Here is a 56,536-nt window from a genome sequence, read left to right on the forward strand (position 1 = left end):
GCATCCGCGCCACCACCGCGACCTCGTCGCCGTCCGGCGCCGGACGGCGGATCGGCCAGTCCCGCTCGGCGAAGAACTCCACCGGATAGTCGTACGCGTGGGACTGGATGTCCTGCGGCAGGGAGACGACGACCGCGCCGGTGTCCACGTCGGTGAGCGCCCGCATCGCCGCGGGCAGCGCGGTCAGCAGCTGCTCGGGGCGGGTGATGCGGTCGAAGAAGCGGGAGACGGGCCGGAAGGCGTCGTTGACCGAGGCGTCGGCCTCGACGGGGTGCTGCAGCTGCTGGAGCACGGGCCCCTGGTGGCGGGTCGCGTAGGTGTCGCCCGGCAGCAGCAGGACGGGCAGCCGGTTGACGGTGGCCAGGCCCGCGCCGGTCACCATGTTCAGGGCGCCGGGCCCGATGGAGGCGGTCACGGCGAGGGTGGCGTGCCTGCGCATGGCCTTGCCGTAGGCGGTCGCGATGTGGACGAGGGCCTGCTCGTTGCGGCCCTGGACGAAGGGGAGTCGGTCGCTGAGCTGGTCGAGGGCCTGGCCCAGGCCGGCCACGTTGCCGTGGCCGAAGATGCCGAGCGCGGCCGGTATGAGGCGGCGGCGGTGGCCGTCGGCCACGGAGTACTGCCGGGAGAGGTAGGTGACGACGGCCTGGGCGACGGTGAGGCGCACCGTGCGCTGTCGCGTCCGGTCAGTCATGAGTCGGCTCCTGATCAGGGGTACGGGGCAGGGTCACCAGGGACGGCCGTGCAGCACGATCGTCTTGACCTCGGTCATCTCGCCGACCGCGGCGCGGGGGCCTTCCTTGCCGTAGCCGCTGCCCTTGAGGCCGCCGTACGGCATCAGGTCGGCGCGCCACAGCGGCGTCCAGTTGATGTGGACGGAACCGGCGTCGATCTCCCGGACGGCCCGGACCGCTCCGGCGATGTCGGAGGTGAAGATGCCGGCGCCGAGGCCGTAGGCGGTGCCGTTGGCCTGCGCGAGGGCGGACTCCCAGTCCTCCGCCGAGCTGACGGCGACCGCCGGGCCGAACAACTCCTGCTGGCTGAACGGGGATTCGGGGTCGACGTCGGCGACGACGGCGGGCTGCACCACCGCTCCGTCGCGCTCCCCGCCGGTCAGGACCCGGGCCCCGTCCGCGCCGGCCCGGGCGATGGCCCGCTCGACGCGCTCCGCCTCGGTGTCGGTGATGAGGGCGCCCATCGTGGTGTCCGGGGAGGCGGGGTCGCCGGTGCGGATGGCCCGGACCTTGGGGACGAGGGCGTCCAGGAAGTCGCCGGTCACGGCGGGGTGCGTGATGACCCGCTGGACGGAGATGCACACCTGTCCGGCGTTGACGTATCCGCCTGCCGCGACCGCGCTCGCCGCGGCCTCGATGTCGGCGTCGGGCAGCACCACGACCGGGCAGGACGCGCCCAGCTCCAGGGACAGCTTCTTCACCCCGGCGACCCGGGAGATGTGCTCGCCGGTGGCCGTCGAGCCGGTGAAGGAGATCTTGCGGACGCGGGGGTCGGCGACAAGGGCGTCGCCGAGCACCGAGCCGGAGCCGACGAGTACCGAGAGCACCCCCTCCGGCAGCCCCGCGTCCACGAAGCACCCGGCGAGTTCGAGGGCGGTCAGGGGGGTGCTGGTGGCCGGCTTGAGGATCACCGCGTTGCCCGCCGCCAGGGCCGGGGCGAGCTTGTGCAGGACCAGCAGCGCCGGGTAGTTGAACGGCGTGATCGCCACGACGATCCCGCAGGGCTGGCGCAGCGTGAAGCCGATCTTGTCCTGTCCGGTGCCGCGGTTGGCGTCGAGCGGGAGCGTCTCGCCGTAGAGCTGGGTCCCCTCGAAGGCGGCGAGCCGGATCAGGTCACCGGAGCGGGACGCCTCACCGGTGGCCTCGGTGATGGTCTTCCCGGACTCCGCGCTGATGGTCCGCGCGGTCTTCGGGGCGCGCTCGTCGGCGAGTTCCGCGGCGCGCAGCAGGATCCGCATCCGCTCGTGGGCGGGCGTACGGCGCCAGACGGCCGCGCCCCGCTCCGCCGCGGCGAGTGCCGCCTCGACGTCCTCGGTCCCGGCGAGCGCCACGGTGCCCACCGTCGAGCCGTCGAACGGCGACGTGACCTCCCGAGTCCGCGCGGTTCCCCTGGCCGTCTGCCAGCGACTGCCGATCAGCAACTCCACGGGCGCCATTGCCCTCTCCCTTCAGGAAGCCGTCAGAACACGGCCGCGATCGACGCCTCCGCGGATACCAGGGGTGTCGCACAGCCAACGGCCAGGCCGTTTACGTGCTCGCAACGCTAGGTCCGCGAGGAAGGGTTGCGAAGCCCCCGAAACCATCATTTCGCCGTCAAGCCAGCCATCAATTCTCCATCATCACGACGCCGGCCCTGCCCCCGTCTCACGGTCCGCGGCGGACACCCAGGTCACCCAGGTCACCGAGGCCGTCCGCGGCGAGGGCGGCCCGCAGGAACACACACGGGACATGGCCGCGCCGAAATCGGAGTGCCGGGGACGCCGCCGCCTGGTGATACTGCTCCGATGACCGACCTGCCTACCGCCGCGCTTGACTCGTTGTCCGGGCTCGCCTTCGGTGATGCCTTCGGTGACCGCTGGTTCGGCATCCTGCGCCACGAAGGCCAGGCGGCCCTGGAGACACGGATCCTGCCCCCGGAGCCGCTGTGGCGGTGGAGCGACGACACCGCCCAGGCGCTCGTTCTCGTCCGGGAACTCGCCGAGGGCGACGGCACCGTCGACCAGGACCGCCTCGCCCTGCGCCTCGCCGAGGCCTACGCCGACGACACGCACCGCGGCTACGGAGCCTCGATGCACGACGTGCTCCGCCGGATCGGCGCGGGCGAGCCCTGGCAGGAGGTGGTCGCCGGGCAGTTCGGCGGCCAGGGCTCCTGGGGCAATGGCGCGGCCATGCGCGTCGCCCCGCTCGGCGCCTGGCACGCCGCCGACCTCGACGCCGTCGCCGAGCAGGCCGCCCGCCAGAGCGTGGTCTCGCACCACCACCCGGAGGCGGTCGCCGGGGCGGTGGCGGTGGCCCTCGCCGCGGCGCTGGCAACGCGCAGCCGGGGCGGGCCCGCGCCGGCACGTCCGGACTTCCTCCAGGCCATCGCCGCGCGACTCCCCGACAGCGACGTCCGGTCGGGAGTGCGGGTCGCGGCCCGGATGCCGGCCCATACCTCGGTTCGGCACGTCGCGGAGGTCCTGGGCTCCGGCTACCGGATGTCGGGGCCCGACACCGTCCCCTACGCCCTCTGGTGCGCGGCGGGCCACCTCGACGACCTGCACGAGGGCCTGTGGTTCACCGTCGCCGGACGCGGCGACATCGACACCACCTGCGCCATCGCGGGCGGGGTGATCGCCGCTCGTACGGGCGTCGCCGTCCTTCCGCCCACCTGGCACGCAGCCCGTGAACCACTGCCCCCGACCCCGGTCCGGTAGCCCGGTCTTTGCCGCAGGCCTCCGGACCGCCGGCTACAACCCCACGATCTGGTTCCACCGCTTCGCGAAGGCCACGCGTTCGGTCGACGTGATGTCCCGGGCGATGGCGAGGCGCCTGCGCATCGCCGTGTTCGGGAAGATCAGGGGGTTCTCGGCGAGGGCCGCGGTGTCCTTGTCCTTGGAGGCGGCGAGGACCTGCTGGGCCGCGGGGACGGGGCAGACGTAGTTGACCCAGGCGGCCAGTTCGGCGGCCACCTCCGGCTCGTAGTAGTAGTCGACGAGACGTTCCGCGTTGGCCTTGTGGTCGGCCCGGTCCGGGATCATCAGGGAGTCCGACCACAGTTCCGCGCCCTCCTCGGGGACGAGGAAGCGGATGTCGGGGTTGTCGGCCTGGAGCTGGATGACGTCACCGGAGTACGCCTGGCAGGCCAGGACGTCGCCGCTGACCAGGTCCTTGGTGTAGTCGTTGCCGGTGAAGCGGCGGATCTGGCCCCGGGCGACCTGCTTCTCCACCTCGTCGCAGACGTCGTAGAAGTCGTCGGCCGTCCACTTGGTGATGTCCACGCCGTTGCCCTGCATCAGCAGCGCGAACGCCTCGTCGAGGCCGGAGAGCAGGGTCACCCGGCCCTTGAGGTCGCTCGCCCACAGGTCCTTGACGTGCCGGATCTCACGGCCCAGCTTCCTGCGGTTGTACGCGATGCCGGTGATGCCCGACTGCCACGGCACCGTGTACAGGCGGCCCGGGTCGAAGGCGGGCGAACGGAGCAGCGGGTCCAGGAACTTCGCCACGTTCGGCTGGTGGGCGCGGTCCATCTTCTGGACCCAGCCCAGGCGGACGAACCGCGCGCACATCCAGTCGCTGATGACGATCAGGTCCCGGCCGGTGGACTGGTGGTTCATCAGCGCCGGGCTGATCTTGCCGAAGAACTCGTCGTTGTCGTTGATCTCCTCGATGTAGTCGACGGAGATCCCGGTCTGCTTCTCGAAGGCGTCGAGGGTGGGCCGCTTGTTCGGGTTGTCGTCGTCGACGTCGATGTACAGCGGCCAGTTCGCGAAGACCAGCTTCTGGTCCCGGGCGGACAGGTCGGTCACGGTGCGGTCCCCGGCCTTGACGTAGGCGGCGGGCACCCCACAGCCGGCCAGGGCGCCGAGCGCGGCGGTGCCGCCGAGCGCGCGCAGCAGGGAGCGACGGGAGAGCGCGGGCGTTCGAGAAGGATTCTGGGGCACACCCGAAGCATGTCGCGCCCGCCTGTGGCCGGGCAATCGACGCTGCGTCGAGCCGCCTGACGGGGACCGGACACCTTGTCGATGCCCTGGGTCAACACGGCGTTACCTACGGACCCGGGCAGCAAAAGCGCCCCGACAGGGGCGCGGGGCCGTGTCGATGTGCGGCTTCGCCGCGTGGGCGCGACCAGCTCCCACGCGGCGGCACCCGACCTACGACCTACGCGTCCAGCGACGTCATCACATGCTTGATCCGCGTGTAGTCCTCGAACCCGTACCCCGACAGGTCCTTGCCGTACCCGGACTTCTTGAACCCGCCGTGCGGCATCTCCGCGACCAGCGGAATGTGCGTGTTGATCCACACGCAGCCGAAGTCCAGCTTCTTGGACATCCGCATCGCCCGCCCGTGGTCCTTGGTCCACACGGAGGAAGCCAGCGCGTAGTCCACGCCGTTGGCCCACTCGGTGGCCTGGTCCTCGTCCGTGAAGGACTGGACGGTGATGACCGGTCCGAAGACCTCGTTCTGGATGATCTCGTCGTCCTGCTTGAGCCCGGAGACGACGGTCGGGGCGTAGAAGTAGCCCTTGTCGCCGACCCGCTGCCCGCCGGCCTCGACCTTGGCGTGGGCGGGAAGCCGCTCGATGAAGCCGGAGACCTGCTTGAGCTGGTTCGGGTTGTTCAACGGCCCGTACAGCACGTCCTCGTCGTCCGGCTGGCCCGTCTTCGTCTCGGCCGCGACCTTCGCGAGCGCCGCCACGAACTCGTCGTGGATCGACTCCTGCACCAGCACACGCGTCGCCGCCGTACAGTCCTGGCCGGCGTTGAAGAAGCCCGCGACGGAGATGTCCTCGGCGGCCTTGGCGATGGCCGCGCTGTCGAGGTCCTCGAAGACGACGACCGGCGCCTTGCCGCCCAGCTCCAGGTGGACCCGCTTGAGGTCCTTGGACGCGGACTCGGCGACCTGCATGCCGGCGCGCACGGAGCCGGTGATGGAGGCCATCGCCGGAGTCGGGTGCTCGACCATCAGACGGCCGGTGTCACGGTCGCCGGTGACGACGTTGAAGACGCCCTTGGGGAGGATCCCGCCGATGATCTCGGCCATCAGGACGGTCGACGCCGGGGTGGTGTCCGACGGCTTCAGCACGACCGTGTTGCCCGCCGCGATCGCCGGGGCGAACTTCCAGACGGCCATCATCATCGGGTAGTTCCACGGCGCGACCTGCGCGCAGACACCGACCGGCTCGCGGCGGACGATGGAGGTCATCCCCTCCATGTACTCACCGGCCGACCGGCCCTCCAGCATCCGCGCCGCGCCCGCGAAGAAGCGGATCTGGTCGACCATCGGCGGGATCTCCTCGGAGCGGGTGAGCCCGACGGGCTTGCCCGTGTTCTCCACCTCGGCCGCGATGAGGTCCTCGGCGCGCTCCTCGAACGCGTCGGCGATCTTCAGGAGGTACTTCTGGCGCTCGGCGGGCGTGGTGTCCCGCCATGCCGGGAAGGCCGCGGCGGCGGCCGCCATGGCCGCGTCGACGTCCGCCGCCCCGGACAGCGGCGCCGTCGCGTACGCCTCGCCCGTCGCCGGGTTGACCACCTCCGTGGTCCGTCCGTCGGCGGCGTCCCGGAACTCACCGTCGATGTAATTGCGCAGACGACGCAGCTCGGTGCTCACTGCCGGCCCTCCAAGTTCGGGTGTCCATTGACTGAGACACCCACAGTAATCCGAGATCCCACGTTTTCAACACCCCCACGGCCGTCGCGTCTGCGAAATCCGCAATACCAGGTACCTCAAACAACGAATTTCATCGATGCGGCCTTGCGGAACCGTCGAGACGTCGTGCACAGTGAGGTCGTGGCCAGTCGAAGCGCAGACCAGAGGGACTCGTCCCGCGAGTCCAGGAACGGCACCCCCCAGTTGGACGCCGTTTCCCTCGCCATCATCCAGCAGCTCCAGGAGGACGGCCGTCGGCCGTACGCCGCGATCGGCAAGGCCGTCGGCCTGTCGGAGGCGGCCGTGCGCCAGCGCGTCCAGAAGCTGCTGGACCAGGGCGTGATGCAGATCGTCGCCGTCACGGACCCGCTCACCGTGGGCTTCCGCCGACAGGCGATGGTCGGCGTCAACGTCGAGGGCGATGTCGAGTCGATCGCGGACGCGCTGACCGCCATGTCGGAAGTCGAGTACGTGGTGATGACCGCGGGCTCGTTCGACATCCTCGCGGAGATCGTCTGCGAGGACGACGACCACCTGCTGGACGTCATCAACAAACGCATCCGGTCACTGCCCGGAGTGCGCTCCACCGAAAGCTTCGTCTATCTGAAGCTGAAGAAGCAGACCTACATGTGGGGAACCCGATAACCGTGAGCCAGAAGGACCTCAGCAAGACCGCGTACGACCACCTGTGGATGCACTTCACCCGCATGTCCTCGTACGAGAACTCGCCCGTCCCGACCATCGTCCGGGGCGAGGGCACCTACATCTACGACGACAAGGGCAAGCGCTACCTCGACGGTCTCGCGGGCCTGTTCGTGGTCCAGGCCGGTCACGGCCGCGTCGAACTCGCCGAGGCGGCCTTCAAGCAGGCGCAGGAGCTGGCCTTCTTCCCGGTGTGGTCCTACGCCCACCCGAAGGCCGTCGAGCTCGCGGAGCGCCTGGCCCACCACGCCCCCGGCGACCTGAACAAGGTCTTCTTCACCACCGGTGGCGGCGAGGCCGTGGAGACCGCCTGGAAGCTCGCCAAGCAGTACTTCAAGCTGCAGGGCAAGCCGACCAAGTACAAGGTCATCTCCCGCGCGGTCGCCTACCACGGCACCCCGCAGGGCGCCCTGTCCATCACCGGCCTGCCGGCCCTGAAGGCGCCGTTCGAGCCCCTCGTCCCGGGCGCGCACAAGGTGCCGAACACCAACATCTACCGCGCCCCGCTCTTCGGCGACGACCCGGAGGCCTTCGGCCGCTGGGCCGCCGACCAGATCGAGCAGCAGATCCTCTTCGAGGGCCCCGACACCGTCGCCGCGGTCTTCCTGGAGCCCGTGCAGAACGCGGGCGGCTGCTTCCCGCCCCCGCCCGGCTACTTCCAGCGGGTCCGCGAGATCTGCGACCAGTACGACGTGCTGCTCGTCTCCGACGAGGTCATCTGCGCCTTCGGCCGCCTCGGCACGATGTTCGCCTGCGACAAGTTCGACTACGTACCGGACATGATCACCTGCGCCAAGGGCATGACCTCGGGCTACTCCCCGATCGGCGCGTGCATCATCTCCGACAAGCTCGCCGAGCCGTTCTACAAGGGCGACAACACCTTCCTGCACGGCTACACCTTCGGCGGCCACCCGGTGTCGGCGGCGGTGGGTCTGGCCAACCTCGACCTGTTCGAGCGCGAGGGCATCAACCAGCACGTGCTCGACAACGAGAGCGCCTTCCGCTCGACCCTGGAGAAGCTCCACGACCTCCCGATCGTCGGCGACGTCCGCGGCAACGGCTTCTTCTACGGCATCGAGCTGGTGAAGGACAAGGCCACGAAGGAGTCCTTCAACGACGAGGAGACCGAGCGCGTCCTGTACGGCTTCCTCTCCAAGGCCCTGTTCGACAACGGCCTGTACTGCCGTGCCGACGACCGCGGCGACCCGGTCGTCCAGCTCGCCCCGCCGCTGATCTCCAACCAGGAGACCTTCGACGAGATCGAGCAGATCCTGCGCGCCACGCTGACGGAGGCGTGGACGAAGCTCTGATCATCGGATCAGCGGTCCGATCCGGCCCCGGTGCCGTCCGTTCGAGTGAGAACGGCGGCCCGGGGCCGTGTGCTGTCCGGGCTCGGCCGCCGACCTGCCTAGCGTGCACGTGACCGATCGCCCCGGCCTTCGTTCCCCCGGACGGGGGATCGGAGACGGGAAAACGGATCAGAACCGAGGTGTACGCCCATGGAGGCCCCGCCGGACAACGACGTGCTGTGGGCACGCTCCCTGCACTTCTGCCACCCGGACGGCTCGCCCGGTGTCGCCGGTGTCTCGCTCGGCGTACGCGAGGGCGAGATCCTGGCCGTCAGCGGGCCGCGCGGCAGTGGCAAGACCACGCTGCTGAGGTGCCTGTCCGGTCTGGTCCCGGCGCAGCACGGCGAGGTCTGGTTCAACAGCACGGCCGTACACCGCATGGGCCCGCTCACCCGGGAACGGCTCCGCCGCGACCGCTTCGGCTGGATCGACCCGGCGCCGACGCTGGTCCCCGAGCTGAACGTCTGGGAGAACACCGCCCTGCCCCTGATGCTGCGCGGTACCGGCCGCCGCCGGGCCAAGGTGGCCGCACTGGAGTGGCTGGAGCGCCTCGACGTCGGCGACAAGGCCCGCAGCCACCCCGCGGCGCTCCAGCAGGCCGAACGCCAGCGCGTCTGCATCGCCCGCGCCCTCGCCCCCGCCCCCACGGTCCTCTTCGCGGACGAGCCGACGGCACCGCTGCACCGCGCCGACCGCGCCCATGTGCTGCGCACCCTCACCACGGCGGCCCGCTCGCACGGCATCACGGTGGTCCTGGCCACGCACGACGCGGAGACGGCCGCGCTGGCCGACCGCAGGATCTCGCTCCTGGACGGGCGTCGGGTGAACACGGTCCACCTGCCACCGGTCCCCGAAGCGGAGGGCCGGGCCGAGTGCTCGCTCTCCGCCTGACCCGCGCCGCCCACCCGGCCGTCCACCTACGCCGCCTCCTGGTGGCCACGGCGGCCGCCGGCACGGGCTTCCTGCTGCTGTCCGCCCTCGGCTACGCGATGGTCCACCCGACCCACTCCACGGCCGCCCTGCTGCGCCTGTCGTGGTGTGCGATCCCGCTCGCCGCCACGGTGTACCTCGCGATCGCGGTGGCCCGCACCGACCCCGGCACCAAGCCGCGCCCGGGCCTGTCCGCCCTGGGCCTGGGCCCGGCCCGGCTGATGGCCATCGCCGCCCTGAATACAGCCCTGGCCTGCACCCTGGGCTCGCTGCTGGCCCTCCTGGTCTTCCTCCACCTGCGCGGCGACCTCACGGGCATGCCCTTCGACGGCGCGGCGAAGGACTTCCTGGCGGCGAACAGGTCCCTGCCCGTCCCTGCGGCGCTGACCCTCCTGGCCGTGCTCCCGGTGCTCGCGTCCACGGCGGTGGCGGTGACCCTCCGCCCGAGGGACCTGCCGGGCCCGGCGGGCCGGGCGCGCGTCTACGGCCGTTTCGGGGCCTACGACACAAAAGCAGGGCGCGAGACCTTCGGAGCGTACGGCCGCTTCGGCGCCCGCCTCTTCACATCCCCGTCCCGGCCCACAACCCCGTCCCGGCCCACATCGCCGCCCACGGCCGGCCACGCCGCCGAGACGGCACAGGCGGCCGCCGCGCACACCCCCTCCGGGGAGGGCACCCCGCAAGCGCCGGCGAGCGAAACCCCCCTCCCGGCCCCCGCGGACGTTCCTGAGCTGATCGCGGTCACCAAGTCCCCCACCGGCCTCCCCTGGGGCATCGCCGTGCTCGCCGCGGGCCTCGCCGTGGAGTCCTACGCCGGCGCCACCGAAGCCACCCCGGAGACCACCCTCCCCGGCGGCCTGGCCGTAGGCCCCGTCGGGGTCCTGGCCGGCTGGGCCCTCACCGCCCTCGGCCTGATCCTCGCCGCCCCCGGCCTCACCCACCTCTGCGGCCGCCTCCTGCAGACCGCCCGCCCCGGCGCCCTCCGCCTCCTGGCCGGCCGGGTCCTGATGGCGGAGGCCACCCGCATCGGCCGCCCCCTCGGCGTCGTCTGCGCGGTGGCGTCGGCGGCCTTCGCGGCCCTCACGCTCTACGACGACGGCGGCGCCCTCGCCTTCGGTCCCCTCACCACCCTCGGCGGTGCCGTGGTCGCCGGCTGCACGCTGGCCACGCTCCTGACTGCCGCCGTGGAGGCCCGCCAGTCCCGCGCCGGCACCACCCAGGCCCTGCTCCGCCTGGGCGCCCCGGCCACGGTGCTGCGCAGCGCGGCGGCCCTGCGCTCCGGCGCCCTGCTGGCCCTCTTCGTCCCTCTCACCCTGCTGGTCGCCGGCCTCGCCGCGCTGCCCCTCGCGCGCTGAGAGGCCGTACGAAAGTCGCGGCACAAGAGTGCGAACCCACCGATGACTTTCGGACCGTCCCGCGGTCTGTCCCCCCGAACGGCACGACACCCGAGGGAGAGACCCCCATGTACCAGCAGATGATCTTCGTGAACCTGGCCACCAACGACGTCGCCGCGTCGCGGAAGTTCTTCACGGAGCTCGGCTACCCGATCAACCCGCAGTTCAGCACCGACGACTGCTCCTGTGTCGTGATCAGCGACACGATCATCGCGATGCTGCTGAGCAAGCAGCGCTACGCCGACTTCACCAAGAAGGAGATCGCGGACTCGACGAAGACCAGCGAGGTGCTGATCTGTCTGAGTGCGGAGAGCCGCGAGAAGGTCGACGAACTGGTGGAGAAGGCGGTCGCGGCCGGCGGCACGGCGAACGACGACGTCCAGGACCAGGGCTTCATGTACGGCCGCTCCTTCGAGGACCTCGACGGCCACAGCTGGGAGGTCGCGTGGATGGACCCGGCGGCGGTCCAGAGCTGAGCGGCCCGGCCCCGCCCGCTCCTTCACCACGGGGCCCTACGAACAGCTGTGCCAGCATGGGCGGGTGCATCCGACACCCGCCCAGCCTCAGCCCAACCGTGCCGCCCGCGACCGTGAGATCGAGTCCCTCGCCGAGTTCGACGAGGTCGTCGCCGCGCACGGCACGCTCGCCCAGTACCGCGTCCAGGCCGTCGACCTGACGGACCGTACGGACGTCCTGCTCACCACCGACGCCGCCGGCGCCGTCTTCCTCGGCTGCCCGATGTCGGCCGAGGCGGCCGCCCGGGTCCGCGCCTTGGGCGCCCTCGTCTTCCCGCCCGTCCCGGACCTCCCCTTCGACCCCTACCGCGCCTTCGTCTACACGCCCGACGAACTGTTCGACGCGCTCGGCGAGGGCTACGAGGCGACCCCGGACGCCCGTTCGTACGCCTGGTTCCAGGGGACCAAGGCGGACGGCGACATATTCGCCTCGATGCTCCGCTCGATCCATGACGACGCGGTCTCCGACGCGCTCGACGAACTCCTCGTCGACGCCCGGGTGGTGGGCGTCATGGGCGGGCACGCGATGGCGCGCGGTACGCAGGCCTACGCCGGTGCCGCCCGGCTCGGCCGGGAGCTGGCGCGGGCCGGCCTCACGGTGGCGACCGGCGGCGGCCCGGGCGCGATGGAGGCGGCGAACCTGGGCGCGTACGCGGCACCCTTCGACGACGGGATGCTCGACGAGGCGCTGGAACTCCTCGCCAAGGCGCCCTCGTTCCGGCCGTCGATCACCGACTGGGCGCGGGCCGCCTTCGAGGTCCGCGAGCGCTGGCCGGACGGCGGACCCTCGGTGGGCATCCCCACCTGGTTCTACGGCCACGAGCCGCCGAACGCCTTCGCCGCGCACATCGCCAAGTACTTCGCCAACGCCACCCGCGAGGACGGTCTGCTGGCCCGCTCCAACGCAGGTGTGGTGTTCCTGCCGGGCGCCGCCGGGACCGTACAGGAGATCTTCGACAACGCGACGCCCAACTACTACGAGTCACGGGGCGAGCCGACCCCGATGGTGCTCGTGGACGAGGCGCACTGGAGCGAGAGGCTGCCGGCTTGGCAGCTCCTGACCTCGCTTGCCCGGGAGCGGTCCATGGCGTCCCGTATCGCCCTGGTTGACCGGATCGAGCAGGCTTCCGGGGCACTGAAACGTCTCAGCGATTAATAAGCAGGCAAAGTCAACGCCCGTGGACCGCATATGCATTGACACTACTTACGGCACACTTATAGACCTGTGAGCCTCCTGGGGTTGCTGATGCCTCACCTCACGTTGCGTCAACTGCCCCGCAAACCCCCCGCAGTTATGCACCCAGTAAGGACAAACGTGTCCATATCCCGCCGCAGTGCACGTCGTTCCGTGCGCATCCTGGGAGTTGCCGCTGCGTCGGCCGCGCTGACGCTCGGCGTCTCCGGTTCCGCCCTCGCGTGCAACATCTCTGATTTCTCCGCCGAAGCCACCTGCGACGGCGCCAATGGCGTCATTACGGTCACCGACACCGACGCCTCCGGTACTCCGGCCACGATCACCGTCTTCCTCGAGAACAACGGCGGCGACGCGAAGCAGGTCGGCGACGCCCAGACCGTCAAGGGCTCCAAGGAGGGCACGCCGGTCACCTTCTCCGAGGACTGGCAGCCGAACGCGGTGTACCGCGTCCACGTCAAGGTCGACAGCGGCAAGATCCAGATCGACAAGGACATCACGCCGAACCTGACCACCTCGTCCACCGCCTGCAAGGGCGAGGAGAGCGCCAGCCCGTCCCCGTCGGAGTCGGCCACGCCGTCGCCGTCGGAGTCCGCGTCCACCCCGGCCGAGTCCGACTCCCCGACCCCGTCGGCCTCGGAGAGCAGCAGCACCGCCCCGGCGGGTACGTCGGACAACGCCCCGTCCCCGGCGGTCGGTGAGTCGAACCTCGCCGAGACCGGTGCCAACTCGAACACCGGTCTGATCGCCGGCATCGCGGGCGCGCTGGTCGTGGTCGGCGGCGGCGCCGTGTGGTTCGGCATGCGCCGTCGTGGGGCGAACAGCGGAAGCTGACGCACCCGCCTTCGTACACCGCTTTCGTACACCGTCGAGGCCCGTTCCCGTATCCCCGGGGGACGGGCCTCGGCCGTGTCCTGAAGAGCCTCAGTCCAGTACGACGGTCTCCGCCGCGTCGAACTCGACGCCCACCGCGTCCCCGGCCTCCGGCGCCTCCCGCAGCGCGCAGGCCGCCTCCAGGCGCGGGCCGTCCTGGGGCTGGAGGTGGACGGTGACATGGGTGCCCTGGAAAGTGCGGGCGGTCACCGTGCAGGGCAGCCCCGCGTCGGCCGCCACGAGCCGTACCCCCGCGGGCCGTACCAGCACGGTGCGCGGCCCCTGCGGCGCGTTCCCGGGCAGCGGCAGCTTCCCCCAGGGCGTCACCGCGGCCGAGCCCTCGACGGTCGCCGGGACCACGTTGCCGAAGCCGAGGAAGCGCGCCACGAACTCGTCGGCCGGCCGCTGCCAGACATCGAGGGGCGTGCCGGACTGGGCGATCCGGCCGTCCCGCATCACCACCACCCGGTCGGCCAGCGCGAAGGCCTCGCCCTGGTCATGGGTGACCGCGAGCACGGTCGTGCCCAACCGGCCGAACAGCTCCCGCAGTTCGACCACCAGCCGCTCCCGCAGCGAGCGGTCGAGCTGTCCCAGCGGTTCGTCGAGCATCAGCAGCCGGGGCCGGGGCGCCAGCGCCCGCGCGAGCGCCACCCGCTGCTGCTCACCGCCGGAGAGCCCGGCCACCGCCCGCCGGGCGGCCCCCGGCAATCCCACCAGTTCCAGCAACTCGCCGACCCGCTCGGCCTGTTGCCCCTTGCCCGCGCCACGCATCCGGAGTCCGAAGGCCACGTTCCCGCCCACGTCCCGCTGCGGGAACAGCTGATGGTCCTGGAACATCAGCCCGACTCCCCGACGATGGGCCGGTACCCGCGTCCGGTCCTGCCCGTCGAGCAGCACCCGCCCCGCGTCCGGCGGTTGCAGCCCCGCCACCAGCCGCAGCAGCGTCGACTTGCCGCTCCCGCTGGGCCCGAGCACACACACCACCTCGTGCTCGGCGACCTGGAGGTCCACGGCGTCGAGCACGGCCCGCCCGCCGAACCGCACGGTGGCCTGCTCCAGTTCGAGAAGCGGCATCAGAACTCCCCCGTCCGGTCGGTCCGCAGCCGCTCCAGCACCAGCAGCGCCACCGCGCACACCACCATCAGAATCGTGGAAAGGGCCATCGCCTGGCCGTAGTTGAGATCACCGGGGCGGGACAGCAACCGCGCCACGGCCACCGGAAGCGTCGGGTTGTCCGGCCGCGCGATGAACACCGTCGCCCCGAACTCCCCCAGCGACACCGCGAAGGCGAACCCGGCCGCGACCAGCAACGCCCGCCGCACCATCGGCAGATCGACCTCGCGCCACACCCGCCACGGCGAGGCCCCGAGCACGGCCGCCGCCTCCCGCAGCCGTCCGTCCACGGCCCGCAGCACGGGCAGCATGGTCCGCACGACGAACGGCACCCCGACCAGCGCCTGTGCGAGCGGCACCAGGATCCAGGACTGTCTGAGGTCCAGCGGCGGCTTGTCGAGGGCGATCAGGAACCCGAAGCCGACGGTCACCGCGGACACCCCGAGCGGCAGCATCAGCAGCGCGTCGAAGCCCCGCACCAGCCGCCCCGCGTCCCGCCGGGCCAGCGCGGCGGCGGCGAGCCCGCCGATCACCACGGCGATGGCGGTGGCCGCGACGGCGTATTCGAGCGAATTGACCACCGACTGGATCGGCGCGACCAGGAAGGTGCCCCCGTCGGCGTCACCCAGCGCGCGGTAGTAGCCGAACCCCCCGTCGAGCGACCGCCGTACCAGCACGGCCAGCGGCAGCACCAGGAGTACGGCGACGGTGGCGAGGACCCCGCCGAGCAGCGTCCACTGCCCGGCCCCGCGCGGCCGGCGTGCCGTCACCGACGGGTCCACCAGCCGCAGCGCGCTCTCCCGCCGCCGTACCGTCCACGCGTGCACGGCGAGGATCGCACCGACCGCGACGAACTGCACGATCGTGAGGACGGCGGCGGTGGAGAGGTCGAAGATCTCGGAGGTCTGCCGGTAGATCTCCACTTCGAGGGTGGAGAAGGTCGGCCCGCCGAGGATCTGGACCACGCCGAAGGAGGTGAAGGTGAACAGGAAGACCATCAGCGCGGCGGCGGCCACGGCGGGCGCCAGCGCGGGCAGGGTGACCTTCCGCCAGGCGCCCAGCGGCGAGACGCCGAGCATCCGCGCGGCCTCCTCCTGCCGTGGGTCCAGTTGGGCCCACAGCCCGCCCACGGTCCGTACGACGACCGCGTAGTTGAAGAAGACATGCGCGAGCAGGATGGCCCAGACGGTGGTGTCCAGCCGTACGCCCCACAGCCCGTCCAGCAGTCCGCCGCGGCCGACCAGCGCCAGGAACGCCGTACCGACCACCACTGTCGGCAGCACGAACGGCACCGTCACCACGGCCCGCAGCACCTGCTTGCCCGGGAAGTCGAGACGGGCGAAGACGTAGGCGGCCGGCAGCGCCACCAGCAGGGTGAGCGCGGTGGAGGCGAGCGCCTGCCAGGTGGTGAACCACAGGACGTGCCGGATGTCGGACTCGCCGACGACGTCGGCGATCCGCCCGAACCGCCACACCCCGTCGACCTTCAGCCCGCGCGTGACGATCGCCGCGACCGGCCAGGCGAAGAAGACGGCGAAGAACGCGACGGGCACGAGCATCAGCCCGAGCCGCGCCGCGCTCCCGCGCCTGCCGGCTGCCGCGGCTACTTCAGTACGAGTGACGTCCACGTCTTGACCCACTGGTCACGGTTGGCGGCGATCTTGTCGGGCGCCATGGTCTCGGGGTCCTGGGCGGCGGGACCGTACTTCGTGAACTCGGCAGGCACGGCGGCCCCCTTGACCACCGGGTACACGAACATGTTCAACGGCATGTCCTCCTGGAACTCCTTGGAGACCAGGAAGTCGACGAGCGCCTTGCCGCCCTTGGTGTTCTTGGCGTTGCTCAGCAGCCCGGCGAACTCGATCTGCCGGAAGCAGGTGCCGGTCGCCACGCCGGTGGGCGCGGTGCTGGGCTTCGGGTCGGCGTAGATGACCTCGGCGGGCGGGGAGGAGGCGTACGACACGACGAGCGGCCGGTCGCCCTTCGCCTTCCTGCCGCCGGCCGAGCCGGAGAACTCCTCGTTGTAGGCCTGCTCCCAGCCGTCGACGACCTTGACGCCGTTGTCCTTGAGCTTCTTCCAGTAGCCCTGCCAGCCTCCCCCACTCTCGGCTTCGCTCGAGCGGGAGGTGCCCCCATCCCCGTACGCGGCGGCGGAGCCGAGCAGGAAGCCGAGCCCCGGCGAGGAGGTGGCCGCGTTCTCCGTGACGAGGAGGTTCTTGTACTGCGGCTTGACGAGGTCGGCGTAGGAGGTGGGCGGGGTCAGCTTGTGCTTGCTGAAGTAGGCCTTGTCGTAGTTGACGCAGATGTCGCCGTAGTCGATGGGGGTGACCCGGTGCTTGCCCACGTCGAGCTGGTAGTCCGTGCCGACCTGGTCGAGGCCCTTGGCTTCGTACGGCTGGAAGAGACCGTTGTCGAGAGCGCGGGAGAGCAGGGTGTTGTCGACGCCGAAGAAGACGTCGCCCTGCGGGTTGTCCTTGGTCAGGATCGCCTTGTTGACGGCCTGGCCGGCGTCGCCGTCCTTGAGGACCTTCACCTTGTAGCCGGACTGCTTCTCGAAGTCCTGGAGCACGGTCTTGGAGACGGCCCATGAGTCGTGGCTGACCAGGGTGACGGTCTTGGAGTCGGTCCCGGTACCCGACGACGAACACGCGGACAGCGTGACGAGGCCGAGCCCGACGGCCGCGGCCAAGAAGGTCCTTGTGTGCACTGGTGTTTTCCTCCTGGGGTTGACCAGGAAGAGACGCGGCCCTGCCCAGAGGATCTGATCTTCTGGGCAGGGCGCAACAGCTTGAGTGATGACCGAACTTCCTACCCAGAATGACCTGGGCGAGGTTCAGAGGGTCTGCGGCCCGATTGCCGCACTCTCAGCGCTGTGGCGCTCCCCTGTCGGAATATGAAGATGTACCTGCGGCCCTCAGATTACCGCTCGGTGGCCGCGAGCTGACCGCAGGCTCCGTCGATCTCCTGACCACGGGTGTCCCGGACGGTGACGGGCACACCGTGCGCGGCGATGGCCTCGACGAAGGCCTTCTCGTCCTCGGGCCGCGACGCGGTCCACTTCGAACCCGGCGTCGGGTTCAGCGGGATGAGGTTGACGTGCACGGGCTTGCCCTTGAGGAGGCGGCCCAGCCGGTCCCCCCGCCACGCCTGGTCGTTGATGTCGCGGATGAGGGCGTACTCGATCGACAACCGCCGCCCGCTCTTCTCGACGTACTCGAACCCGGCGTCGAGCACCTCGCGCACCTTCCACCGCGTGTTCACGGGGACGAGGGTGTCGCGCAGTTCGTCGTCGGGGGCGTGCAGGGAGATCGCGAGCCGGCACTTGAGTCCCTCGTCGGCCAACCGGTGGATGGCCGGCACGAGTCCGACCGTCGACACGGTGATCCCGCGCTGCGAGAGACCCAGCCCGTCCGGGGCCGGGTCGGTCAGCGCCCGGATGGCGGTGACGACCCGCTTGTAGTTGGCGAGGGGCTCGCCCATGCCCATGAACACGATGTTGGACAGCCGCGCCGGACCGCCGGGCACCTCCCCGTCCCGCAGCGCCCGCATCCCGTCCACGATCTGGTGGACGATCTCCGCGGTGGACAGGTTCCGGTCGAGGCCCGCCTGCCCGGTCGCGCAGAACGGGCAGTTCATCCCGCACCCCGCCTGCGAGCTGATGCACATGGTCACCCGGTCCGGGTAGCGCATCAGCACGGACTCGACGAGCGTGCCGTCGAACAGCCGCCACAGCGTCTTGCGGGTGGTGCCCTCGTCCGTCGACAGATGCCGTACGACGGTCATCAGCTCGGGGAACAGCGCGTCCCGCAGCCGGTCCCGGGAGCCGGCCGGGATGTCCGTCCACTGGTCGGGGTCGTGCGCGTAGCGCGCGAAGTAGTGCTGCGCGAGCTGCTTGGCACGGAACGGCTTCTCACCGATCTCGGCCACCGCGTCCTTGCGCTCGGCAGGCGTGAGATCGGCAAGATGCCGCGGCGGCTTCTTGGCTCCGCGCGGCGCGACAAAAGTAAGTTCTCCGGGCTTAGGCATGGCTGTACCAGTGTCGCAGATCCAATTGGGTGACCTGGGGCTGCGGCTCGCGACGACTGTCGTTAGTAGTCGCTACCAGTCGTGACTGAACGGCTTCGGACGGCCCGGAGACGGCCCAGCCGAGGGAGCTGCGCGCCCCGACCGAGCTGCCGGGGTCGTCGTTGCGGTCCACTTACGCGGAGTCGACCGTCCATAGCGGATCCAAATCGACGGGCGTCTCCCCGCCGGGCCTGTGGGACCCCGGCCGTCCGTTACCAACACGTCCCACAGAGGTTTTTCCCCTTTGTCCCGATGGGCACACGGTCAGTGAGACCCCACGGAGGTACCGAGATGAGCGCCGGAGAACGGGCCAAGGCAAAGGCAGAACAGATCGTCGGAAAGACCGTGCGGAAGGCGGCCCACGCGGTGCACAAAGAAACCCTCGCAGCAAAAGGCGCCGCTCTCGAAACACGGGGCAAGATGCGGGGCGCGAAAGAACAGGCCAGGGGCTCCTTCAAGCACTGAGCGCACTACCCGTCAGATCCAATCGGGTGGCCTGCGACCGTCGCTCCGGACGGCCGTCGTCGACCGCGCCAAAGTTGACCCATGCGGGAGATCGCGTACGCCGTGAGCGTCCTCAATACCGCAAGCGTGCCTTGCCGCCCTCGATAAGGAGGAAGAATCGGTCGACCGTGTCACCGCCGGTGACCGGCACGAGCGTGAGCCCGAGGTCGATGATCGGCTTGAGGGTCATTGCCGTCCGGCTTCCGTCGGGATCCGGCCCCTTTACCGCGGCCCTGGCTTCGAAGAGCGGCCGGACCGGTTCCCAGCCCGGGCCGGGGCTGAAGTCGCAAGAGAAAAGCGGGCATGTCCACTCCGTAGACCGTGAGTGTGCCCACCAGTTCGTCGCCGTGTATGAGACGCCATGCGTCGATCACAGTTGCCCCCGCCGAGTGAGCGAAGCCTCAGCGGCACCCTATCGGCCGACCGGGGTGGAGACCGGGTAGGTCGGTGTCCTCCCGGTCACCACGTCACGGGCAGGGTGCGCGGGCCGCGGATCAGGCCCTGGCGCTGGAACTCGACCTCCTCGGCAGGCACGGCCAGGCGGATGCCGGGGAAGCGGGTGAGGACCGAGCCGATCATGATCTCGGCCTCCATACGGGCCATGATGGCGGCCATGCAGTGGTGGGGACCGTGCCCGAAGGCCAGGTGGGGGCCGTTGGTGCGGTCGAAGTCCAGGTCGTCGGGGTCGGGGAAGACCTCGGGGTCGCGGTTGGCGGCGACATACGCGTTGTAGATGACCTCACCGGCCCGGATCAGCCGGCCGCCGACCTCGACGTCCTCGATGGCGACCCGCGGGATGCCGACACCGTTGCGGTGCGGGACGTAGCGGAAGAGTTCGTCCACGGCCTTGGGGAGCAGCTCCGGCTCGCGGCGCAGCCGCTCCAGGTGACGGGGGTGGGTGAGCAGCGCGTACATCATCGAGCCGCTGTTGTTGCGGACCGCGTGACCGCCGCTGACCTGGATGGCGGTGGCCAGCGAGATCGCCTCGTCGCCGGTGATCTCGCCGGCCTCGGTGGCCAGCGCCAGCACTCCGGCGAGGTCCTCGCGGGGCTCCTCGCGGCGGTGCTGGAGCAGTTCGGCGATCCGGGCCCGGGTGGTCCGGGCGGCCTCCTTGGCGCGCTCCTCGGAGTCGGCGCCGGCGGACAGCAGGGCCTCGCCGGTCGCCGCCCAGCGGTGCCAGTCCTTCTCGTCGACGCCGAGGAAGTCACGGATGACGGCGATCGGGAAGGGGCCGTGCAGATGCTCCATGAGGTCGGCCGGTGGCCCGGCGGCCGCCATCACGTCGAGCATTTCGGCGGCCCTGCGCTCGGCCATCGGCCGCAGCCGCTGCATGGCCCGCCCGGTGAATGCGCGGGCGACGACCCGGCGCAGCCGGTTGTGCCGGGGCGGGTCGATGTACTGCAGGCCCGCCGTCTGCGAGGCCACGGGCTCCGGACGCATGCTGGTGACGTCGCGGCCGACGACCTGTTCCCGGGAGAAGCGGGGGTCGGAGGTGACGAAGCGGCAGTCCTCGTACCGGGTGATCAGCCAGGCGTGCCCCTCGCCGTGCGCGAGCTTGATCCGGGTGACCGGTTCGTCGCGCAGCATCTCGTCGAGAAACGGGTCGGGGTCGAGGGCGGGTAGATCGTCGACGGGCCAGAACCGCACCGGAGGCGGCGGGGTCGGGGTCGGGGTGGAGGCCGGGGCCGGGTCTAGGGGCATGGGCACACTCCCTGCGCGTCAGAGGACACACAGCGTCCTCACAGGGAGTCTGCCTCCCACCGTACCGACCATGCGATTTGTGCTGCGCCATCCGGGGCCGACAAGCCGACGAGCCCCCGCCCTGCAAAGGACGGGGGCTCGACTACGACAGGTGCGGGTCAGCCGCTGCCGACGAAGAGCACCATGAGCAGCCACACCACAGGAGCCGTCGGCAGCAGGGAGTCCAAGCGGTCCATGATGCCGCCGTGGCCCGGGAGCAGTGTGCCCATGTCCTTGATGCCCAGGTCCCGCTTGATCATGGACTCGCCGAGGTCGCCGAGGGTGGCGCTGGCCGCGACCGCGAGGCCCAGGAGCAGGCCCTGCCACCAGGTGCCGTCGTCGATCAGGAACTGCATGCACAGCGCGCCCGCGGCCATGGCGAACAGCACCGCGCCGACCAGGCCCTCGCGGGTCTTGCCGGGACTGATGCGCGGGGCGAGCTTGTGGGTGCCGAAGCGCCAGCCGACCGCGTAGGCGCCGGTGTCGCTGACCACCGTGAGGAGGAGGAAGGTGATCACCCGGCGGGGGCCGTCGTCGGCGGTGAGCATCATCGAGACGAAGGTCGCCAGGAACGGGACGTAGAACGCCGCGAAGAGGCCCGCCGTGACGTCCCTGAGATAGCCCTCCGGCGGTTCCGTCATCCGCCAGACCAGGACCGCGAGCCCGGTGAGTGCCAGGGCGACCCAGGCACCCTCGGCACCGCGGGCGTAGCCGGCGACCACCATCGCCGCGCCGCCCAGTGCCAGCGGGACCAGGGGCGCCTTGATGCCCTTGCGCTCCTGGAGCCGGCTGGTCAGCTCCCACAGGCCCACCACGACCGCGACCGCGACCACGCCGACGAAGACGGCCTTGACGACGAACAGGGACGCCACGATCACGACGCCCAGTCCGACGCCGACCCCTATGGCCGCACCCAGGTCCCGGCCCGCGCTCTTCTTCTGCGGCGCGGGCGCCGGCTGCGGGGCGTCGGGCATGGGCTCCGGATTCTGCGGCGCCGCCGCATGGGGCAGAGGCTGCGCCGACGAGGTGTCGTTGCGGTACGTGCCGTCGCGGGACGTACCGTCCTGGAACGTCTCGTCTCGGAACAGGGGGCCGCTCAGCCGAGCGGCCCCCCGGTCGTCGTCCTGGTCTCCGCCGTACGGTGGTGCGTCGTCGGGCACGATGGGCATGGGGCGAGTCTGCTGCGCGTCATGCGCATCGTACGCGGGACCCGCCGGGGCGGCTCCCTGGACATGCCCCTGGTCATAGCCATGGGCATAGCCGTGGTCGTACCCCTGGCCGGGGGCATGGTCGTACCCCTGACCGCGGCCGGAACCGTCGGCGTACCCCTGGCCCTGGACCGGACCCTGGTCGTACCCCTGGCCGGTGCCCTGATCGGTCGGACCCCAGTACCCGGCCGGTGATCCGGCCTGCCCGGCCTGCGGACCGGCGTGCGGCGGCGCTCCCCAGGATGAGTCGTTCATCAGACTTCGAGAAGCTCCGCTTCCTTGTGCTTGAGGAGCTCGTCCACCTGCGCGACGTACTTCGCGGTGGTGTCGTCGAGCTCCTTCTCGGCGCGACGGCCCTCGTCCTCGCCGACCTCGCCGTCCTTGATCAGCTTGTCGATGGCGTCCTTGGCCTTGCGGCGGACGGAGCGGATGGAGACCTTGGAGTCCTCCGCCTTGCCCTTGGCGACCTTGATGTAGTCGCGGCGGCGCTCCTCGGTGAGCTCCGGGAACACCACACGGATGATGTTGCCGTCGTTGCTCGGGTTGACGCCCAGGTCCGAGTCGCGGATCGCCTGCTCGATGTTGCGCAGCGCGGTCTTGTCGAACGGGGTCACGACCGCCATGCGCGGTTCCGGTACGGAGAACGAGGCCAGCTGGTTGATCGGCGTCGGCGCGCCGTAGTAGTCGGCCACGATCTTGTTGAACATCGCCGGGTGCGCACGGCCGGTGCGGATCGCGGCGAAGTCCTCCTTGGCGACCACGACGGCCTTCTCCATCTTCTCCTCGGCCTCGAGGAGGGTCTCTTCGATCACCACTTGCTCCTGCGTGTCTTGAGTAAGGCCCGGCTGCGGTTCCTGTGCGGGCGGCGGCCGGCTGCGTCGCGTCTTGTTTCCTGCACGGTTCCCGACCGGCAGGACATTGTCCATCCCCCGGTCAGGGTGCGTCAGGCGGTGCCGGTCAGGCCCGGCCGCCCTGGTCACCCACCAGCGTGCCGATCTTCTCACCCTTGACGGCCCGCGCGATATTGCCCTCCACGAGCAGCTCGAACACCAGGATCGGCAGCTTGTTGTCGCGGCAGAGCGTGATCGCCGTGGCGTCGGCGACCTTCAGCTCGCGGGTGATGACCTCGCCGTAGCCGAGGGAGTCGAACTTGACGGCGTCGGGGTTTTTCTTCGGGTCGGAGTCGTAGACCCCGTCCACGCCGTTCTTGCCCATGAGCAGCGCCTCGGCGTCGATCTCCAGGGCGCGCTGGGCGGCGGTGGTGTCGGTGGAGAAGTACGGCATGCCCATACCGGCGCCGAAGATGACCACGCGGCCCTTCTCCAGGTGGCGCACGGCGCGCAGCGGGATGTACGGCTCGGCGACCTGGCCCATGGTGATCGCGGTCTGCACCCGGCTGTCGATGCCCTCCTTCTCCAGGAAGTCCTGGAGGGCGAGGCAGTTCATCACGGTGCCGAGCATGCCCATGTAGTCCGAGCGGGCCCGGTCCATGCCGCGCTGCTGGAGCTCGGCGCCGCGGAAGAAGTTGCCGCCGCCGATGACGACGGCGACCTCGGCGCCGTCGCGGACGACGGCCGCGATCTCACGGGCGATCTTGTGTACCACGTCGGGGTCCACGCCCAGGCCGCCGCCACCGGCGAACGCCTCTCCGGACAGCTTCAGCAGAAACCGGCCGCGTACTTTGCCGTCGTCGCTCTTCTGAGCCTTGGTGGTCATGGAGATCCCGCCTCTTTCACGTGGTGCACATACGAAGAAGGCCATTGCCGGTGGGGTCGCTTTTCGCTGCCCATGCGCGGCAATGGCCTCCTCGTCAGATCTGCTGCCGTCCGTCACGACCCTGGGTCTGGCCGGGTACCCGGACGACTGCTGTCGACCGACCCTACCGGGATTTCCCCGCGGGTCGCGCGTCGATCGCGGTACGGACTCAGATGCCGACCTTGATGCGCGTGAAGCGCTTCAGGGTGACACCGGCCTCGTCCAGAACCTTCTGGACCGACTTCTTGTTGTCGAGCGCGTACGGCTGGCCGAGCAGCGTGGCGTCCTTGAAGAAGCCGTTCAGACGACCCTCGACGATCTTCGGGAGCGCGGCCTCGGGCTTGCCCTCGGCGCGGGTGGTCTCCTCGGCGATACGACGCTCGGACTCGACGACGTCGGCCGGCACGTCCTCCTTGGAGAGGTACTTCGGCGCGAAGGCGGCGATGTGCTGGGCGACGCCCTTGGCGATCGCAGCAGCCTCATCGGTCTGCTTGTCGAGCTCGACCAGGACACCGATCTGCGGGGGCAGGTCGGGCATCGTGCGGTGCATGTACGCGAGCACGAAACCGTCGGCGTACTGCGCGAAGCGGTCCAGGACGATCTTCTCGCCGAGGTTGGCGTTGGCCTCGTCCACGAACGCCTGGACGGTCTTGCCCGGCTCGATCTCGGAGGCGAGCAGGGCGTCCAGGTCCGCGTAGGTGGACTTGGCGACGTGCTCGGCGATGGCGTTGGCGGCGGCCTGGAACTTCTCGCCCTTGGCGACGAAGTCCGTCTCGCACTTCAGCTCGACGAGGACGCCGGAGGAGTTGTCGTCGGCGATGATCGAGACCACGGCGCCGTTCTCGGCGGAGCGGCCCTCGCGCTTGGCGACGCCCTTCTGGCCCTTGATACGGAGCGCCTCGACAGCCTTGTCGACATCGCCCTCGGCCTCGTCCAGGGCCTTCTTGCAGTCCATCATGCCGGCGCCGGTGAGCTCGCGGAGCTTCTTGACGTCAGCGGCGGTGTAGTTCGCCATGAGTCTGTAAGTCTTTCTCGAAGTCTGGAAGATCGAAGATCTGCGCGTCTGCGATCCACATGCATCCCATGTGTGGATTCCACCTGTAGGGGTGGATCGCGGACCGTTGGCTGACCTACGGGTGAACGGTGGGGGCGGACTTCATCGCACCGCCCCCACCGTCAACGCTTCACCGGACGGTCAGGCCTGCTCGGCGTCCGCGGCCGGAGCCTCGGCGGCGGGGGCCTCGGCGGCCGGAGCCTCGACAGCGGCCTCGGCGGCAGCCGGCGCCTCGGCCTGCTCGGCGTCGGCGACCTTCTCGGTCTCGGCAGAGGTCTGGACCTCGGCCTCGTCCGTCTTCTTCTCGCCCTCGAGCAGGTCGCGCTCCCACTCGGCGAGCGGCTCGCCGGCGGCCTTCTCGCCCTTGTCACCGGTGGCGACACGGGAACGGGAGATGAGGCCCTCGGCGACCGCGTCGGCGATCACGCGGGTGAGCAGGGTGACGGAGCGGATCGCGTCGTCGTTGCCCGGGATCTTGTAGTCGACCTCGTCGGGGTCGCAGTTGGTGTCGAGGATGGCGACGACCGGGATGTTGAGCTTCCGGGCCTCACCGACCGCGATGTGCTCCTTCTTGGTGTCCACGATCCAGACGGCGCTGGGCACCTTGGACATCTCGCGGATACCACCGAGGGTCTTCTCCAGCTTGGCCTTCTCGCGCGAGAGCACGAGAAGCTCCTTCTTGGTGAGACCCGACGCGGCGACGTCCTCGAAGTCGATCTGCTCGAGCTCCTTGAGGCGCTGCAGACGCTTGTAGACGGTCGAGAAGTTGGTGAGCATGCCGCCCAGCCAGCGCTGGTTGACGAAGGGCATGCCGACGCGGGTGGCCTGCTCGGCGATGGCCTCCTGCGCCTGCTTCTTCGTGCCGACGAACATGACCGTGCCGCCGTGGGCGACGGTCTCCTTGACGAACTCGTAGGCGCGGTCGATGTACGACAGCGACTGGAGCAGGTCGATGATGTAGATGCCGTTGCGCTCCGTGAAGATGAAGCGCTTCATCTTCGGGTTCCAACGACGGGTCTGGTGACCGAAGTGGACGCCGCTCTCCAGCAGCTCCCGCATCGTGACGACGGCCATGGCCGTATCTCCTTGAATTTCTCGGTTGTGCCGCGGGTACCGGACGGCTCCCGCGCCTGACGCCCGTTTGCGCTGTGCCACGAAGGACCGAGAAGCGCTGACCCGGATCGTTTTACTGACCTGGTGTCGGGGCGTGCGAAGTCGACCCGGTGACCCGGATCGCCAAAGGAAGTGTACGGGACCCGCGAGGTACCGGGTGACGCCGCTGTCCACAACCGGTGAGTAATCCACAGGTACCGGCCATGATCGGCGGTTTGCGGGACGGTTCGGTCATGTGGGCGATGCGACGAACGATGCGGTGGACGTGGGCGGCGACGGTGCCGCTGCTCCTGGCGGTGACCGGGACCTGGGCCTGGCCCTGGAGCCGGGCGGTGGCCTGGGCGGAGGATCCCCCGCCCCCTCCCGCGACGGTCCCGGCGATCGGCCGCGCCTGGCCGGTGGGGGGACGGCCGCCGGTCCTGCGGGGCTGGGAGCCGCCGGCGACGGTGTACGGCCCCGGGCACCGCGGGGTCGATCTGGGCACCGCGCCCGGCGCTGAGGTGCGGGCGGTGGCGGCGGGCCGGGTCTCCTTCGCGGGGCGGGTGGCCGGGCGGGGCGTGGTGTCGGTGCTGCTCGCCGGGACGGATCTCCGCACGACGTACGAACCGGTGACGGCGCAGGTGAGGAAGGGGGAGGAAGTGACGGCGGGGCAGGTGGTGGGCACGGTGGAGCGGCCGGGTGCGCACTGTGGTGCGCGTGCGTGTGTGCACTGGGGGCTGCTCAGGGGAGACGTGTACGTGGACCCGTTGCTGCTGTTGCCGCCGTGGTTGCTGAACGGGGGTCCGTCGAGACTGCTGCCGGTGCTGGGGGTGCCGCTGCCGGAGGGGTGACTGCGGAGGAGGGGACGCACGTGCGGGTGAGTGGGGGCTGGTCGCGCAGTTCCCCGCGCCCCCTGAAGGGGCGCTCCACTCGCGCCGACCGCCTGGGAGCCCCCTCTCAGCCCTGCACGCCCCGCAGCGCCATGGACACGGCCGCGTCGGTGATCACCGTCGGGTCTTCGGCCGCGCCCAGTTCGATGCGCCGTACCGCCGCGTCCACAACCCCCTGCACCAGCATCGCCGCCAGCCGGGGCTGCGCATGGCCCAACTCCCCCAGCGCCTCCACGATCATCGCGACCAGCCCGCCGTGTGCGGCCCGGATCTTCTCCCGCGCGCCCGCGTCCAGCTCGCTCGCCGAGATCGCGACCACCGCCCGGTGCCGCCGGTCCCCGACCAGCGCCAGCTGCTGCCGGACATACGCCTCGACCTTGCCCTCGGGGGAAGCCGCGCGCTCCATCGCCGCCTCGACCTCCGCCGCCCACACGGGGAAGTCGACCGCGCACAGCTCCTCGACCACCGCGGCCCGGGAGCGGAAGTACTCGTACACGGACGAGCGTGCGAGTCCCGTCCGCTCGGCGAGCGCGGGGAACGTCAGCGCCTCCGTCCCGCCCTCGGACAGGAGGGACCGCGCCGCGTCCAGCAGGGCGGCTCGCTGCATCGACCGGTGCTCGGCCACGGAGGCCGCTCGAATCCTTGGCACGTCAACCACTCTACGGACGCGCCGCGCCGGACGGGAGACAGCACCACCGGGACACGGGTCACTCCCCGGCGGCCATGCCCCGGAATCTCCGGACCCGCGGCCGGAAGCCGCCGCTCAGCGACCGAAACTCGCCAGCTTCGCCCGCAGCTGCAACACGGACTTCGTGTGGATCTGGCTGACCCGGCTCTCGGTGACCCCGAGCACGTTGCCGATCTCGGCGAGTGTGAGCCCTTCGTAGTAGTAGAGGGTCACCACGGTCTTCTCCCGCTCCGGCAGCGTGTTGATGGCCCGCGCCAGGAACCGTCGCAGCTCCCGGTCCTCGGCCACCTCCACGGGGTTGTCCGCGGCGGTGTCCTCCAGCGTGTCCATCAGGCTCAGCCGGTCCCCGCCCTCGCCCCCGACGTGCAGCAGCTCCTCCAGCGCCACCACGTTGGCCAGCGACAACTGGCTGAAGACGGCATGGAGTTCGTCGACCTCGATGCCGAGCTCGGCGGCCACCTCGACTTCCGAGGGCGTCCTGCGCAGCCGGGCCTCCAGTGTGGCGTACGCCCGCTCGACGTTGCGCGCCTTCTGCCGTACGGACCGGGGGATCCAGTCCAGCGCCCGCAGCTCGTCGATCATCGCGCCCCGGATCCGGGTGATCGCGTACGTCTCGAACTTGATCTCCCGGTCGACGTCGAACTTCTCGATCGCGTCGATGAGCCCGAACACCCCGGAGGAGACGAAGTCGGCCTGCTCCACATTGGGCGGCAGACCGACGCTCACCCGTCCCGCCACGTACTTCACCAGCGGCGAGTAGTGCAGGATCAGCTGTTCCCGCAGCCGCTCGTCCCCCGTCGCCTTGTACGACCGCCACAGCTCGTCGAGCGTCGAGGGAGCGGGCGGCCGCACGCTGCCACCGTCGCGGGCGGCTGAGGGGATCGCCGCCCGGTCGGACCCGGAGGTGTGCTGGGGCATTCGTCGCCTTGTGCCGTTCTGCCGTGAAGTGCCAGGAAGTGCTGTGATGTGCCGTGAAGGGGGGTGAGTGGGGGTGAAGGGTGCGGGTTGGTCGCGGTGTCGGTCCGGTGCCGGTTGGCGCGGTCTGCGTCAGGGCTTTCGTGAGCGTAGCGTGACTGAGGAGTCGCGGTGTGCGAACACCGGGGCTCCACCCCTGCGTGAACCCCCTGTACGGCGCGTCCGGCCGCGCCCGGCACGTCGCTCTGCGTGATCGGCCGGAGGTGTCAACTCCGGGAATTCCCAAGGGCGTCGGGGGTTCCCCCGGACGGCCGAACACGCTCGGTCAGCGCCGACTCCGACCCCCTTGGACCGAGATCATCGCCTGGCGTGTCAACTTCCAGCCGTCGCCGTGTCGTTCGACGTAACCAAGTGCTCGGAGTTCGTACAGCCTCGCGACAGCCTCGTCCTCGGACGTCTGAGCGCCCCGTGCCACCTCTTCGGGTGACGCCGTCCGGTTCCCGGGCAGGGCGGCCAGGATCCGCCGGGCGGCGGGTTCCAGCAGGTCACGCGGGAGGACGGGACCGCGTCTGGCCGGTGCCAGTTCGCCCATGTCGCCCACGAGTTCGACGACCTCCGCGGCGTCCGTGACGAGGACGGCCTCTCCTCTCAGTAATTCGTGCACTCCGGCCGAGAGGCCGCTGGTGGCCGGGCCGGGCACGCCCATGGTGAACCGGCCGAGCCGCTGTGCCGCCCGTGCGGTGACCAGCGAGCCGCTGCGGTGGGCGGCCTCCACGACGACGGTTCCCCTGGTCAGGGCCGCGATCACCCGGTTGCGGAGCACGAATCTGCTCTGCGTCGGATGCTCACCGGGCGGCAACTCCCCCACCACCAGACCCTGTTCCGCGATCCTGCCGATCAACTCGGTGTGCCCCCGCGGGTAGGGCCGGTCGACCCCGCAGGCCAGCACCGCGACGGTGGCGCCGCCGGCACCGAGGGCGCCGCGGTGGGCGGCCCCGTCCACGCCATAGGCACCGCCGGACACCACCACCCAGCCGCGCTCGGCGAGTCCCGCGGCGAGGGTGGCCGCCATGTGCGCCCCGTACTCGGTACAGGCCCGCGCGCCGACGACCGCGACGGCCCGCAGCGCCCACATCCGCAGACTGGGCCGCCCCCGCACCCACAGCCCGAGGGGGCGGGCGTCCCCGAGATCGTCGAGCTGGGTGGGCCACTCGGTGTCACCGGGGGCGACGAAACGTGCTCCGGCCTGCTGGGCGAAGGTGAGGTCCGCGCGGGGATCGGCCTGCTCCGCCCGGGCGAGCAGCCCCGCCCACCGCTTCCCGCTGATGCCCGGCAGGGCTTCGCCGGCCCTTCTGAGCCGGTGGACCACCTCGTGCACGCCCCGCTCCCGGATCCACCGTCCGGCCACCTCGTCACCGGGCTCGATGACCCGGGCGAGGAAGACCCGGGCCAGCAGGGTGAGGTCATCGGTCATGTCAGCGCCCCGATGACCATCGGCACGCCACGCGGGACTCCGGTACGCAACTGCAGCGCCAGAGCCACGTCCGTCGCGTCCGGGCGGTCGTGGCCGACGAGGTCGGCGACCGTCCAGGCGACGCGCAGGACGCGGTCGAGACCGCGGGCGGTCAGCACGCCCCGCTCCAGGTTGCGCTCGGCCTCGTCCATGGCTCCCGGCACGGCATGCCAGCGGCTGCGCAGCTCTCGGCCGGGCACCTCGCTGTTGGTCCGCCAGGGGGTGCCGGCGAGGCGCAGGGCCGCCCGCTCCCGGGCCGCGCGCACACGGTCGGCGACCACCGCCGTGGACTCGCCGCGGATGCCCCGCTCGGTGAGCTGGGCCCGGGTGACCCGGTCCACCTGTACGCGCAGGTCGACCCGGTCGAGCAGCGGGCCGGAGAGCCGGGCCTGGTACCGGCGGACGGCCGAGGGCGGACACTCGCAGAAGTCGTCGGCGAGGGAGAACCGCCCGCAAGGGCACGGGTTCGCCGCGAGCACCATCAGGAACTTCGCCGGGAACCGCACCACGCCCGCGCTGCGCGCGATCACGACATGGCCCGCCTCCAGTGGCTGCCGTAGCGCGTCCAGCGTCTGGGTGGTGAATTCCGGGGTCTCATCCAGGAAGAGAACACCCCGGTGAGAGAGCGAAACCGCTCCGGGACGGGCGATTCCGGGCCCACCGCCGACCAGGGCCTGCATGGTGGCCGAGTGGTGCGGGGCGCAGTAGGGGGCGACGTCGACCAGGGGTTTGCCCGGTGGCAGCAGTCCCGCCACCGAGTGCACCGCAGTGACTTCGAGCGACTCCTCCCGGGTCAGCCGGGGCAGCACGGCCGGGAGCCGCTCCGCGAGCATGGTCTTGCCCGCACCCGGCGGCCCCTCCAGGAAGAGGTGGTGGCCGCCCGCCGCCGCCACCTCGACGGCTGTCCGGGCCGAGAGCTGGCCCACGACGTCGGCCAGGTCGTGGCCGTGGTCCTGCTGTGCGGCTCCCGCACTGTGCATCCCGGTCGCCGCGCCCGAGCCCGGCACCCGCAGGCCGGCGAGCAGCGGATCGGGGCGCCCCGGCTCGTCAGGCTCCTCGTCGGGCACCGGCTCGTCCGCGAGGATCGCGATCAGCTGCCGGAGGCTGCGCACACCCAGCACGGAGACATCGGGGACCAGCGCGGCCTCGGTGGCGGCGCACTCCGGCACGACGACCTGCTCGTAACCGGCGTCGGCCGCCGCCAGCACCGCCGGCAGGGTGCCCCGTACCGGACGCACCCGCCCGTCCAGACCCAGCTCCCCGATCATCACGATGTCGGACAGCACCCTCGGGTCGATCCGCTCGGCGGCCCCGAGCACGGCGCACGCGATGGCGAGGTCGAAACCCGAGCCCGCCTTCGGCACCGATGCCGGGCTCAGCCCGACCGTGAGTTTCTTCGAGGGCCAGGCCGCCCCCGAGTTCACCACCGCCGCCCGTACCCGGTCCTTGCTCTCCGTCAGGCTCTTGTCCGGCAGCCCCACCAGCGTGAACGCCGCCACTCCCGGTTCCAGGTCGGCCTGGACCTCGACCACCACGCCCTCGACGCCCACCAGCGCCACCGAGCACGTCCGCGCGAACCCCATCTCACGCCACCCCCCGGGCGTGCTCGACCACGGGCGCCCCGCGCTGCGGCAGGAGCACGCCGATCACGTCGATGCGGACGCCGCCCGGCGGTGCTCCTCCGTGTGCGTGGATCCAGTGTTCGGCGAGGCCGCGCAGCCGCTCCGCCTTCTCGGGGGTCACCCCGGCCATGGGGTGTTCGAAGAGCCCCGCCCGCCGGGTCTTGACCTCGCAGACCACCAGGACGTCCCCGTCCCGCGCCACGATGTCGATCTCGCCCGACCTGCCGCAGCGCCAGTTGCGCTCCACGACCGTCAGACCGGCCTCCGTCAGCCGCCGCGCGGCCAGCGTCTCGCCGTACTTGCCGAGTGCACTGCGTGCCCGATTCGTGTTCATGTCGGCACCACCTCCGGCGCCAACCATCACGCATCCCCGACCCAGAAGTAGATCTTGGTGGGTTACTCAGCGGTTGTGGACAACTCCGTCACTCACACGAGTGATCCCGAGCCGCCCTCGAAGCTGATGCCAAGCCGCCCTCGAAGCCTCGCTCAGCCGCCCGGAAGCTCCAGATCGCTCTTGTTCAGCTCCTCGATATTCACGTCCTTGAACGTAAGCACGCGAACCTGTTTCACGAAGCGGGCCGGGCGATACATGTCCCAGACCCAGGCATCCGCCATGGACACCTCGAAGAACACCTCACCCTGGACCGAGTGCACCTGCATCTCGTAGTCGTTGGTGAGGTAGAAGCGCCGCTCGGTCTCGATCACGTATTTGAACAGACCGACGACATCGCGGTACTCCCGGTAGAGCTTCAGCTCCATCTCGGTCTCGTACTTTTCGAGGTCCTCGGCGCTCATGGCATGTTCCCCTTCAGCCGTGCGATCCCACCATTGTGCGCCAGTCCCGCGCGCCCCTAGACGATTTCCGTGTCAAGGGTGACGGGCCTGACGGGGGGACCTTCGTCGAGCAGCCTACGGAACAGCTCGGCGAGTCTGGTCGGATACACCGTCTCATGTGCCCGGGTCAGTTCCCGGCACGTCCACCAACGCGCTCCCACGACACTGCGCCGCTCCAGCTCGGTCAGGGCTGTGGCCTCGGGTTTCACCTCAAACGTATGCGCCGTCCGGGCCAGGTAGTACCACTCGTCCTGGTCCCAGCGGCTGCCGGCGAACGGGAAGGAGCACATCCGCCGCCACAGCAGTGGGCCGAGTTCGACGTCCGTGATGCCTGTCTCCTCGGCGAGTTCCCGCAGCGCGGCCTGCTCACGGGTCTCGTCGCCCTCCAGTCCGCCGCCGGGCGTGAACCACCAGTCGTCGGCCGGGTCGTCCGGTTCATGGCCGTGCAGGAGCAGGATGCGGTCGTCGGGGTCCAGGAGGACCACCCGGGCCACCTTGCGCGGGGCGCGCGGGGTGCCCTCCGGCAGCGCCTCAGCGGGCACCGGCGGGCTCCGTACGGCCACGGGCACGGGAGCGGCCCAGCAGGCCGGCGATCGGGCCGTACGCGCCGCCGGCGAGGACCAGCACGGCACCGCCCACGATCATGAACTCGATGATCCGCAGCGGACCCGGCTGGGAGAGGGCGCCCAGCGTCTCGAATCCGGTCGGGCGCTTGAGCAGGCCCTTCATGGGCCAGACGACGGAGTCCACGCGGGCACGCACGGCGCTGCGGGCCACGGTGCCCTTCGCCGCGTCCGTGAGGTGGGCGGTGGAGTCCAGGGAGCCCTGGCGCTCGTCGCCGAGGAGGAAGAGCCGGCCCTTGGGGACGGTGACGGTCGGGAAGCCCTGGAGCTCGGCCAGGCTGCCCGCCGGCAGATACGGTTCGTCGATCTGCTTGCCGTTGACGGTCAGCTTGCCGTTCGTGCAGCAGGCGACGGTGTCGCCGCCGATCGCGACCACACGCTTGACGACGTCCGCGTTGGAGACCCAGCTCGTGTCATGGAAGACCACGACGTCTCCCCGGCGTACCTCGCTGCCGTCGATGCGCTGGCCGAGGACCCGGTCCCCGGCGTCGATCGTCGGTGTCATGGAACTGGTGGGCACGGTGTACGGCCGGTAGACCACCGCTGCCCAGGCGAACCCGCCGAGGAACAGGACGATGCCCAGCGCGACGGCGATCCCGGACAAGCGATTTCCGAGCGTGCTGCCGGTCTGCGCCGCGCCGGCGCTGGTGCCTCCGCTGCGCGGGGCCGTACGTATCGTGCTCTCGCCACCCATGAGGCCGCACCCTACCCGGCGGTACCGGGCAGGGGCAGCCCTTCTTCCCCGCCCCTGGTCACAAGCTCCCCAAGGGTTTCACACGGGTGGGTCAGCGCTTGCCCGCGGCCGCCGGCCGCTTCCCGGACTTCGACTCGATCCGGTCGCCCCGCCGCCGGCGCCACACCACGATGGGCAGGACGGCCGCGACGGCCACGCCCTCCGGGGCCACCGTCAGGGAGGCCGCGGCGGACGACTGCGTGTTGATGCCGCTCTGGTCGAAGGTGTCCGGGACCGGCAGGGTGCCCCAGCGGTTGATCGGCCAGGCCTTGACGATGGCGCGGCCGACGACGTCCTTGACCGGGACCATGCCGTGGTGGCTGTCGGACTGGTTGTAGCGCGAGTCGCGGGAGTTCTGGCGGTGGTCGCCCATCACCCAGATGTAGCCCTTGGGCACCTTCACCGTGAACTGGCCGCCCTGGTCGTCGACGCTGCACGGGGTGTTGCCCGGATACACATACGGCTCGTTCAGCGCATGGCCGTTGACCATGAGCGGGCCGCTGTTCTTGCAGGAGACGGTGTCGCCGCCGACGCCGATGACCCGCTTGATGAGGTCCTTCTCCTCGGCGGACGGCATCAGGCCGATCCAGCTGAGGAAGGTCTGGATCGCGTTCGGCTGGGCCGTGGGCTCGCCCGCCAGCCAGTCGTCCGGGTCGTGGAAGACGACGACCTCGCCACGGTCCGGCTTGGAGCCGAACCACGGGGTGAGCTTGTCGACCAGGACCCGGTCACCCTGCTGGAGGGTGTTCTGCATCGAGTCCGACGGAATCGAGAACGCCTGCACCAGAAACGTCTTGATCAGCAGCGCCAGCACCAGCGCGATACCGATCAGGATCGGCAGCTCCTTCCAGAAGGAGCGGGGCTTCTTCGGTGCGGGCGCAGCCGAGTCGCCCGCACCCCCGTCCGTGTTCCCGCCGCCACCGCCGGGGTACGGACCGTCCGCCGGACCGCCGTCCCCGGTCGGCCCACCGTCATTCCCTGAGGTGGAACCACCGTCGACGGGGGGGACATTCTCCACGGGGCGCCCGCTGTGCTCCTCGCCGTCGTGTCCCGACCGTGCGCCAACCGCCACATCCCCCACGCCAACTCCTTACTCCGTGCCGCCGCCCGCGCCATCCCCGGCGCAGACCCACCACTCCCATAACGAGCGGGAGTTCCGCAGGGCTCGGGAGTTGGATGTATCCGTTCGGATCGTCGGAGGCAACCCTATGCGACAGCCGGGGAGCCGCGGTCGACCCCGACACGGAGTTGGAAACGCTTGCGAAGGTTTTAGGTTCGTCCAGCGAGGCCCAGTGCCCGAACGGCCAGCCGATCCACTTGGCCCGGCCCACCACCAGGCTCACCGGGACCGTGCCGCCGTAGTCGGTGTCCTGGTGCGCCCTTGAGTCGGCCGAGTTGCCGCGATGATCGCCCATCACCCACAGCCGTCCCTGCGGGACGGTGATGTCGAACTCGGTGGCGGACGGCACGTTCCCCGGATAGAGGTAGTCGCCCTCGGTCAGCGGTACGCCGTTGACGGTGACCCGGCCCTGCGCGTCGCAGCACTTGACGTGGTCGCCGCCGACGCCGACGACCCGCTTGATGAGGTCCTTCTCGTTGGCGGAGGGCAGCAGACCGATGAAGGTGAGCCCTTCCTTGATCTGCTTGACGACGATCGGGTCGTTCGTCTTGGTGGTCTGTTCGTCGGCCAGCCAGCCGCCCGGGTCGTGGAAGACGACGACGTCACCGCGGTGCGGCTTGGAGCCGAACCACGGGGTGAACTTGTCGACCAGGACCCGGTCGCCGATCCGGATCGTCTGCTCCATCGAACCCGAGGGGATCACGAAGGCCTGGACGAGGAACGTCTTCAGCACCAGGGCTATCAGGACGGCCACGCCGACCAGCAGCGGTATCTCCCGCATCGCGCCGCGCCGGCGCTTGCGCTTGACCTTGCGCTGCAGCTTGCGCCGCTCCGCGCGGGACCGGCCGCTGGACGGGGCGGAGGAGCGCCGGACCCCGGTGGGCAGCAGATTGGCGGTGGCGTCCGTGGGCACGCCGCGCGGTTTGCCGCGGTTACCCATGAGTCCCTCCCGCCGCCGGCACGCGCGCGTAGGCGGCGGGACGGGTGAGGTGGGTCCAGTGGGCGTACGGCCAGACGATCCAGTCGGCCCGGCCGATCACGTCCTTGACGGGGATCATGCCGCCGCCGGGCGAGCCCAGATGGTCGCGGGAGTCGCTGGAGTCGCTGCGGTGGTCACCGAGGACGAAGAGCGTGCCGTCTGGAACCTCAACGTAAAAGGGCACGGTGGACGGGGTGTCCCCGGGATAGAGGAACGCGGTCTCGTCGACCGACCGGCCGTTCACTTCGATCCTCCCCTCCTTGTCGCAGCAGACCACACGGTCTCCTCCCACACCGACAACGCGTTTGATGTAGTCGGCGTCCCCGAAGTACCCGGTGCCGTCGAACACGACGACATCGCCCCGGCGCGGCTCGGCACCGAAACGGTACGCCAACTTATTTACGAGAACTCGGTCCCCGATCCTCAATCCCTGTTCCATGGATCCGCTGGGAATCTGGAATGGTTGCGCCACGAAAGCGTTGAGGACGAGCAAAAACGCCAGGCAGGCGAAGAGGGTCAGGGTGATCCAGCCGCCCGGCAGCCAGTCGGTGACCCGCGCCAGGAACGCAAAACGCGACCGGTCCTCCACGGCCTCTGGTTCGGGGCTGGAGGAGCGGTCGCGCTCCGTCGGCTGTGCTTCGGTGTCCATCGGGGCCAGATGTTATCCGGCCCCGGTAAGACACCTTCTTGGCGGCTCGCTCGCCCACGGCTCACGAGCGTCGTCGCGCGCGCTCAGTTGGCGCGCTTCTCCTTGATCTTCGCGGCCTTGCCGCGCAGCTCGCGCAGGTAGTAGAGCTTGGCGCGACGCACGTCACCACGGGTGACGAACTCGATCTTCTCGACGATCGGGGTGTGCACCGGGAAGGTGCGCTCGACGCCGACGGAGAAGGAGACCTTGCGGACCGTGAAGGTCTCGCGGACACCGCTGCCCTGGCGGCGGATCACAACGCCCTTGAACTGCTGCACACGGGAGCGGTTGCCCTCGATGACGCGGACGTGGACGTTGACGGTGTCACCCGGGCGGAAGTCCGGGACGTCGCTGCGCAGCGACGCGGAGTCGACGGTGTCGAGCAGGTGAGACATTTTCGTCTGCTTTCTTCGCTGATGCCACAGGTCATCAACGGGAACTAGATGTTCTTCGGAGGTGGGCCGTGCCGTCGGGGTGGGCGTCGTCTCCCCCTGTGGCAGGGGCGCACACCGGACGGTTCACAGCAACAGCCGCCTATTCTTCCATGCCGTGGGCCCGGCGCCAAAATCGGCCGTGGGGCTCCCCCTCCGGGTCCGGTTCCCAGCCCAGGATGGAGAGCATCTCGCGATCCTTCTTGTCGAACGCCTTGGGCTCGCAGCGCTCGATCAGGTCGGGCCGGTGCGCGGTCGTGCGCTTCAGGGCCTCGTCGCGGCGCCAGCGGGCGATCTTCCCGTGGTGGCCGCTGAGCAGCACCTCCGGGATGTCGCGCCCCCGCCACTCCGGTGGCTTGGTGTAGACGGGCCCTTCCAGGAGGTTGGCCATCGCGCCGGGCGCGAAGGAGTCGTCCCGGTGCGACTCGGCGTTGCCGAGGACCCCGGGCAGCAGCCTGGCCACGGCCTCGGTGACGACGAGTACGGCCGCCTCGCCGCCGGCGAGCACGTAGTCGCCGATGGACACCTCGTGGACCGGCATCCGGGTGGCGTACTCGTCGATGACCCGCCGGTCGATGCCTTCGTAGCGGGCCGGCGTGAAGATCAGCCACGGCCGCTCGGAGAGTTCGACCGCGAGTTCCTGGGTGAAGGGGCGGCCGCTGGGGGTGGGCACGATCAGGGCGGGGGCGTGCGCGCCGGTCTCGTAGCCGTCGGCGAGGACGGTGTCGAGGGCGTCACCCCAGGGCTCGGTCTTCATGACCATGCCGGGTCCGCCGCCGTACGGGGTGTCGTCGACCGTGTTGTGCCGGTCGTAGGTCCAGGTCCGCAGGTCGTGCACCCGCACGTCGAGCTGCCCACGCGCGCGTGCCTTGCCGACGAGCGAGACGTTCAGCGGTTCCAGGTACTCGGGGAAGATCGTGACGACGTCGAGGCGCATCTCTTACGACTCTTCCCGCGAGGAATCGATCTCGGCCCGGTCGTCGATCAGGCCCGGCGGCGGCGCGATGACGGCCCTCTGCTCTTCCAGGTCGATCTCGGTGACGATCTCCTCGACGAACGGGATCATCACCTCGCTGCCGTCGGGGCGCTCGACGATGAAGAGGTCCTGGGAGGGCAGGTGCGAGACCTCGGTGATCCGGCCGACCTCGGTGCCGTCCTCGGTGACCACGTCCAGGTCGATGAGCTGGTGGTCGTAGTACTCGTCCGGGTCCTCGGGCAGCTCGTCCGGGTCGATCTCGGCGATCAGGACGGTGTTGCGCAGGGCCTCGGCGCCGGTGCGGTCCTTGACGCCCTCGAAGCGCAGGAGCAGACGGCCGCTGTGCACGCGGCCCGTCTCGATGGTGAGCGGTCCCACGCCGGCGGGATCGGTGGCGAGTACGGCGCCGGGTGCGAGCCTGAGTTCCGGCTCGTCGGTACGTACCTCGACGGTGACCTCGCCCTTGATGCCGTGGGCGCGGCCGATCCGTGCGACTACCAGCTGCACTGTGCTTGCTCTCCTGTCCTGCGACTCATACGGCCAGCCATACGACTACGGGCCGGGGACGGCCCAGTGGCCCTCCCCGGCCCGAGCCGGTTGCGATGAAGCGTCAGCGGACTTGGTCCACGTCGACGAGGTCGACGCGGACGCCACGACCGCCGATGGCGCCCACGACGGTGCGCAGGGCACGGGCGGTACGGCCGTTGCGACCGATCACCTTGCCGAGGTCGTCGGGGTGCACCCGGACCTCCAGCACGCGCCCACGGCGCAGGTTGCGCGAGGCGACCTGCACATCGTCGGGGTTGTCGACGATGCCCTTCACGAGGTGCTCAAGCGCCTCTTCGAGCATGCTGCTCAGGCCTCGGTCGACTCGGACTCAGCCGCGGCCTCGTCCTTCTTCTCAGCCTTCTTCTTCTGGGTGATCGCCTCACCCTTGCCCTCGTCGTCACCGCCGAGCGCCTCGAACGACGGGCGCGTGGCCTTCGGCGCGGCGACGAGCAGCGGCGCCGGGGCGGGCTCGCCCTTGAACTTCTGCCAGTCACCGGTCTTCTTCAGGATGGCGAGGACGGGCTCGGTCGGCTGGGCGCCGACACCGAGCCAGTACGCGACGCGGTCGGCGTCCACCTCGATGACCGACGGGTTGTAGGTCGGGTGGTACTTGCCGATCTCCTCGATCGCACGGCCGTCACGACGGGTGCGGGAGTCGGCGATGACGATGCGGTAGTGAGGCGAACGGATCTTGCCCAGACGCTTCAGCTTGATCTTGACTGCCACGGGAGTGGGTTCTCCTGGATTTGACGTGTTTGGGCACGGCGAGGTTGCCGCGTGGGGTTGCGGTACCCGAGTGCCCGATGGACGCGTCAGCCGGAGGAGAGAGGGGTCCTGTGCGGCTGTCGAGTACAGCTAGCCATTGTGCCACACCCTGCGGGCCGCTTTGGCCGACGGCGAGGTGAGAGGCCCCGGGCATGCCGGAGGCGCACCCGGCGCGAAGGTGAGGTACGTCGGGTGCGCTGCCCACGGGGAGACCGGGGTTGGCGATGAGCAACGGCTACGGCTGCCACGAGCAGCCGTGTGGTCAGCTCGCCGCCGCTCCCACGATCTCCGGGATGCGGAACGGCTTGCCGCAGCCGCCGCACACGATGGGCGCCTGGGCCAGGACCGACGGCACCACCCGGACGTTGCGACCGCAGTCGCACACCGCCTTGACCCGGACGCCGCCGCCGGACGAGCCATGGCGGGCGGCCGGGCCGCGGAAGGTGCGGGAGGTGTCGGCGGAGGTCGCCACCGTGTGCGCCTTGAGAGCGCGCTGCAGTCTGTCGATGGTCGGCCGGTAGCGGCGCTTGGCCTCGGGGTTGAGCGTGACCAGCGAGAAACCGCTGCTGGGATGCGGCTCGTCGGGGTGGTCCAGGCCCAGCTCCTCGGCGATCGCGAGGAATCTGCGGTTGTGGTAACGGCCGGCCCTGGAGGTGTCGCGCACTCCACGGGCTGCGGCGATGCCGTGGACTGCCTCATGGAGCAGTCGTTCGAAGGAGAGCTCGTGTCCGCACGCGGACGACGACTCTCCGATCAGGGACTCTGGCGCGGCAAGGTCCGGCAGTTCGGGGTGGTACCGCTGAATGTCGGCCCACGCCTCTGCCAGCTCTGCGGCGAGAACAGGTGGTGTCTGTGTCGTGCTCACGTAATGAGAACGAGCGGGAGTGCCACTGTGTTCCTATTCCGGGGCATCCCAAATAATTTGCACGTACCCGTCAGTTGGCACTGATGCGTGGAGACGAGTACGGGTGCGCTGATCTGCGGAGAAGCCTCACAGCTCATACCAAGCCGGTGCGTAGTCTGACGTACGACCCGACGCGTATCACCGGCGTAGAGACCGGGACGGCTGTGGCCGGCGGATGCGCAAGAGGCCTTTCGGTCGCTCTCGTGGCGGAGGACCTCATCTCGGTCAGCGCCCGCGACGGTCCCGACGTTACCCGGATCCCGTCGTCATCCCGGCACCGGCCCGTCTCCGGTGGCCGGACACCGTACGGCCACCGTGTCGGCCGACCATGGCCAGAACCCCCGTCTCGTGGGTCCGATGGTAGAGCCACAAGTTGCGAGTATGTGAAATCTCGCCACAGTCACAGTCCACGCACAAGCCGGGTCCCGCGACCTCTGGACGCCACCGCGAGCCCGGAGTTACCTGGCATACGTGGGAAGTGCGAGCGCACGACACGGGGACCACGGAATCGGTCAGTGCGTAACTCTCGGCGGATTGGGGCGCTTACCTATGACACCTACGCTCGTGCGGCATCACCCGTCTCACGCGGACTCCGCACCCCGCGTGAACCTGGGCGCACGCGCGCGTGACTGGTCAGAGATCCAGGAGCGGATGCTGGTGCCGCTCCACCAGACCGTCCACGAGCGACTCGAAGTGGGCCCCGCCACCCGGCTGCTCGGCCTGCGCTGCGGTTCCGGTCTCGCCCTGCTGATGGCGGCGGCCAGAGGGGCCGCGGTGACCGGTGTCGACCCCTCCCCCGAACGCCTCGCCCTCGCCCGCGAGCGCCTGCTGCCCGAGCCGGCCCTCGGGGCACGCGCGCGTGGCCGCGCAGCCCGGGTCGTCCGGGTCGTCCACGGTGGGCCGGCGGACGCGGCGGACGCGCAGGCACCGGCGTACAACCTGATCACCGCCTTCGAGCCCATCGGCTGCCTGGCCGGCGACGCCGAACGGCTCGGTGGACTGCTCGCCGAGGCCACGCCCCTGGCGGAGCGCGGGGCGGCCGTGGTGCTGGTCGGCTGGGGTCCGCCGGAGCGCTGTGCGACCTCGTCCGTCCTGCGGGTGGCCGCGAAGTTGGCCGATCCTTTGCGCAGCGCGGGAAGCTGGCGGCCGGCCTGCCGCGACGACCTGGAGGAGGTCGCCGCGCGGGCCGGGCTGCGGATCGACGGTTCCGGGCGGGTCTCCTGCCCGTTCGGGTACGCCGACGCGGACAGCGCCGTACGCGGGCTGCTGTCGACCGGGCTGTTCGACGCGGCGATCGCGGCGACCGACCAGGAGCAGGTCGGCAAGGAGCTGGCCGAGGCGCTCCATCCGCATCAGCGGCCGGACGGCACGGTGTGGATGCCGAACGTCTTCCGCTACCTGATCGCCCGCGTGCGCTGACGCTCCGCCGGTTCGCTCCGCTGGGTAGGCCGTCTTTCGTCTGCGGCGCCGATGTGGCTGGTCGCGCCCGCGCGGCGGAGCCGCACATCGAAACAGCCCCGCGCCCCTTCGGGGCGCTCAGGTCTCCTTGGTCAGTCGGGTGATTCCGGCGATCCGGTACGCGTCCGCCTCCTCCAGCGTCTCGCGTTCCAGCAGGCTACGGCTCCTCGGAGGCGCCCTCGGTGCGCCAGGGCTGGTCGGGCGACCTGCGTGGCGGCGCAGGGTTGGTCAAGCGATTCCGCATATGACCAACCGTTCCTTTGCAGTGAGCGGAGGCAAGTCTGCGCACTGGCACGCCCCGAACGGTGTTGGGCGCACTGGTCGTCCGCTTTCGCAACCGGGCGGCGACACGGATCCTGTCCGTGGTCCGATCCAGAAGGGGCGGAGTCGGCCGACCATCACACGATCGAGCTAAACCGCCCTCATGTGCGTTCACCGAACGGCCTTTGCAACCCCTGGCACGCGCACAGGTGAACTCGGCCCTTGAACTCCCATGAACTTCAGCCCATGGAACGTCAGCCCATGAACTTCTTGAACTCGTCCGGCAGCTCGAAGTCCTGGCTGCCCTGCTGCGGCACCCCGAAGGCGTTCCCGCCCTGGGCGGCCGCCTCGCGGCGCTGGGCCTCCTCCAGCTCCTGCTGCTTGCGCTTCATCGGGTTGCCGGAGCGCTGCTTGCCCTTTGCCTGCTTCGGCTGCTTCTTGGTACGGCCGGGGCCGCCGCCCATGCCGGGGATCCCGGGCATGCCCGGCATACCGCCGCCCTGGGCCATGCGGGACATCATCTTGCGGGCCTCGAAGAACCGCTCGACGAGCCCCTTGACCGCGCTGACCTCGACGCCGGAGCCCTTGGCGATACGGGCGCGGCGGGAGCCGTTGATGATGTTCGGGTCCTGGCGCTCGCCGGGGGTCATCGACTTGATGATCGCGGCGGTGCGGTCGACGTCCCGCTCGTCCAGGTTGTTGATCTGGTCCTTGATCTGGCCCATGCCGGGCAGCATGCCGAGCAGCTTGGAGATGCTGCCCATCTTCCTGACCTGCTCCATCTGGGCCAGGAAGTCGTCCAGGGTGAAGTCCTGGCCCTTCTTGGACGCCAGCTTGGAGGCCATTTTCTCGGCCTCTTCCTGGCTGAACGTCTTCTCCGCCTGCTCGATCAGGGTGAGCAGGTCACCCATGTCGAGGATGCGGGAGGCCATCCGGTCCGGGTGGAAGGCGTCGAAGTCGTCGAGCTTCTCGCCGTTCGAGGCGAACATGATCGGCTTGCCGGTGACCTGGCGGATGGAGAGCGCGGCACCACCGCGGGCGTCACCGTCGAGCTTGGAGAGGACGACGCCGTCGAAGCCGACGCCGTCGCGGAAGGCCTCGGCGGTGGTGACGGCGTCCTGGCCGATCATGGCGTCGACGACGAAGAGGATCTCGTCGGGGCTGACCGCGTCCCGGATGTCGGCGGCCTGCTGCATCAGTTCCTGGTCGATGCCGAGGCGGCCGGCGGTGTCCACGATCACGATGTCGTGGACCTTCTGCTTGGCGAACTCGATGGAGTCCTTGGCGACCTTGACCGGGTCACCGACGCCGTTGCCCGGCTCGGGCGCGTAGACCGCGACCCCGGCGCGCTCGGCGACGACGCTGAGCTGGTTGACGGCGTTGGGGCGCTGGAGGTCGGCGGCGACCAGGAGCGGGGAGTGGCCCTGGCCCTTGAGCCAGTGGCCGAGCTTGCCCGCGAGGGTGGTCTTACCGGCACCCTGGAGACCGGCGAGCATGATCACGGTGGGCGGCTGCTTGGCGAACCGCAGCCGCCGGGTCTCGCCGCCCAGGATGGTGACCAGCTCGTCGTTGACGATCTTCAGGACCTGCTGGGCCGGGTTCAGGGCCTTGGAGACCTCGGAGCCGAGCGCCCGCTCCTTGACGTTCTTGATGAACGTGCGGACGACCGGGAGGGCCACGTCGGCTTCGAGGAGCGCGATGCGGATGTCCCGCGCCGTGGCGTCGATGTCCGCTTCGCTCAGACGCCCTTTGCCGCGCAGATTCTTGAAGGTCGCTGAAAGGCGATCGGAGAGAGTGTCGAACACGGCGGCGTCGGTCCTCGGAGTCGGGGGCAGTGAGCGTCTTCCAGGGTATCCGGCCGCGCAAGGAAGTGGTCCCCGCCTTGCACAACCTGCGGTCAGGCCCTCAGCGTCTCCTCCAGTTTGCGCGCCACGGAGCTCGCTTCCTCCGCGGGCAGCGGCGCGTGGTCGGCGCCGGTCACGTAGAAGGCGTCGACGGCGTTCGACCCGAGCGTACTGACATGCGCGCTGCGCACCCGTACCTCGGCGTCCTCCAGCGCCCGCCCGATCCGGAACAGCAGCCCGGGTGCGTCCTGGGCCCGCACCTCGATCACCGTGGCGTGCCGGGAGGCCGCCGAGGCGACCGTCACACGCGGCGGCGGGGCCACCCAGCCCCGGCGCCTCGGGTAGGCCGCGTCCCGCTCGGCGAGGCGTCCGGCGATGTCCAGGGAGCCGTCCAGGGCACGGACCAGGTCCGCCCGGAGGCGGGCCGCCTGCGGCAGGGAGCCGTACTCGGCGGCGACCCGCCAGTCCAGCAGCAGGACGGCGCCGTCGTCGACGTCGTCGGGGAGCCGGAGGGAGCGCAGCTCGGCGGTGCGGACGGCGAGGCGGTGCATGGCCAGGACGCCGGCGACGGCCGGGAGGACGCCCGGCTGGTCGGGTACGGCGATGAGCAGTTCCACGCCGAGCGGCTCGGGGTCGCCGGACGGCTCGTCCTCCGTCGCCGCCGGTTCGGTCTGGGCCCGCAGCGACAGCACCGGGCTGCCGGTGCGGAACGCCTCGATCGCCAGCCGCTCCTGCTCGGCCGTGGGCGCGCCCGGCTCGGGCTCGTCGACGGTGTCCCCGGCGAGGACCGCCGCGACCCGCTTGACCAGGTCGGCGACGAGCGAGCCGCGCCAGGACGACCAGGCGGCCGGGCCGGTGGCCAGCGCGTCGGCCTCGGTAAGGGCGTGCAGCAGCTCCAGGGTGCCCTGGCTGCCGACCGCCTCGGCGACCAGGCGGACCGTGGCCGGGTCCTCCAGGTCGCGCCGGGTGGCGGTCTCGATGAGCAGCAGGTGGTGCCGTACGAGCGTCGACAGGACCGCCACCTCCGCACGGTCGAAGCCGATCCTGGCCGCCACGTCCTTGGCGATGATCTCGCCGGCCACCGAGTGGTCGCCGGGCCAGCCCTTGCCGATGTCGTGCAGCAGCGCGGCGACCAGGAGCAGGTCGGGGCGGTGCACGCGGCGGGCGAACTCGGAGGCGCGGACGGCGGTCTCGATGAGGTGCCGGTCGACGGTCCAGATGTGCACGGCGTTGCGCTGCGGACGGCAGCGGACCCGCTCCCAGTCGGGAAGGAGCCGGGTGATCAGGCCCTCGGCCTCCAGTGCCTCCCAGACCTCGACGGTGGGGCGGCCGGAGCCGAGGAGCGTGACCAGCTGCTCGCGCGCCTCGGCGGGCCAGGGCGTGGGCAGGGGGCGCGCGGTGGCGGCCATGCGCCGTACGGCGTGCAGGGAGAGCGGGAGGCCGGCCTGCGCGGCGGCGGCCGCGGCGCGCAACGGGAGCACGGGGTCGCGTTCGGGGCGCGCGGCGCGGGCGAGCACCACCTCGCCGTCCTGCTCCACCACCCCTTCGGCGAGCGGGGAGCGCTCGGTGACCGGCTTGCCGCCGCCCAGCATGGCGCGCAGCCGCGGCCGCACGGCGCGCGAACGCAGCACGCGCCCCACTTCACGCCAGGTGACGTCACTGGCGTACGAGATGAGCCGCGCGGACTCGTAGACCTGGCGCAGCAGCGTGTCGGCGTCGAGGAGGTCCAGTTCGGCGGCCACCTGGTCCTGCTCCTGGAGCGCCAGGCGGTCGGTGGCGCGCCCGGTCGCGAGGTGCAGGGCGTCACGGACGTCGAGCAGGCGCCGGCGGGCGTCGGCGAGGCCCTCGCGCGGGGCGTCGGCCAGCCAGGAGGCGGCGACGGCACGCAGTGTGGTGGCGTCCCGCAGCCCACCGCGGGCCTCCTTCAGGTCCGGTTCCAGGAGGTACTGCAGCTCGCCGTGGCGTTCGGCACGCTCGAGGCAGAGCTCCTGGAGTTCGGGGAGGCGTTTGGGGGCCTGGTTGCGCCAGTCGGCGAGGATCGTGGTGCGCAGTCCGGTGGTCAGGCCCAGGTCGCCGGCGATGTGGCGGGCGTCCAGGAGGCCCAGCTGGACCTTGAGGTCCTCGCCTGCGGTCTTGCGGGCCTCGGCGGGCGTACGCACGGAGTGGTCGAGGGCCAGGCCCAGGTCCCAGACGGGGTACCAGAGCCGATCGGCGACGGCGGCCACCGCACCGGAGTCGCCGCCGTCGTGCAGCAGCAGGAGGTCCAGGTCACTGCGCGGGGACAGTTCGCCGCGGCCGTAGCCGCCGACGGCGACCAGGGAGACGCCGCCCTTGATGCCCTCGGTGGCCGCCGCGAACAGGCCGGTCAGCCATTCGTCCGTGAGTTCGGCGAGGGCGGTACGGCGCGACGGCCCGGACCGCGCCCCCTCGGTGAGGAGGCGCAGCCGGGCCGCCGCGTAGCCGCTGGGTCCCGTGTTCTCTGCGTCGTTCCGAACTTCCGTGCCCGTCACCCAGCGACTCCTGCCTGTATTCAGATGGTTCTGTTCTACAGTGCGTCCGGTCCGCGCTCGCCCGTGCGGACCCGTACGGCGGTCTCGACCGGGAGGGACCAGACCTTGCCGTCACCGATCTTGCCGGTGCGGGCGGCCTTGACGATGACGTCGATCAGCTGTTCGGCGTCCTCGTCCTCGGCCAGCACCTCGATGCGGATCTTGGGCACCAGGTCGACCGTGTACTCGGCACCACGGTAGACCTCGGTGTGGCCGCGCTGCCGACCGTAGCCGCTGGCCTCGGTGACCGTGAGACCGTGGACGCCGAAGGCCTGCAGGGCCTCCTTGATCTCGTCGAGCCGGTGGGGCTTCACGACGGCGGTGATGAGCTTCATGCGTCCACCTTCTTGCTCGTGCCGGCCAGGGCCGCGGCGGAGACGGTGCCGAGGACACCGCCGCCCGCACCGCTGAAGTCGTATGCAGTCTCGGCGTGCTCGGCCTGGTCGATGCCGGAGACCTCGTCGTCCTCGGAGACCCGCATACCGATGGTCTTGTCGAGGAGGAAGGCGAGGACCGCCGAGGCGACCAGGGAGTAGGCGAGGACCGCACCGACACCGGCGAACTGCTTCCACAGCTGGGTGAAGGAGTGGTCGCCGTAGAAGACACCGGTCGCGGCGGACTGGCCCTTGCCGGTGGCGAAGAAGCCGATGAGCAGGGAGCCGATGATGCCGCCGACCATGTGGACGCCGACGACGTCCAGGGAGTCGTCATAGCCGAACTTGAACTTCAGTCCGACGGCCGCGGCGCAGGCGACACCGGCGATGACGCCGACGGCGATCGCGCCGAGCGGGGAGACCGCACCACCGGACGGGGTGATCGCGACCAGACCGGCGACCGCGCCGGAGGCGGCGCCCAGCGTGGTGAACGCGCCGTGCCGGATCTTCTCGTAGGCGAGCCAGGCCAGCATGGCGGCGGCGGTGGCGACCTGCGTGTTGACGAACATCAGCGCGCCGACGCCGTCGTCGTTGCCGAGCCAGGAGCCGGCGTTGAAGCCGAACCAGCCGAACCACAGCAGACCGGCGCCGAGCATCACCAGCGGGAGGCTGTGCGGGCGCATCGGGTCCTTCTTGAAGCCGACGCGCTTGCCGATGACCAGGATCACGCCGAGCGCGCCGGCACCGGCGTTGATGTGGACCGCGGTACCACCGGCGAAGTCGATCACACCGAGCTTGTAGGCCCAGCCGTCGGCGCCCCACACCCAGTGGGCGACCGGGACGTAGACGACCGTGAGCCACAGGGCGACGAAGAGCGCCCAGGCCGAGAACTTGACGCGGTCGGCGATGGCGCCGCTTATCAGGGCCGGCGTGATGACCGCGAACATCATCTGGAAGACCATGAAGACGAAGATCGGGATCGTGTAGCCGTCCCAGAGTTCCGTCAGCCCGACGTTGCTCATGCCGAGCCAGTCGGAGTTGAAGCCGATGAAGCCGTTGCTGGAGCCGAAGGCCAGGGAGAAGCCGTAGAGCACCCACAGGATGGTGACGATCCCGATGCTGACGAAGCTCATCATCAGCATGTTCAGGGTGCTCTTGACGCGGACCATGCCTCCGTAGAAGAAGGCGAGTCCCGGCGTCATGAGCAGCACCAGGGCGGAACAGATGAGCATGAAGCCTGTGTTCGCGGAGGACAGCTTGGGTGCCTCCGCGGCAAGCATGATGGCTGGTGCCATCGGCGTCTCCTCGTCGATTGGTACGGCCCTGTGTGCGGGCGATGCCTGAGTGCGGTCCGGTCAAGCGGGGGGTGGGCCGGTTATGCGCCATGAGATTGGCGCAGCGCGGTTTCGGACACCGCCCCTCGTTGTTTCGCCGCCGTGACGAAGGAGTCGTGGGTGTTACGCGTGGGTGAACTGCCTGATGTTCGCCATGCGGATCGTTATCGTGACGCAACCTCGGTGCGAGAGCGGCACCGCTTTGGGCGCAACGGCAGAACCGGCCGCGGGCGGCCTTCCGATGACCTGGCGTGGGGGAGCCGAGTCGGGCAGTTCGGGAGGGCCGGCCGCGGCCGGGGTCCGTGGTGTGCCGGGGTTCAGACCGCCTCGGCGGTCTCCGGCAGATCGACGGCGAGCTGTTCGGTGAGGTCGACGACCGCGGCGAGATCACCGTGGTCACGGACGGCCGAGTCCACCGTCTTTCGAATACGAGTGTTCACGCGCTCGGAGCGCACCTTCTTGGCGATGCCCATGGCCTCGGAGGCGAGAACCGTGCTCTGCTCGGGCTCGCCCCGCAGCAGGTGCACGGTGGCCATGCCGATGAGGTTCAGTGCGTACGACCGCTGGTGCTCGGCGTCCTTGGCGAAAAGCTCCACGGCCCGCTGCATCAGGGGCTCGGCCAGCGAGGCGTAGGTGGGGCTGCGGCCGGCGACATAGGCGAGGTCGCGGAAGGAGTGGCTGTTCTCGCCGTAGAGCTCGGCCTCGGAGAAGAAGCGGATCCAGTCGGGGTCCGGCTCGTCCCACTCGTCGGCCTCGGCGAAGGTGTCCTCGGCCATCCGGACCGCCCGCTTGCACTTTCCGGGCTGGCCCATGTTGGCGTAGGCGCGGGCCTCCATCGCATACAGCATCGACTGGGTGCGCGGGCTCGCGCAGTCCCGGCTGCCGTACTGGGCGAGGTGGATCAGCTCCAGGGCGTCGTCGGGCCGGCCGAGGTGGATCATCTGGCGGCTCATGCTGGAGAGGACGTACGAGCCCAGCGGCTTGTCGCCGGCCTCCTTGGCCGCGTGCAGGGCGAGCACGAAGTACTTCTGGGCGGTGGGCTGGAGCCCGACGTCGTAGGACATCCAGCCGGCCAGCTCGGCCAGCTCGGCGGCGACCTTGAAGAGTTTGCGGGCGGTGGCCTCGGGCTGGGGCTCCTGGAGGAGGTCGGTGACCTCGTGCAGCTGGCCGACGACGGCCTTGCGGCGCAGGCCGCCGCCGCACTGGGCGTCCCACTGGCGGAACATCACCGTGGTGGACTCCAGCAGCTCCAGCTCGGGCTTGGAGAGGCGGCCGGGGCGGCGGGAGTCGGCCGCCGGCTCGGGGGCCTGCCGCGGGGCGGTGGGCGAGGGGACGAGCCAGCGCTGCATGGGCTCGATGAGGGACGGGCCCGCCGACAGGATCAGCGAGGTTCCGAGGAAGCCGCGCCGCGCCAGCATGAGGTCGCTGCGCGAGAACTCGCTGAGCAAGGCCACCGTCTGCGGGCCCGTCCAGGGCAGGTCGACGCCGGTCGCCGAGGGTGGCTGGCGGGCGGCCCGCAGACCGAGGTCCTCGACCGAGACGACACAGCCGAAGCGCTCGGAGAACAGCTCGGAGAGGATCCTCGGGATCGGCTCGCGCGGGTTCTCCCCGTCGAGCCAGCGGCGCACCCTCGACGTGTCGGTCGAGATGTGGTTGGCCCCCAACTGGCGTGCCCTGCGGTTCACTTGCCGCGCCAGCTCGCCCTTGGACCAGCCGCTGCGCACGAACCACGAGTTGAGCAGCTCATTGGGGCGCTTGTCCGTACTGGCCGCGGTCGTCCCGCTTCCGCCGTTGCCGCCCACTGGAACGCCCCCATCCCTGAGACCACTTGTTGCCGGATGCGCCAAGCCCTATCAGAATGCCGGTAAATACGGCCGCCCGCCCGCAGTTCTCACCCTTCGAACGGGATACCGAGTTGCCTCCGGCATACCCACGAGTGCATGTGCCCCCAGGCCTCGTGCACTCAAAGTAATCCTACGATCACTGCTCCAGCCATGGCGATCCCGGAAACGCCACCATTCGCCACCCCTTCGAATGAACTCACGACGACCTAGGCGCGATTCACTTGACATAGGACGGCCGGGAGTAGGCGGAGCGATGCACTCGGGGGCGCACAGCCCCAGGTGCACCACCGGTAGCGCTTCCAGGCGCTGTCTTGACCTTGCGAGCGCGAGGGAAGGCGGAGCCGTAGCGTCACGTTCCGTTTCGGTCTCGTTCCGTGTCGTAACCACCGGCGCGCCGGACCCGTTGGAGGGGGCATGGGCTTCACGATCGGCGGCATTCGCGAGATCCGCTCCGGCACGCGCCGGCGCGGTCGTTCATCGGATTGCACCGCCGTCGCCGAGTTCACCGGCCTGTGGGGCTGGGACGCGGTCCCGGGCGCCCGGGCCGCGGGCGGCGCGTGCTCGTGCGGGCACGCCGACTGTCCCGCGCCGGGAGCGCATCCGCTGGACTTCGCGCCCCAGGTGTCCGCCGGGGCCACGCTCGACGAGGTCACCAAGGCCTGGGGCGAGTTCCCGGGCGCGGCGGTGATGCTGCCGGTCGGCGGCGCGTTCGACGTCGTCGAGGTCGCCGAGGCCGCCGGGCGCCGGGCCCTGGTCCGCCTGGAGCGGATGGGCCTGCCGCTCGGCCCGGTCATCGCTACCCCGGAGGGCCGCGCCCACTTCCTCGTCGCCCCCGGCGCCGCCGCCGAACTTCCCGAACTGCTCTACCGCATGGGCTGGGACGACCCGACCTCCCTGGACCTGCGCGGCCTCGGCCCGGGTGCGTACATCACCGCGCCACCGTCCGACCGGGGCGGCCTGGGCCCGGTGCGCTGGCTGCGGCCACCGGCCCTGGACTCGGCGACGAAGCCGCCGTCGGCGAGGCTGCTGCTGGGGACCCTGGCGTACGTGGCACACCGGTCGCGGGCGTAAGCGCTCCGCTGGAATTGCCGCGATGCGCCGTCGCTCGTCCACGGCGGCGTCGTGGCTGGTCGCGCCCACGCGGCGGAGCCGCATATCGATACAGCCCCGCACCCGTTCGGGGAGCTGCCGAGCAACAGCGGACTTCACCCGACCTGCTTGGCCACAGGGGGCTCCTCATACGCCGAAGCGCCCGTCCCCGGCTGCACGGTGGGGATCGGGCGCTTCTCACGAAGGTTCACGAGGGCTCTCGCCGCGGCGGCGGGTAAATCCGCCCTCCTGGGGTCAGTCACCGATAAGGGCATCCACGAACGCCTCCGGCTCGAACGGCGCCAGGTCGTCCGCGCCCTCGCCCAGGCCGATGAGCTTCACGGGGACACCCAGTTCGCGCTGGACCGCGATCACGATGCCGCCCTTGGCGGTGCCGTCCAGCTTGGTGAGCACGATGCCGGTGATGTCGACGACCTCGGCGAACACCCGGGCCTGGACCAGGCCGTTCTGGCCGGTGGTGGCGTCCAGGACGAGCAGCACCTCGTCCAGCGGGGCGTGCTTCTCGACGACCCTCTTGACCTTGCCGAGCTCGTCCATGAGCCCGGTCTTGGTATGAAGACGCCCGGCGGTGTCGATCAGTACGACATCCACCCCCATCTCCTTGCCCTCCTTCACCGCGTCGAAGGCGACGGAGGCGGGGTCGCCGCCCTCCGGCCCGCGCACGGTGTAGGCACCCACCCGCTCGCCCCAGGTCTGGAGCTGGTCGGCGGCGGCGGCCCGGAAGGTGTCGGCGGCGCCGAGGACGACCGTTCGGCCGTCGGCGACGAGCACGCGCGCGAGCTTGCCGGTGGTGGTGGTCTTGCCGGTGCCGTTCACGCCGACGACCATCACGATGCCGGGCTTGCGGTCGGCGGGCTCGGTCTTCACCACGCGGTCGGCATCGGTGCCGACCAGCTTGAGCAGCTCCTCGCGCAGCAGCCCGCGCAGCTCCACGGGGGTGCGGGTGCCGAGCACCTTGACGCGCTCGCGCAGCTGCTCGACCAATTCGGTGGTGGGCTGCACACCGACGTCGGCGGTGAGCAGGGTGTCCTCGATCTCCTCCCAGGTGTCGTCGTCGAGGTGCTCGCGCGAGAGCAGCGTGAGCAGCCCCTTGCCGAGGGCGTTCTGGGAGCGGGAGAGCCGGGCGCGCAGCCGGACCAGGCGGCCGGCCGTGGGCTCGGGGATCTCGATCTCGGGAGCCGGGGGCTCTTCTACGACGACGGGAGCCGAGCCGTCGGGAAGGTCGACCTCCTCTATCGTCCGGCGCGGTTCGTCGCGCGGCGTCTCGGCCTCGTCGCCGATGTGCGGCTCGGCCGGGGGCGCGGTGATGTCGGGCGCGGCGGGCGGCGGCGGGGGCAGCGGCTTCTTGCGCCGGCTGCCGACGATGAGCCCGCCGATCGCGCCGAGCACGACCACGGCGATGACTACAGCAAGGATGACGGTTTCCATAACGCGTCCAGTATCCATCTCTCCCCCGGGCACGACTTTGCTCCCTCGCGAGGGAGTTTCTGGACGATTCCCCGAAGCGAGATGTCTCCTTTGGGGGTATTCGTTGGACTAAAGTACGATGACTGCTCATGAGGACCACCGCCCACCACGATGGCGCCCTCGAACATCTGGAAGAGTCACTGGAGCAGCACGGCCTCGAAACCCGGGGCATCGAACCGGTCCCCGACTCCGAGCGCACCGGGACACCCCGCGGACTGCTCCCCACCTGGATCGCCGCCAACATCACCGTCCTGCTGCTCACCGTGGGCGCGAGCCTGGCGGTGTCGTTCGGGCTGAACTTCTGGCAGGCGCTGGTGGTCGGCACCGCCGCGCCGATCGTGTCGTACGGCCTGGTCGGGCTGGTCGGCATCGCGGGCAAACGGGGTGGCGCACCGGGCATGGCCCTCTCCCGCGCGGTCTTCGGGCAGCGCGGAAATCTGCTGCCCGGTGCGCTGATCTGGGTGGCGCGCTGGGGCTGGGAGACGATCAACGCGGTGACCGGCGCCTACGCGCTGCTGACGGTCCTGGACATCGTCTTCGGGATCAGGAGCAACACCGCCCTGATCATCGTCACCCTCCTGCTCTTCGTGATCACCACGTTCGCGATCTCCGGCATGGGCATCAAGGTGGTGCAGCGCTGCAACCGGTGGGCGACCTGGCTGTTCGGCGCCTTCACCCTGCTGGTCCTCGGCCGTCTGATCGTGGAGACGGACTGGGGCCGGGTGTTCGGACAGGCCGCCGGCCCCACGGCCGCGATGGTGACCGGGGTCGGACTGATCGCGGCGGGCGGGATGAGCTGGGCACCGGCCTCGCCGGACTTCACGCGGTATCTGCCGGGTACGGCGTCCTCGGCGGCGATCGTATGCAACACGGTCGGCGGCGCCGTGATCGTCGTCCTCCCCATGGTCCTGATGGGTGCGGTGGTGGCGTCCGGCACGCCGGACCTCGCCGAGGCGGCCGACCCGGTCTCCTTCCTCGGCGAGATCCTCCCGCTGTGGCTCGCCGTCCCCTATCTGCTGATCGCGCTGGTCGGTATGGTGCTGATCAACGCGATGTCGATGTACTCGGCGGGCTTCACCGCGCAGACGCTCGGCTTCCGGATCCCCCGCCACTGGGCGGTCTGTGTCAACGCGGTGATCTCACTGGTCCTCGGCGGGGTGCTGATGCTGGCGGCGACCTCGTTCATGAGCTCGTTCATCGCCTTCCTGTCGCTGCTGGCGGTGGCGTTCTCGGCATGGGTGGGCGTGTTCGGGGTCGACATGCTCCGGCGGCGGGAGTACGACGCCACGGCACTCCTCGACACCACCCGCGCCGGCGCCTACTGGTACCGGGCGGGCTTCTCCCCCGCCGCCGTCACGGCCTGGGCGCTCGGCCTGCTGGCCGGGTTCCTGTTCACCAGGTCCGACTGGTTCAACGGTCCGCTCGCCTCGAACAACCCCGTCGGCCGGTACGGGCTGGGCTGGATCGCGACGATCGTCGTCTCGGGTCTGCTGTACGCGGTGCTGCCGAAGCCGGCGGTGGTGCCGGCCTCGGCCGGGGAGCGCGCACCTCTGGCTGTCTGACGTGCCGTCAGCTACTGTCCCCGCCACACCCGCCCGGCCAAGGTGAAGGGGAACTCCCATGCCCGTCTCGGTCGTTCGCTTCAACCTCGTCGAGCCCGGGGCCGACTCCGCTTCCCTGGGCGCCCGCTACCGGGCCGCCGTGGAGATGGCCGCGTACGCCGACGAGCACGGGGTCACCACGGTCCAGACCGAGGAACACCACGGGGTCGACAACAACTGGCTGCCGTCGCCGTTCGCCTTCGCGGGCGCGGTGTTCGGGGCGACCCGGAACATCGCGGTGACCGTGTCGGCGGTGATCGGCCCGCTGCACGACCCGCTGCGGCTGGCGGAGGACATCGCGGTGCTCGACCTGCTCGGCGGGGGGCGGCTGGTGACGGTGGCCGGCATCGGCTACCGGCCGGAGGAGTACGCCCTGTTCGACGTGGACTGGAAGCGGCGCGGCAGGCTGCAGGACGAGGTGCTGGAGACGGTGCTCAAGGCGTGGACCGGGGAGGAGTTCGAGTACCGGGGCCGTACGGTACGGGTCACACCGCGCCCCTTCACCGATCCGCACCCGCTGCTGCTGGTCGGCGGCTCCTCCAAGGCCGCCGCCCGCCGTGCCGCCCGGCTCGGCCTGCCGTTCTTCCCCAGCGCGCATCTGCCGGAGCTGGAGGCGTACTACAAGGAGAAGCTCACCGAGTACGGCACGGAGGGCTGGACGATGATGCCCACGGCGGAGACGCCGCTGCTGCACATCGCCGAGGACCCGGACCGGGCGTGGGATCGGTACGGGAAGCACTTCCTGCACGAGGCTCTGACCTACGCGTCCTGGCAGTCCGGAGACATCCACTCGGCGGTGCGCTCGTCGGCCACGACGGTGGAGGAACTCCGCGCGGAGGGCGTCTACCGCATCCTCACTCCGGAGGAATGCGTGACGGCCGGCCTGGACAACCTGGTCCTCCACCCACTGGCAGGCGGCATGCCCCTGGAGGAGGGCTGGCGAAGCCTGCGGCTGTTCGGAGAGGCCGTGCTTCCGGCGCTGCCGACGTAGGCGGAAGACCGGGGTGCGGCGGATCGACTGACAGGGGAAGCGTGAACCGCCGCCCCGCCCGGGCAGTGACCGGGCGGGGCGGCGGGGGGTACGAGGAGAGGGGCAGCGGGGACTTGGCCCTTCTCCTCGAGTCGGGGGCCTCGTGACGAGGTTCAGCCCATCTCCTCCAGGGCCTTGCCCTTCGTCTCCTTGACGTACTTGAGGACGAACGGGATGGAGAGGGCCGCGAAGACGGTGTAGATCACGTAGGTCGCGGAGAGGTTCCAGTCGGCCAGCGACGGGAAGCTCGCGGTGATGGCCCAGTTGGCGATCCACTGTGCGGAGGCGGCCACGCCCAGCGCGGCGGCGCGGATCCTGTTCGGGAACATCTCGCCGAGGAAGACCCAGACGACCACACCCCAGGACAGGGCGAAGAAGAGGACGAAGATGTGCGCGGCGACCAGCGCGGTCCAGCCCTGCGCGGCGGGGAGCTTGCCGTCGACCAGGTGGTAGGAGAAGGCCCAGGCCTCCAGGGCGAGGCCGACGACCATGCCGACCGAGCCGATGAGGGCCAGCGGCTTGCGGCCGATCCGGTCCACGAAGATCATCGCGATCACGGTGCCGATGATGTTGATGATCGAGGTCGTGAAGGAGTAGAGGAACGAGTCCGTCGGGTCGACACCGACCGACTGCCACAGCGTCGAGGAGTAGTAGAACGCGACGTTGATGCCGACGAACTGCTGGAAGACCGAGAGACCGATACCGACCCAGACGATCGGCTTGAAGAAGAAGGAGCCGCCGAGCAGGTCCTTGAACGTCGACTTGTGCTCGCTCTTCATCGCGTGCTCGATCTCGGCGACGCGGGCGTCCAGGTCGACGCTCTTGCCCTCGACCTCTTCGAGGATCGCGCGGGCGCGGTCACGCTTGCCGACGGAGAGCAGGAAGCGCGGGGACTCGGGGATGGCGAAGGAGAGCAGGCCGTAGAGGACGGCCGGGATCACCATGACGCCGAGCATGACCTGCCAGGCCTCCAGGCCCATCAGCTTGCCGCGCTGGTCGCCGTCGGCGGCGTTGAGCAGACCCCAGTTGACCAGCTGCGAGATGGCGATGCCGATGACGATCGCGGCCTGCTGGAAGGAACCGAGACGACCGCGGTAGGCGGGCGGGGCGACCTCGGCGATGTAGGCGGGGCCGATGACGGAGGCCATGCCGATGGCGAAGCCGCCGACGATCCGCCAGAAGGCGAAGTCCCACAGAGCGAAGGGCAGCGCCGAACCGACGGCGCTGACGGTGAACAGCACGGCGGCGATCTGCATGCAGCGGATACGGCCGATCCGGTCGGCTATCCGGCCGGCGGTCGCGGCGCCGATGGCACAGCCGATCAGGGCGATGGCGATGACCTGGGCCAGGGCGGCGGACCCGATGTCGTAGCGGCTTCGGATGGCCTCGACGGCGCCGTTGATGACGGAGCTGTCGTAGCCGAAGAGGAAACCGCCCATCGCGGCGGCCGCCGCGATGAAGATGACATGCCCGAGATGATCGGGGTGAGCCGTCCCGGCTCCTGAATTGGGTGCCTGCGCAGTGCTGGTCACAGAAAACTCCTCGGGCCACCCGGCAGCGCTGCCGGGGGTGGGGGTGAGCCCTCTCAG

Annotated in this window: 52 protein-coding genes and 1 riboswitch (1 of these 53 running past the window's edge); of the genes, 14 read left to right on the forward strand and 38 right to left on the reverse strand. The window is 70.4% G+C overall.

Annotation, left to right across the window (positions count from 1 at the left end; genetic code table 11):
- Positions 1–691: the 5' end (the start) of a 3D-(3,5/4)-trihydroxycyclohexane-1,2-dione acylhydrolase (decyclizing) gene (gene iolD / locus ACGFZQ_RS18565; RefSeq protein ID WP_393841281.1), read on the reverse strand. The gene continues 1,274 nt to the left of window position 1, outside the view; the window shows 691 of its 1,965 coding nt (coding positions 1–691); it begins with the start codon at positions 689–691; its stop codon lies off the left edge, out of view.
- A 33-nt stretch (positions 692–724) separates the two neighbouring features.
- Positions 725–2,167, reverse strand: coding sequence for an aldehyde dehydrogenase family protein (locus ACGFZQ_RS18570; protein WP_393841282.1), 1,443 nt, complete (start codon positions 2,165–2,167; stop codon positions 725–727).
- A gap of 348 nt (positions 2,168–2,515) precedes the next feature.
- Here ACGFZQ_RS18570 and ACGFZQ_RS18575 point away from each other — a divergent pair, with 348 nt between their 5' ends.
- Positions 2,516–3,427 carry an ADP-ribosylglycohydrolase family protein gene (locus tag ACGFZQ_RS18575; RefSeq protein ID WP_393841283.1) on the forward strand — a complete coding sequence of 304 codons (912 nt, stop codon included), beginning with the start codon at positions 2,516–2,518 and terminating at the stop codon, positions 3,425–3,427.
- Between the two features lie 33 nt (positions 3,428–3,460).
- Here the strand turns inward: ACGFZQ_RS18575 and ACGFZQ_RS18580 are convergent, their stop codons facing one another.
- Positions 3,461–4,654, reverse strand: coding sequence for a PotD/PotF family extracellular solute-binding protein (locus tag ACGFZQ_RS18580; protein ID WP_393841284.1), 1,194 nt, complete (start codon positions 4,652–4,654; stop codon positions 3,461–3,463).
- A gap of 217 nt (positions 4,655–4,871) precedes the next feature.
- Positions 4,872–6,320, reverse strand: coding sequence for a gamma-aminobutyraldehyde dehydrogenase (locus tag ACGFZQ_RS18585; protein ID WP_382539882.1), 1,449 nt, complete (start codon positions 6,318–6,320; stop codon positions 4,872–4,874).
- A 165-nt stretch (positions 6,321–6,485) separates the two neighbouring features.
- Between ACGFZQ_RS18585 and ACGFZQ_RS18590 the strand changes: the two genes are divergently transcribed.
- The 7 genes from ACGFZQ_RS18590 (at position 6,486) to ACGFZQ_RS18620 (ending at position 13,275) form a co-directional block, all read left to right on the forward strand.
- Positions 6,486–7,004, forward strand: coding sequence for an Lrp/AsnC family transcriptional regulator (locus tag ACGFZQ_RS18590; protein WP_351712472.1), 519 nt, complete (start codon positions 6,486–6,488; stop codon positions 7,002–7,004).
- Positions 6,989–8,371 (forward strand): aspartate aminotransferase family protein, encoded by a 1,383-nt coding sequence (locus ACGFZQ_RS18595; protein ID WP_351739261.1) that lies wholly within the window; start codon positions 6,989–6,991, stop codon positions 8,369–8,371. Before ACGFZQ_RS18590 ends, ACGFZQ_RS18595 begins: the two co-directional genes overlap by 16 nt.
- A gap of 189 nt (positions 8,372–8,560) precedes the next feature.
- Positions 8,561–9,301, forward strand: a complete 741-nt coding sequence (locus tag ACGFZQ_RS18600) for an ABC transporter ATP-binding protein (protein WP_393841285.1) — start codon at positions 8,561–8,563, stop codon at positions 9,299–9,301.
- Complete coding sequence (locus ACGFZQ_RS18605; protein WP_393841286.1) at positions 9,283–10,695, forward strand: hypothetical protein; 1,413 nt, start codon at positions 9,283–9,285, stop codon at positions 10,693–10,695. Before ACGFZQ_RS18600 ends, ACGFZQ_RS18605 begins: the two co-directional genes overlap by 19 nt.
- Before the next feature lie 107 nt (positions 10,696–10,802).
- Entirely contained in the window at positions 10,803–11,210 is a 408-nt protein-coding gene (locus tag ACGFZQ_RS18610; RefSeq protein WP_393841287.1) for a VOC family protein, read from the forward strand.
- Between the two features lie 64 nt (positions 11,211–11,274).
- Positions 11,275–12,405, forward strand: coding sequence for an LOG family protein (locus ACGFZQ_RS18615; protein WP_393841288.1), 1,131 nt, complete (start codon positions 11,275–11,277; stop codon positions 12,403–12,405).
- 138 nt (positions 12,406–12,543) lie between these two features.
- A complete protein-coding gene (locus ACGFZQ_RS18620; protein WP_351739275.1) occupies positions 12,544–13,275 on the forward strand; it encodes an LAETG motif-containing sortase-dependent surface protein in 732 nt (243 codons plus the stop codon).
- 90 nt (positions 13,276–13,365) lie between these two features.
- Here the strand turns inward: ACGFZQ_RS18620 and ACGFZQ_RS18625 are convergent, their stop codons facing one another.
- From ACGFZQ_RS18625 to rlmN, 4 genes are all read right to left on the reverse strand, one after another.
- Entirely contained in the window at positions 13,366–14,388 is a 1,023-nt protein-coding gene (locus tag ACGFZQ_RS18625) for an ABC transporter ATP-binding protein (RefSeq protein ID WP_351739278.1), read from the reverse strand.
- On the reverse strand, positions 14,388–15,986 hold the full coding sequence (locus ACGFZQ_RS18630) for an ABC transporter permease (protein WP_393841289.1): 1,599 nt from the start codon (positions 15,984–15,986) through the stop codon (positions 14,388–14,390). Before ACGFZQ_RS18630 ends, ACGFZQ_RS18625 begins: the two co-directional genes overlap by 1 nt.
- A 44-nt stretch (positions 15,987–16,030) precedes the next feature.
- The gene (locus tag ACGFZQ_RS18635) at positions 16,031–17,134 is read right to left on the reverse strand and encodes a thiamine ABC transporter substrate binding subunit (protein ID WP_393841290.1); all 1,104 of its coding nucleotides are present in this window, start codon (positions 17,132–17,134) and stop codon (positions 16,031–16,033) included.
- An 80-nt stretch (positions 17,135–17,214) separates the two neighbouring features.
- Positions 17,215–17,322: riboswitch (TPP riboswitch) on the reverse strand.
- 24 nt (positions 17,323–17,346) lie between these two features.
- Positions 17,347–18,453 (reverse strand): 23S rRNA (adenine(2503)-C(2))-methyltransferase RlmN, encoded by a 1,107-nt coding sequence (rlmN, locus tag ACGFZQ_RS18640; RefSeq protein WP_393841291.1) that lies wholly within the window; start codon positions 18,451–18,453, stop codon positions 17,347–17,349.
- Positions 18,454–18,783: 330 nt separating this feature from the next.
- On the opposite strand from rlmN, the gene ACGFZQ_RS18645 reads away from it, so the two are divergent.
- The gene (locus ACGFZQ_RS18645; RefSeq protein ID WP_393841292.1) at positions 18,784–18,957 is read left to right on the forward strand and encodes a hypothetical protein; all 174 of its coding nucleotides are present in this window, start codon (positions 18,784–18,786) and stop codon (positions 18,955–18,957) included.
- 498 nt (positions 18,958–19,455) lie between these two features.
- Here ACGFZQ_RS18645 and ACGFZQ_RS18650 read toward each other — a convergent pair whose 3' ends face one another.
- From ACGFZQ_RS18650 to rpsB, 6 genes are all read right to left on the reverse strand, one after another.
- Positions 19,456–20,697 carry a cytochrome P450 gene (locus ACGFZQ_RS18650; protein WP_393841293.1) on the reverse strand — a complete coding sequence of 414 codons (1,242 nt, stop codon included), beginning with the start codon at positions 20,695–20,697 and terminating at the stop codon, positions 19,456–19,458.
- Between the two features lie 158 nt (positions 20,698–20,855).
- Positions 20,856–22,199: a phosphatidate cytidylyltransferase gene (locus ACGFZQ_RS18655; protein ID WP_393841294.1), complete on the reverse strand. Its 1,344-nt coding sequence runs from the start codon at positions 22,197–22,199 to the stop codon at positions 20,856–20,858.
- The gene (gene frr, locus ACGFZQ_RS18660) at positions 22,199–22,756 is read right to left on the reverse strand and encodes a ribosome recycling factor (protein ID WP_089098486.1); all 558 of its coding nucleotides are present in this window, start codon (positions 22,754–22,756) and stop codon (positions 22,199–22,201) included. Before frr ends, ACGFZQ_RS18655 begins: the two co-directional genes overlap by 1 nt.
- Before the next feature lie 145 nt (positions 22,757–22,901).
- Complete coding sequence (pyrH, locus tag ACGFZQ_RS18665) at positions 22,902–23,660, reverse strand: UMP kinase (RefSeq protein ID WP_362572195.1); 759 nt, start codon at positions 23,658–23,660, stop codon at positions 22,902–22,904.
- 208 nt (positions 23,661–23,868) lie between these two features.
- A complete protein-coding gene (gene tsf, locus ACGFZQ_RS18670; protein ID WP_393841295.1) occupies positions 23,869–24,714 on the reverse strand; it encodes a translation elongation factor Ts in 846 nt (281 codons plus the stop codon).
- Between the two features lie 180 nt (positions 24,715–24,894).
- Positions 24,895–25,827 carry a 30S ribosomal protein S2 gene (gene rpsB, locus ACGFZQ_RS18675; protein WP_393841296.1) on the reverse strand — a complete coding sequence of 311 codons (933 nt, stop codon included), beginning with the start codon at positions 25,825–25,827 and terminating at the stop codon, positions 24,895–24,897.
- A 293-nt stretch (positions 25,828–26,120) separates the two neighbouring features.
- Here rpsB and ACGFZQ_RS18680 point away from each other — a divergent pair, with 293 nt between their 5' ends.
- Positions 26,121–26,696 carry a murein hydrolase activator EnvC family protein gene (locus tag ACGFZQ_RS18680; RefSeq protein WP_393841508.1) on the forward strand — a complete coding sequence of 192 codons (576 nt, stop codon included), beginning with the start codon at positions 26,121–26,123 and terminating at the stop codon, positions 26,694–26,696.
- 106 nt (positions 26,697–26,802) lie between these two features.
- Here the strand turns inward: ACGFZQ_RS18680 and ACGFZQ_RS18685 are convergent, their stop codons facing one another.
- The 17 genes from ACGFZQ_RS18685 to ACGFZQ_RS18765 all read right to left on the reverse strand — a co-directional run bounded on the left by ACGFZQ_RS18685 (position 26,803) and on the right by ACGFZQ_RS18765 (position 40,036).
- Entirely contained in the window at positions 26,803–27,360 is a 558-nt protein-coding gene (locus ACGFZQ_RS18685) for a TetR/AcrR family transcriptional regulator (RefSeq protein WP_393841509.1), read from the reverse strand.
- Positions 27,361–27,498: 138 nt separating this feature from the next.
- Positions 27,499–28,341, reverse strand: a complete 843-nt coding sequence (gene whiG / locus ACGFZQ_RS18690; protein ID WP_351739306.1) for an RNA polymerase sigma factor WhiG — start codon at positions 28,339–28,341, stop codon at positions 27,499–27,501.
- A 322-nt stretch (positions 28,342–28,663) separates the two neighbouring features.
- Positions 28,664–29,812, reverse strand: a complete 1,149-nt coding sequence (gene dprA / locus ACGFZQ_RS18695) for a DNA-processing protein DprA (protein ID WP_393841297.1) — start codon at positions 29,810–29,812, stop codon at positions 28,664–28,666.
- On the reverse strand, positions 29,809–31,434 hold the full coding sequence (locus ACGFZQ_RS18700) for a YifB family Mg chelatase-like AAA ATPase (RefSeq protein WP_393841298.1): 1,626 nt from the start codon (positions 31,432–31,434) through the stop codon (positions 29,809–29,811). Before ACGFZQ_RS18700 ends, dprA begins: the two co-directional genes overlap by 4 nt.
- Before the next feature lies 1 nt (position 31,435).
- Positions 31,436–31,807, reverse strand: a complete 372-nt coding sequence (locus ACGFZQ_RS18705) for a YraN family protein (RefSeq protein WP_351739314.1) — start codon at positions 31,805–31,807, stop codon at positions 31,436–31,438.
- A gap of 152 nt (positions 31,808–31,959) precedes the next feature.
- The gene (locus ACGFZQ_RS18710) at positions 31,960–32,268 is read right to left on the reverse strand and encodes a DUF2469 domain-containing protein (protein WP_003965949.1); all 309 of its coding nucleotides are present in this window, start codon (positions 32,266–32,268) and stop codon (positions 31,960–31,962) included.
- A 56-nt stretch (positions 32,269–32,324) separates the two neighbouring features.
- Positions 32,325–32,849, reverse strand: coding sequence for an NUDIX hydrolase (locus tag ACGFZQ_RS18715; RefSeq protein ID WP_351739316.1), 525 nt, complete (start codon positions 32,847–32,849; stop codon positions 32,325–32,327).
- Complete coding sequence (gene lepB / locus ACGFZQ_RS18720; RefSeq protein WP_393841299.1) at positions 32,839–33,624, reverse strand: signal peptidase I; 786 nt, start codon at positions 33,622–33,624, stop codon at positions 32,839–32,841. The genes ACGFZQ_RS18715 and lepB (ACGFZQ_RS18720) overlap by 11 nt, the downstream gene beginning before the upstream one ends.
- 91 nt (positions 33,625–33,715) lie before the next feature.
- The gene (gene lepB / locus ACGFZQ_RS18725) at positions 33,716–34,744 is read right to left on the reverse strand and encodes a signal peptidase I (protein WP_393841300.1); all 1,029 of its coding nucleotides are present in this window, start codon (positions 34,742–34,744) and stop codon (positions 33,716–33,718) included.
- Positions 34,635–35,723 (reverse strand): signal peptidase I, encoded by a 1,089-nt coding sequence (gene lepB, locus ACGFZQ_RS18730; protein ID WP_351739324.1) that lies wholly within the window; start codon positions 35,721–35,723, stop codon positions 34,635–34,637. Before lepB (ACGFZQ_RS18730) ends, lepB (ACGFZQ_RS18725) begins: the two co-directional genes overlap by 110 nt.
- Positions 35,716–36,411, reverse strand: a complete 696-nt coding sequence (gene lepB / locus ACGFZQ_RS18735) for a signal peptidase I (protein WP_393841301.1) — start codon at positions 36,409–36,411, stop codon at positions 35,716–35,718. Before lepB (ACGFZQ_RS18735) ends, lepB (ACGFZQ_RS18730) begins: the two co-directional genes overlap by 8 nt.
- Before the next feature lie 83 nt (positions 36,412–36,494).
- Positions 36,495–36,845 carry a 50S ribosomal protein L19 gene (gene rplS / locus ACGFZQ_RS18740; protein WP_351739329.1) on the reverse strand — a complete coding sequence of 117 codons (351 nt, stop codon included), beginning with the start codon at positions 36,843–36,845 and terminating at the stop codon, positions 36,495–36,497.
- A 139-nt stretch (positions 36,846–36,984) separates the two neighbouring features.
- On the reverse strand, positions 36,985–37,818 hold the full coding sequence (gene trmD / locus ACGFZQ_RS18745; protein ID WP_393841302.1) for a tRNA (guanosine(37)-N1)-methyltransferase TrmD: 834 nt from the start codon (positions 37,816–37,818) through the stop codon (positions 36,985–36,987).
- Between the two features lie 3 nt (positions 37,819–37,821).
- Positions 37,822–38,364, reverse strand: a complete 543-nt coding sequence (gene rimM / locus ACGFZQ_RS18750) for a ribosome maturation factor RimM (RefSeq protein WP_393841303.1) — start codon at positions 38,362–38,364, stop codon at positions 37,822–37,824.
- Between the two features lie 103 nt (positions 38,365–38,467).
- Positions 38,468–38,707, reverse strand: a complete 240-nt coding sequence (locus ACGFZQ_RS18755; protein ID WP_014176063.1) for an RNA-binding protein — start codon at positions 38,705–38,707, stop codon at positions 38,468–38,470.
- 5 nt (positions 38,708–38,712) lie between these two features.
- Positions 38,713–39,132 carry a 30S ribosomal protein S16 gene (rpsP, locus tag ACGFZQ_RS18760; protein ID WP_089098502.1) on the reverse strand — a complete coding sequence of 140 codons (420 nt, stop codon included), beginning with the start codon at positions 39,130–39,132 and terminating at the stop codon, positions 38,713–38,715.
- 301 nt (positions 39,133–39,433) lie between these two features.
- Positions 39,434–40,036, reverse strand: coding sequence for a hypothetical protein (locus ACGFZQ_RS18765; protein ID WP_351712534.1), 603 nt, complete (start codon positions 40,034–40,036; stop codon positions 39,434–39,436).
- 588 nt (positions 40,037–40,624) lie between these two features.
- On the opposite strand from ACGFZQ_RS18765, the gene ACGFZQ_RS18770 reads away from it, so the two are divergent.
- Entirely contained in the window at positions 40,625–41,494 is an 870-nt protein-coding gene (locus ACGFZQ_RS18770) for a methyltransferase domain-containing protein (protein WP_393841304.1), read from the forward strand.
- Between the two features lie 554 nt (positions 41,495–42,048).
- Here the strand turns inward: ACGFZQ_RS18770 and ffh are convergent.
- The 5 genes from ffh to ACGFZQ_RS18795 all read right to left on the reverse strand — a co-directional run bounded on the left by ffh (position 42,049) and on the right by ACGFZQ_RS18795 (position 49,697).
- Positions 42,049–43,599, reverse strand: coding sequence for a signal recognition particle protein (ffh, locus tag ACGFZQ_RS18775; protein WP_351739341.1), 1,551 nt, complete (start codon positions 43,597–43,599; stop codon positions 42,049–42,051).
- A gap of 92 nt (positions 43,600–43,691) precedes the next feature.
- Complete coding sequence (locus ACGFZQ_RS18780) at positions 43,692–46,148, reverse strand: [protein-PII] uridylyltransferase (protein WP_393841305.1); 2,457 nt, start codon at positions 46,146–46,148, stop codon at positions 43,692–43,694.
- Between the two features lie 35 nt (positions 46,149–46,183).
- The gene (locus ACGFZQ_RS18785; RefSeq protein ID WP_093498850.1) at positions 46,184–46,522 is read right to left on the reverse strand and encodes a P-II family nitrogen regulator; all 339 of its coding nucleotides are present in this window, start codon (positions 46,520–46,522) and stop codon (positions 46,184–46,186) included.
- The gene (locus ACGFZQ_RS18790; RefSeq protein ID WP_351739347.1) at positions 46,519–47,856 is read right to left on the reverse strand and encodes an ammonium transporter; all 1,338 of its coding nucleotides are present in this window, start codon (positions 47,854–47,856) and stop codon (positions 46,519–46,521) included. Before ACGFZQ_RS18790 ends, ACGFZQ_RS18785 begins: the two co-directional genes overlap by 4 nt.
- Positions 47,857–48,212: 356 nt before the next feature.
- The gene (locus tag ACGFZQ_RS18795) at positions 48,213–49,697 is read right to left on the reverse strand and encodes a hypothetical protein (RefSeq protein ID WP_393841306.1); all 1,485 of its coding nucleotides are present in this window, start codon (positions 49,695–49,697) and stop codon (positions 48,213–48,215) included.
- Positions 49,698–50,153: 456 nt separating this feature from the next.
- Here ACGFZQ_RS18795 and ACGFZQ_RS18800 point away from each other — a divergent pair, with 456 nt between their 5' ends.
- A complete protein-coding gene (locus tag ACGFZQ_RS18800; RefSeq protein WP_351739352.1) occupies positions 50,154–50,810 on the forward strand; it encodes a bifunctional DNA primase/polymerase in 657 nt (218 codons plus the stop codon).
- 273 nt (positions 50,811–51,083) lie between these two features.
- Here ACGFZQ_RS18800 and ftsY read toward each other — a convergent pair whose 3' ends face one another.
- Positions 51,084–52,277: a signal recognition particle-docking protein FtsY gene (ftsY, locus tag ACGFZQ_RS18805; RefSeq protein WP_393841307.1), complete on the reverse strand. Its 1,194-nt coding sequence runs from the start codon at positions 52,275–52,277 to the stop codon at positions 51,084–51,086.
- A 128-nt stretch (positions 52,278–52,405) separates the two neighbouring features.
- Here ftsY and ACGFZQ_RS18810 point away from each other — a divergent pair, with 128 nt between their 5' ends.
- Complete coding sequence (locus ACGFZQ_RS18810; protein ID WP_393841308.1) at positions 52,406–53,878, forward strand: cytosine permease; 1,473 nt, start codon at positions 52,406–52,408, stop codon at positions 53,876–53,878.
- Between the two features lie 58 nt (positions 53,879–53,936).
- A complete protein-coding gene (locus ACGFZQ_RS18815; protein ID WP_393841309.1) occupies positions 53,937–54,908 on the forward strand; it encodes an LLM class flavin-dependent oxidoreductase in 972 nt (323 codons plus the stop codon).
- A 152-nt stretch (positions 54,909–55,060) separates the two neighbouring features.
- Here the strand turns inward: ACGFZQ_RS18815 and ACGFZQ_RS18820 are convergent, their stop codons facing one another.
- Positions 55,061–56,479, reverse strand: coding sequence for a sugar porter family MFS transporter (locus ACGFZQ_RS18820; RefSeq protein ID WP_393841310.1), 1,419 nt, complete (start codon positions 56,477–56,479; stop codon positions 55,061–55,063).
- Positions 56,480–56,536: the final 57 nt, after the last annotated feature.

The organism is Streptomyces sp. NPDC048254 (assembly GCF_043201895.1).
GTDB lineage: Bacteria > Actinomycetota > Actinomycetes > Streptomycetales > Streptomycetaceae > Streptomyces.

Excerpts from the sequence above, each read along its gene's own strand:
- ACGFZQ_RS18575 (WP_393841283.1), top strand. The coding sequence starts at position 2,516 with ATGACCGACCTGCCTACCGCCGCGCTTGACTCGTTGTCCGGGCTCGCC.
- lepB (WP_393841301.1), bottom strand. The coding sequence starts at position 36,411 with ATGGACACCGAAGCACAGCCGACGGAGCGCGACCGCTCCTCCAGCCCC.
- ftsY (WP_393841307.1), bottom strand. The coding sequence starts at position 52,277 with ATGGAAACCGTCATCCTTGCTGTAGTCATCGCCGTGGTCGTGCTCGGC.
- rlmN (WP_393841291.1), bottom strand. The coding sequence starts at position 18,453 with ATGCCTAAGCCCGGAGAACTTACTTTTGTCGCGCCGCGCGGAGCCAAG.
- tsf (WP_393841295.1), bottom strand. The coding sequence starts at position 24,714 with ATGGCGAACTACACCGCCGCTGACGTCAAGAAGCTCCGCGAGCTCACC.
- ACGFZQ_RS18625 (WP_351739278.1), bottom strand. The coding sequence starts at position 14,388 with ATGCCGCTTCTCGAACTGGAGCAGGCCACCGTGCGGTTCGGCGGGCGG.
- rplS (WP_351739329.1), bottom strand. The coding sequence starts at position 36,845 with ATGTCTCACCTGCTCGACACCGTCGACTCCGCGTCGCTGCGCAGCGAC.
- trmD (WP_393841302.1), bottom strand. The coding sequence starts at position 37,818 with ATGCGCCTCGACGTCGTCACGATCTTCCCCGAGTACCTGGAACCGCTG.
- ACGFZQ_RS18570 (WP_393841282.1), bottom strand. The coding sequence starts at position 2,167 with ATGGCGCCCGTGGAGTTGCTGATCGGCAGTCGCTGGCAGACGGCCAGG.
- dprA (WP_393841297.1), bottom strand. The coding sequence starts at position 29,812 with ATGACCGATGACCTCACCCTGCTGGCCCGGGTCTTCCTCGCCCGGGTC.
- ACGFZQ_RS18815 (WP_393841309.1), top strand. The coding sequence starts at position 53,937 with ATGCCCGTCTCGGTCGTTCGCTTCAACCTCGTCGAGCCCGGGGCCGAC.
- ACGFZQ_RS18785 (WP_093498850.1), bottom strand. The coding sequence starts at position 46,522 with ATGAAGCTCATCACCGCCGTCGTGAAGCCCCACCGGCTCGACGAGATC.
- ACGFZQ_RS18790 (WP_351739347.1), bottom strand. The coding sequence starts at position 47,856 with ATGGCACCAGCCATCATGCTTGCCGCGGAGGCACCCAAGCTGTCCTCC.
- ACGFZQ_RS18755 (WP_014176063.1), bottom strand. The coding sequence starts at position 38,707 with ATGCTCGAAGAGGCGCTTGAGCACCTCGTGAAGGGCATCGTCGACAAC.
- rpsB (WP_393841296.1), bottom strand. The coding sequence starts at position 25,827 with ATGGCCGTCGTCACGATGCGGGAGCTGCTGGAGAGCGGCGTCCACTTC.
- ACGFZQ_RS18600 (WP_393841285.1), top strand. The coding sequence starts at position 8,561 with ATGGAGGCCCCGCCGGACAACGACGTGCTGTGGGCACGCTCCCTGCAC.
- ACGFZQ_RS18610 (WP_393841287.1), top strand. The coding sequence starts at position 10,803 with ATGTACCAGCAGATGATCTTCGTGAACCTGGCCACCAACGACGTCGCC.
- whiG (WP_351739306.1), bottom strand. The coding sequence starts at position 28,341 with ATGCCCCAGCACACCTCCGGGTCCGACCGGGCGGCGATCCCCTCAGCC.
- pyrH (WP_362572195.1), bottom strand. The coding sequence starts at position 23,660 with ATGACCACCAAGGCTCAGAAGAGCGACGACGGCAAAGTACGCGGCCGG.
- ACGFZQ_RS18650 (WP_393841293.1), bottom strand. The coding sequence starts at position 20,697 with ATGCCCCTAGACCCGGCCCCGGCCTCCACCCCGACCCCGACCCCGCCG.
- ACGFZQ_RS18705 (WP_351739314.1), bottom strand. The coding sequence starts at position 31,807 with ATGAACACGAATCGGGCACGCAGTGCACTCGGCAAGTACGGCGAGACG.
- ACGFZQ_RS18800 (WP_351739352.1), top strand. The coding sequence starts at position 50,154 with ATGGGCTTCACGATCGGCGGCATTCGCGAGATCCGCTCCGGCACGCGC.
- ACGFZQ_RS18655 (WP_393841294.1), bottom strand. The coding sequence starts at position 22,199 with ATGAACGACTCATCCTGGGGAGCGCCGCCGCACGCCGGTCCGCAGGCC.
- ACGFZQ_RS18620 (WP_351739275.1), top strand. The coding sequence starts at position 12,544 with ATGCACCCAGTAAGGACAAACGTGTCCATATCCCGCCGCAGTGCACGT.
- ACGFZQ_RS18680 (WP_393841508.1), top strand. The coding sequence starts at position 26,121 with ATGCGGTGGACGTGGGCGGCGACGGTGCCGCTGCTCCTGGCGGTGACC.
- ACGFZQ_RS18810 (WP_393841308.1), top strand. The coding sequence starts at position 52,406 with ATGAGGACCACCGCCCACCACGATGGCGCCCTCGAACATCTGGAAGAG.
- ACGFZQ_RS18770 (WP_393841304.1), top strand. The coding sequence starts at position 40,625 with ATGACACCTACGCTCGTGCGGCATCACCCGTCTCACGCGGACTCCGCA.
- ACGFZQ_RS18630 (WP_393841289.1), bottom strand. The coding sequence starts at position 15,986 with ATGCTCGTGCCCGTCGCGTTCTTCGCCGTCTTCTTCGCCTGGCCGGTC.
- ACGFZQ_RS18710 (WP_003965949.1), bottom strand. The coding sequence starts at position 32,268 with ATGAGCGCCGAGGACCTCGAAAAGTACGAGACCGAGATGGAGCTGAAG.
- lepB (WP_393841299.1), bottom strand. The coding sequence starts at position 33,624 with ATGGGTGGCGAGAGCACGATACGTACGGCCCCGCGCAGCGGAGGCACC.
- ACGFZQ_RS18645 (WP_393841292.1), top strand. The coding sequence starts at position 18,784 with ATGAGCGCCGGAGAACGGGCCAAGGCAAAGGCAGAACAGATCGTCGGA.
- lepB (WP_351739324.1), bottom strand. The coding sequence starts at position 35,723 with ATGGGTAACCGCGGCAAACCGCGCGGCGTGCCCACGGACGCCACCGCC.
- ACGFZQ_RS18700 (WP_393841298.1), bottom strand. The coding sequence starts at position 31,434 with ATGGGGTTCGCGCGGACGTGCTCGGTGGCGCTGGTGGGCGTCGAGGGC.